The sequence below is a fragment of the Flavobacterium sp. ABG genome, from assembly GCF_001027725.1.
GTDB lineage: Bacteria > Bacteroidota > Bacteroidia > Flavobacteriales > Flavobacteriaceae > Flavobacterium > Flavobacterium cupriresistens.
The window spans coordinates 1-57,671 of sequence record NZ_LEKS01000024.1; the positions used below are offsets into that span (position 1 = coordinate 1).

Annotated in this window: 46 protein-coding genes (1 of these 46 running past the window's edge); 14 read left to right on the plus strand and 32 right to left on the minus strand. The window is 34.9% G+C overall.

Features of this window, described 5'->3' with window-relative positions:
• Positions 1–316: 316 nt before the first annotated feature.
• A complete protein-coding gene (locus tag AB674_RS19385) occupies positions 317–1,552 on the minus strand; it encodes an ABC transporter permease (protein WP_047778942.1) in 1,236 nt (411 codons plus the stop codon).
• A 119-nt stretch (positions 1,553–1,671) separates the two neighbouring features.
• Positions 1,672–2,166, minus strand: coding sequence for a YkgJ family cysteine cluster protein (locus AB674_RS19390; protein ID WP_047778943.1), 495 nt, complete (start codon positions 2,164–2,166; stop codon positions 1,672–1,674).
• Between the two features lie 75 nt (positions 2,167–2,241).
• Between AB674_RS19390 and AB674_RS19395 the strand changes: the two genes are divergently transcribed.
• Together AB674_RS19395 and AB674_RS19400 are read left to right on the plus strand one after the other, a co-directional pair.
• Positions 2,242–2,949 carry a class I SAM-dependent methyltransferase gene (locus AB674_RS19395; RefSeq protein ID WP_047778944.1) on the plus strand — a complete coding sequence of 236 codons (708 nt, stop codon included), beginning with the start codon at positions 2,242–2,244 and terminating at the stop codon, positions 2,947–2,949.
• 17 nt (positions 2,950–2,966) lie between these two features.
• Positions 2,967–3,512 (plus strand): YfiT family bacillithiol transferase, encoded by a 546-nt coding sequence (locus AB674_RS19400; RefSeq protein ID WP_047778945.1) that lies wholly within the window; start codon positions 2,967–2,969, stop codon positions 3,510–3,512.
• A gap of 87 nt (positions 3,513–3,599) precedes the next feature.
• Here AB674_RS19400 and AB674_RS19405 read toward each other — a convergent pair whose 3' ends face one another.
• The 8 genes from AB674_RS19405 to AB674_RS19440 form a co-directional block, all read right to left on the minus strand.
• Complete coding sequence (locus tag AB674_RS19405) at positions 3,600–4,232, minus strand: 7-carboxy-7-deazaguanine synthase QueE (RefSeq protein ID WP_047778946.1); 633 nt, start codon at positions 4,230–4,232, stop codon at positions 3,600–3,602.
• A gap of 102 nt (positions 4,233–4,334) precedes the next feature.
• The gene (locus AB674_RS19410) at positions 4,335–6,005 is read right to left on the minus strand and encodes a tetratricopeptide repeat protein (RefSeq protein WP_047778947.1); all 1,671 of its coding nucleotides are present in this window, start codon (positions 6,003–6,005) and stop codon (positions 4,335–4,337) included.
• A 16-nt stretch (positions 6,006–6,021) separates the two neighbouring features.
• Entirely contained in the window at positions 6,022–6,945 is a 924-nt protein-coding gene (locus tag AB674_RS19415) for a PstS family phosphate ABC transporter substrate-binding protein (protein WP_047778948.1), read from the minus strand.
• A 3-nt stretch (positions 6,946–6,948) separates the two neighbouring features.
• Entirely contained in the window at positions 6,949–7,179 is a 231-nt protein-coding gene (locus AB674_RS19420) for a hypothetical protein (RefSeq protein WP_026983456.1), read from the minus strand.
• Positions 7,179–7,979 (minus strand): energy transducer TonB, encoded by an 801-nt coding sequence (locus AB674_RS19425; protein ID WP_047778949.1) that lies wholly within the window; start codon positions 7,977–7,979, stop codon positions 7,179–7,181. Before AB674_RS19425 ends, AB674_RS19420 begins: the two co-directional genes overlap by 1 nt.
• Positions 7,980–8,019: 40 nt before the next feature.
• The gene (locus AB674_RS19430; RefSeq protein ID WP_047778950.1) at positions 8,020–8,577 is read right to left on the minus strand and encodes an ExbD/TolR family protein; all 558 of its coding nucleotides are present in this window, start codon (positions 8,575–8,577) and stop codon (positions 8,020–8,022) included.
• 19 nt (positions 8,578–8,596) lie between these two features.
• Entirely contained in the window at positions 8,597–9,223 is a 627-nt protein-coding gene (locus AB674_RS19435; RefSeq protein ID WP_047778951.1) for an ExbD/TolR family protein, read from the minus strand.
• A 55-nt stretch (positions 9,224–9,278) separates the two neighbouring features.
• Positions 9,279–10,103, minus strand: a complete 825-nt coding sequence (locus AB674_RS19440) for a MotA/TolQ/ExbB proton channel family protein (RefSeq protein ID WP_047778952.1) — start codon at positions 10,101–10,103, stop codon at positions 9,279–9,281.
• Positions 10,104–10,482: 379 nt separating this feature from the next.
• Between AB674_RS19440 and AB674_RS19450 the strand changes: the two genes are divergently transcribed.
• The gene (locus tag AB674_RS19450; RefSeq protein WP_047778954.1) at positions 10,483–12,003 is read left to right on the plus strand and encodes a helicase HerA-like domain-containing protein; all 1,521 of its coding nucleotides are present in this window, start codon (positions 10,483–10,485) and stop codon (positions 12,001–12,003) included.
• 44 nt (positions 12,004–12,047) lie between these two features.
• On the opposite strand, the gene AB674_RS19455 is transcribed toward AB674_RS19450, so the two are convergent.
• Complete coding sequence (locus tag AB674_RS19455; protein WP_047778955.1) at positions 12,048–13,388, minus strand: FAD-dependent oxidoreductase; 1,341 nt, start codon at positions 13,386–13,388, stop codon at positions 12,048–12,050.
• A gap of 304 nt (positions 13,389–13,692) precedes the next feature.
• On the opposite strand from AB674_RS19455, the gene AB674_RS19460 reads away from it, so the two are divergent.
• From AB674_RS19460 to AB674_RS19500, 9 genes are all read left to right on the plus strand, one after another.
• Complete coding sequence (locus AB674_RS19460) at positions 13,693–14,379, plus strand: DUF6058 family natural product biosynthesis protein (protein WP_131701563.1); 687 nt, start codon at positions 13,693–13,695, stop codon at positions 14,377–14,379.
• A gap of 57 nt (positions 14,380–14,436) precedes the next feature.
• Positions 14,437–15,267 (plus strand): alpha/beta fold hydrolase, encoded by an 831-nt coding sequence (locus AB674_RS19465; protein ID WP_047778957.1) that lies wholly within the window; start codon positions 14,437–14,439, stop codon positions 15,265–15,267.
• A gap of 43 nt (positions 15,268–15,310) precedes the next feature.
• Positions 15,311–15,730, plus strand: coding sequence for a nuclear transport factor 2 family protein (locus AB674_RS19470; protein ID WP_240478112.1), 420 nt, complete (start codon positions 15,311–15,313; stop codon positions 15,728–15,730).
• Positions 15,731–16,127: 397 nt separating this feature from the next.
• Positions 16,128–16,934, plus strand: coding sequence for a helix-turn-helix domain-containing protein (locus AB674_RS19475; protein WP_047778958.1), 807 nt, complete (start codon positions 16,128–16,130; stop codon positions 16,932–16,934).
• 72 nt (positions 16,935–17,006) lie between these two features.
• The gene (locus AB674_RS19480; protein WP_082210681.1) at positions 17,007–18,521 is read left to right on the plus strand and encodes a serine hydrolase; all 1,515 of its coding nucleotides are present in this window, start codon (positions 17,007–17,009) and stop codon (positions 18,519–18,521) included.
• 22 nt (positions 18,522–18,543) lie between these two features.
• Positions 18,544–19,059: a DUF4440 domain-containing protein gene (locus AB674_RS19485; protein WP_047778959.1), complete on the plus strand. Its 516-nt coding sequence runs from the start codon at positions 18,544–18,546 to the stop codon at positions 19,057–19,059.
• 104 nt (positions 19,060–19,163) lie between these two features.
• Entirely contained in the window at positions 19,164–20,630 is a 1,467-nt protein-coding gene (locus AB674_RS19490) for a serine hydrolase (protein ID WP_047778960.1), read from the plus strand.
• 116 nt (positions 20,631–20,746) lie between these two features.
• Positions 20,747–21,163 carry a DUF6157 family protein gene (locus tag AB674_RS19495; protein WP_047778961.1) on the plus strand — a complete coding sequence of 139 codons (417 nt, stop codon included), beginning with the start codon at positions 20,747–20,749 and terminating at the stop codon, positions 21,161–21,163.
• 221 nt (positions 21,164–21,384) lie between these two features.
• A complete protein-coding gene (locus tag AB674_RS19500) occupies positions 21,385–21,837 on the plus strand; it encodes a hypothetical protein (protein WP_047778962.1) in 453 nt (150 codons plus the stop codon).
• A gap of 127 nt (positions 21,838–21,964) precedes the next feature.
• On the opposite strand, the gene AB674_RS19505 is transcribed toward AB674_RS19500, so the two are convergent.
• Positions 21,965–24,349 (minus strand): penicillin acylase family protein, encoded by a 2,385-nt coding sequence (locus AB674_RS19505; RefSeq protein WP_047778963.1) that lies wholly within the window; start codon positions 24,347–24,349, stop codon positions 21,965–21,967.
• A 118-nt stretch (positions 24,350–24,467) separates the two neighbouring features.
• Here AB674_RS19505 and AB674_RS19510 point away from each other — a divergent pair, with 118 nt between their 5' ends.
• Positions 24,468–26,024 (plus strand): hypothetical protein, encoded by a 1,557-nt coding sequence (locus tag AB674_RS19510; RefSeq protein ID WP_047778964.1) that lies wholly within the window; start codon positions 24,468–24,470, stop codon positions 26,022–26,024.
• Positions 26,025–26,203: 179 nt separating this feature from the next.
• Positions 26,204–28,009: a hypothetical protein gene (locus AB674_RS19515; protein ID WP_047778965.1), complete on the plus strand. Its 1,806-nt coding sequence runs from the start codon at positions 26,204–26,206 to the stop codon at positions 28,007–28,009.
• 49 nt (positions 28,010–28,058) lie between these two features.
• Here the strand turns inward: AB674_RS19515 and AB674_RS19520 are convergent, their stop codons facing one another.
• The 20 genes from AB674_RS19520 to AB674_RS19615 all read right to left on the minus strand — a co-directional run.
• Positions 28,059–28,493: a glycine zipper family protein gene (locus AB674_RS19520; protein WP_047778966.1), complete on the minus strand. Its 435-nt coding sequence runs from the start codon at positions 28,491–28,493 to the stop codon at positions 28,059–28,061.
• Between the two features lie 98 nt (positions 28,494–28,591).
• The gene (gene kynU, locus AB674_RS19525) at positions 28,592–29,872 is read right to left on the minus strand and encodes a kynureninase (RefSeq protein ID WP_047778967.1); all 1,281 of its coding nucleotides are present in this window, start codon (positions 29,870–29,872) and stop codon (positions 28,592–28,594) included.
• 251 nt (positions 29,873–30,123) lie between these two features.
• Positions 30,124–31,173, minus strand: coding sequence for a tRNA preQ1(34) S-adenosylmethionine ribosyltransferase-isomerase QueA (queA, locus tag AB674_RS19530; RefSeq protein WP_047778968.1), 1,050 nt, complete (start codon positions 31,171–31,173; stop codon positions 30,124–30,126).
• A 902-nt stretch (positions 31,174–32,075) separates the two neighbouring features.
• Entirely contained in the window at positions 32,076–33,299 is a 1,224-nt protein-coding gene (gene aroA / locus AB674_RS19535) for a 3-phosphoshikimate 1-carboxyvinyltransferase (protein WP_047778969.1), read from the minus strand.
• 80 nt (positions 33,300–33,379) lie between these two features.
• Positions 33,380–33,706, minus strand: coding sequence for a nucleotide pyrophosphohydrolase (locus tag AB674_RS19540; protein ID WP_047778970.1), 327 nt, complete (start codon positions 33,704–33,706; stop codon positions 33,380–33,382).
• A 2-nt stretch (positions 33,707–33,708) separates the two neighbouring features.
• A complete protein-coding gene (locus tag AB674_RS19545) occupies positions 33,709–35,700 on the minus strand; it encodes a DUF3857 domain-containing protein (protein ID WP_047778971.1) in 1,992 nt (663 codons plus the stop codon).
• A gap of 1 nt (position 35,701) precedes the next feature.
• Positions 35,702–37,702 (minus strand): DUF3857 domain-containing protein, encoded by a 2,001-nt coding sequence (locus AB674_RS19550; protein ID WP_047778972.1) that lies wholly within the window; start codon positions 37,700–37,702, stop codon positions 35,702–35,704.
• 5 nt (positions 37,703–37,707) lie between these two features.
• The gene (locus tag AB674_RS19555) at positions 37,708–39,615 is read right to left on the minus strand and encodes a DUF3857 domain-containing protein (protein ID WP_047778973.1); all 1,908 of its coding nucleotides are present in this window, start codon (positions 39,613–39,615) and stop codon (positions 37,708–37,710) included.
• Positions 39,616–39,679: 64 nt separating this feature from the next.
• Complete coding sequence (gene dtd, locus AB674_RS19560) at positions 39,680–40,132, minus strand: D-aminoacyl-tRNA deacylase (protein ID WP_047778997.1); 453 nt, start codon at positions 40,130–40,132, stop codon at positions 39,680–39,682.
• 124 nt (positions 40,133–40,256) lie between these two features.
• On the minus strand, positions 40,257–41,234 hold the full coding sequence (gene rsgA, locus AB674_RS19565; protein ID WP_047778974.1) for a ribosome small subunit-dependent GTPase A: 978 nt from the start codon (positions 41,232–41,234) through the stop codon (positions 40,257–40,259).
• Between the two features lie 138 nt (positions 41,235–41,372).
• Positions 41,373–44,690 carry a VIT domain-containing protein gene (locus AB674_RS19570; protein WP_047778975.1) on the minus strand — a complete coding sequence of 1,106 codons (3,318 nt, stop codon included), beginning with the start codon at positions 44,688–44,690 and terminating at the stop codon, positions 41,373–41,375.
• 532 nt (positions 44,691–45,222) lie between these two features.
• Positions 45,223–46,305, minus strand: coding sequence for a bifunctional 3-deoxy-7-phosphoheptulonate synthase/chorismate mutase type II (locus AB674_RS19575; protein ID WP_047778976.1), 1,083 nt, complete (start codon positions 46,303–46,305; stop codon positions 45,223–45,225).
• A 14-nt stretch (positions 46,306–46,319) separates the two neighbouring features.
• Complete coding sequence (locus tag AB674_RS19580) at positions 46,320–47,177, minus strand: prephenate dehydrogenase (RefSeq protein WP_047778977.1); 858 nt, start codon at positions 47,175–47,177, stop codon at positions 46,320–46,322.
• A 265-nt stretch (positions 47,178–47,442) separates the two neighbouring features.
• The gene (locus AB674_RS19585; RefSeq protein WP_047778978.1) at positions 47,443–48,588 is read right to left on the minus strand and encodes a pyridoxal phosphate-dependent aminotransferase; all 1,146 of its coding nucleotides are present in this window, start codon (positions 48,586–48,588) and stop codon (positions 47,443–47,445) included.
• Between the two features lie 113 nt (positions 48,589–48,701).
• Positions 48,702–49,529, minus strand: coding sequence for a prephenate dehydratase (locus tag AB674_RS19590; RefSeq protein WP_047778979.1), 828 nt, complete (start codon positions 49,527–49,529; stop codon positions 48,702–48,704).
• 574 nt (positions 49,530–50,103) lie between these two features.
• Positions 50,104–51,270 carry a DUF1501 domain-containing protein gene (locus AB674_RS19595; RefSeq protein ID WP_047778980.1) on the minus strand — a complete coding sequence of 389 codons (1,167 nt, stop codon included), beginning with the start codon at positions 51,268–51,270 and terminating at the stop codon, positions 50,104–50,106.
• Positions 51,271–51,281: 11 nt separating this feature from the next.
• Positions 51,282–52,679, minus strand: coding sequence for a DUF1800 domain-containing protein (locus tag AB674_RS19600; RefSeq protein ID WP_047778981.1), 1,398 nt, complete (start codon positions 52,677–52,679; stop codon positions 51,282–51,284).
• A 226-nt stretch (positions 52,680–52,905) separates the two neighbouring features.
• Positions 52,906–53,907, minus strand: a complete 1,002-nt coding sequence (locus tag AB674_RS19605; protein WP_082210682.1) for a KilA-N domain-containing protein — start codon at positions 53,905–53,907, stop codon at positions 52,906–52,908.
• 102 nt (positions 53,908–54,009) lie between these two features.
• Positions 54,010–56,430: a ribonucleoside-diphosphate reductase subunit alpha gene (locus AB674_RS19610; protein WP_047778982.1), complete on the minus strand. Its 2,421-nt coding sequence runs from the start codon at positions 56,428–56,430 to the stop codon at positions 54,010–54,012.
• 263 nt (positions 56,431–56,693) lie between these two features.
• Positions 56,694–57,671: the 3' portion of a ribonucleotide-diphosphate reductase subunit beta gene (locus tag AB674_RS19615; RefSeq protein ID WP_047778999.1), read on the minus strand. The gene runs 12 nt beyond the window's last position; only the last 978 of its 990 coding nucleotides appear in the window; the start codon falls outside the window, past its right edge; its stop codon occupies positions 56,694–56,696.

Below are 57,671 nucleotides of genomic sequence, written 5' to 3' on the forward strand. Positions count from 1 at the left end.
AAAAATTAATCCTCTTTTCTTGTCAGTCTATCAGGGAACGTCTGTCTTGTTGCGGGTGCAAAAGTAGTCCCTTTATTCGCTTTTACAAGCTTTTTACTTTGCTTTTTTTGCCTTTTTTTCAATCTTTTTCTTAACTTACTGGTAATAGTGTTTTTACAAAACTTGGCTTTTTGTTGTCTTTAAGAATTTTCTTTCACGTTGTGGTTTTTTCTTGTTGCTGTTCTTTTGGAAGAGCTGATTTTACTGGGGTTTTTAAAAAATAAACCCGACAGGTTTTGAAAACCTGTCGGGTTGGGGTATACTATATAGAGAGAAACTAATCGAAACGAATGGCTTTTACTGGAGAAATCTTAGTTATTATATAAGACGGAATCAATAACACCAGAAAACAAACTGTAACAGTTAACAGATTCAGCAAAATCACATAACCCCAATTTATATATACCGGTGCTTGATTAACATAGTAATTTTCCGGATTAAGCTGAACGATTCCAAAATGCTGCTGAATTAGCAATAATGAAATCCCAATCAGATTACCCCAAAAAAGGCCTCTTATAATAAGGTAAAACGCATTGTATAAAAATATCTTTCTAACCGCCCAGTTATTTGCACCTAACGCTTTCAATATCCCTATCATCTGTGTGCGCTCCAAAATAAGAACCAATAACGCCACCACCATATTAATAGTAGCAACCAAAATCATAATAACAAGGATAACGATAATATTAAAATCAAAAAGTTGCAACCAGTCGAAAATATAGCTGTACTTCTCTATTATTGTTTTAGTATCTAAACTTGATGACGTTTGTTCGTAGATTTGATTTCCTGTAGCTCTGATTTCACTAAAGTCATTAACAAAAACCTCAAAAGCCCCAACCTGATCCGGACTCCACTTATTGATTCGTTGAATATGACGTATATCTCCTATTATATAAGTAGCATCAAAATCCTGAAAACCCGAACTAAAAATTCCTGTTATCACAAAACGACGACTGTTCGGCATTTTACCCTGCTCCTCTTTAATGAAGAAAGTATTAAAATGATCTCCAACTTTAAGACCTAATCGATCGGCCAGGAATCTGGAAATTATAACTTCTTCATTTAAGGCTTTAGTAAAATCAGGCAATCTGCCCTCAACCAGATATTCTTTAATATTATTCCAATCATAATCTACTCCTACTCCTTTGAATATAATTCCTTCAAAAGCACTTTCCGTTCTGATAATTCCAGCCTTACTTGCAATCGCTTGTATGTGACTTACTCCGGGAACAGATTTGAAATCGGGATAGAAATCCTGCTTTTTTGAAATAGGAACTATAGTTACTTCCGAATTATTATTGTCATAATTCGAAATAATCACCTGACCATTAAAAGCAGAAACCTTTTCTCTGATCTTCTGCTGCAGACCAATTCCTGTTGCTACAGAAACCAACATCATAATAATACCAATAGCAATAGCCGATATGGCAATTTTTATAATCGGAGCCGAAATACTGCTTTTAAAATTTTTAGCAGTAATAAGTCTTTTAGCAATGAAGTATTCTAGATTCAATTTTCAGTTGTCTTAAAATTAGTGTATGCCCTCGCATCAGTCAAAAATACGTTTAAAAAAACAAAAACAAATTGTTCCAAAAACAATTATATAATATTTAAGTGCCGAACGGGTTCAATTTACAAAGGAAGTCGCTTCTTCATCTCCTCGACAATATTATACGCGGCTGGACAAATCGCAACATTTTTCAAAGTAAGATCTGTAATCTGCTGAAACTTTTTTCGATCAGTATGCGGAAACTCTCTGCAAGCTTTCGGGCGGACATCGTAAATCATGCAATAATTTTCATTATCCAAAAAAGTACAAGGCACACTTTTCAACACATAATCCTTATCCTCATCAATCTGAAGGTATTGTTCTATAAATTGCCGTGGCTTTTGCCTGAAAGATTTTGAAATCCTTTCGATATCAGCCAAAGTAAACAGTGGCCCGGTTGTTTTACAACAATTGGCACATTGCAAACAATCCGTTTTCTTAAACTCTTTATCATGCAATTCCTGCATCACATAGTCTAAGTTTTTAGGTTGTTTCTTTTTAAGCTTATCGAAATACTTTTTGTTTTCGATATGCTTATCTTTGGCTAACTTATTTAAGTTATTTAAAATCTGTTTCAAGTTTAAAATTTAAAGTTGACCTGCAAAATTAAACAACTTTAAACTTGAAACCTTAAACTTTGAACTAAAAATACAATGAAAGATCTTTTTGGAAAAGCAATGTATGATTTTCAGACCCAAAATTCACCTGAAAATATTATTACCGAAACTTCGATTTCTGAAGAAGACGAGATGAGCGTTGATTATTTATTCCGCTCTTATAATGAAATGCCGAAAATAGAACAAAAAGCATTACAACTGGCAACCGGAAAAATTCTGGACGTAGGCTGCGGAGCGGGCAGTCATAGTTTATCCCTACAAAATGACAGAAATTTAGAGGTCACTTCTATAGATATTTCTACCCATGCAATAGAAACCTGCAAGCTGAGAGGCGTTAAAAATGCAAAAATCCAAAATGTATTAGATCTTGAAGGAGAAAAATTCGACACGGTTGTATTACTAATGAATGGCGTTGGTATCTTTGGAAAACTGGAAAATTGCAATCAGTATTTATCAAAATTAAAATCCTTACTGAATACAGGCGGGCAAATTCTATTGGACAGCTCAGACATTATTTATATGTTTGATGAAGATGAGGATGGCGGCAAATGGATTCCGTCCAGTACTGATTATTACGGAGAACTTGTTTTTAATATCAGCTACAAAGGCGAAAAAGAAGAACCTTTTAATTGGCTGTATCTAGATTACAACACACTTCAGAACGCCGCAATAGCTAACGGACTAAAATGTGAACTTATTCTGGAAGGCGAACACTATGATTATTTAGCCAGACTTTCAATTTAACACTCTTTTTTAAGCTTATGGAAAATTTAGATTTAGAAAAATTAAAATATCCGATTGGGAAGTTCATTACACCTACAACCTATTCGAAAGAGTATCTTTTTAGTCAAATCGAAGAAATTTCATTATTCCCTGAAAAATTAAAACAGGAAACGATCCATTTATCAGCAGAACAACTTGACACTCCCTATCGTCCCGGCGGATGGACCGTTAGACAAGTGATTCATCATTGCGCCGAGAGCCATATGAATTGTTTTATAAGAATAAAATGGGCCTTAACCGAAAACAATCCTGTAATAAAAGCATATGATGAAGTTTTATGGTCTGAATTACCCGATAATTTAAAAATGCCAATAGAGCCCACTTTATCATTACTGGAAGGTCTCCATTTCAGATTAGCTTTTATTATGAAGAATCTATCGGAGACTGAACTGGAAAAAAGCTTCATACATCCGGAAAATAATTCTGAAATTAAGATAAAGCAAATGATAGCCACTTATGCCTGGCATGGCAAACATCATTTAACTCATATAACTACATTGAAAAAACACAAGAACTGGAAATAACCACTAATTGGATCTTTCTTACACACTGTGCCTTCATTATTAAAAACAAAAAATCTCTTCAATTGAAGAGATTTTTTGTTTTATCATTTAAGGAATATTCAAATATTTATGTGTCTGAAGTGAAACACGCCATTTTGGATTATTCATTACATAATCTACAATCAATGGAGTCATTTCTTCTTTTTTACTCCATTCGGGTTGAAGAAATAAAATTGCGTTATCATTTACCAATTCCGCTTGTTCTTCGGCAAAAATAAAATCATGCTTATTGTAGATAATCACTTTTAACTCATGTGCATTATCATAGACAGTTTGAGTTGGCAATTTATTCTTTTTCGGCGAAAGACAAATCCAATCCCATGTTCCGGACAATGGATAGGCACCTGAAGTTTCGATATGGACTTTTAAATTTTTATCTTTTAATTGTTTCGTCAACAAACTCATATCCCATGTTAAAGGCTCACCACCCGTAATTACAACAGTATCCGCATACGTAGAAGCATTTTTTACAATTACATCAATACTTGTTGGTGGATGCAATTCTGCGTTCCAACTTTCTTTCACGTCACACCAGTGGCAGCCCACATCACAACCTCCAATACGAATAAAGTAAGCAGCAGTTCCGGTATGAAAACCTTCTCCCTGAATAGTATAAAACTCTTCCATCAAAGGCAACATAGCACCTTTATTCACTTCTAATTGTATTTCTTTAGCTAACATTATTTTATTTTAAAGTGCAAAGATAGTCATTTAAATACGGAACATAAAAAAACCGGTAGTTCAATGAGAACTACCGGTTTTATATTTAATAAAAGGCTTTAATTATTTCAAAGCTTTCACTGACTGTGCCGCATAAGCATTAGCAGGATCTAAAACTAAACTTTTGTTGAAATATTCAATTGCTTTTGCTTTATCTGTATTAGCATAACTTGCACCGATACTGTTGTAAGCTTCAACTACTTTTTTAACTGTAGCTGGTTTTGCCAATTCTTCAGCACCTTTAGCAGTTATTTTAGTAACATACTCTTCGTAGTTTTTAATGATTAGATCATCTTTTTCCAGTAAGTTGTTGATTCTTCCTTTGTACAAGTAAGCTTCCTCATAAGTAGGAGAAGCAACCAATACTCTGTCAAAAGCAGCATCAGCTTTACCTAAAGCAGCAACAACTTCAGGAGCAGTAGCTGTTTTATTTACATTTGCATAGTAAAGAGCAATACCATAATACACATTATCTGTCAAATAACTTTTTGACTCTGTATTCGTAGCTGTTAACTCAAAAAGATCAGCAGCTTGCACAAACTGTTTTTTACCAAATAATTCTTTTCCAAAATCTCCAAGCTCTTCAACAGCTGTTGGATCTAAAGCAACTCCTTTTTTAATTTCAGCTAAACCTGAATCAAAAGCAGCTGCATCAACTGCACCTTCTGCATTTGTACCTTTTTTAATTTTAGCATAACCAAGATACAAATAATCTCTTGCGATAATTTTATTTGTTGGTACTTTAATATAATCTTCTAATGATTTAATAGCAACATCATAATTTCCATTCTCATAAGCAGCATATCCTAAATATCTGAAGATTCTAGGATTAACTTTATCCTCAGCAATCATTTTATTTGCCACAACTTCAAGATTTTTATAATCTTTAACCAAGATTAAGAAATCAGCGTGACGCATTTTAGAATCTAATGAATAATCTGTAAGACTTAAATATTTCTCGTAGTTTGTAATTGCTTTTTGCAAGTTAACTGTAGAAGTTGAAGGCTTGTTTCTTGCCCATTTGTAATAAGTCTCAGCCAACTCTCTGTATACCGGTCCGTAATTAACATCTAGAGTAATAACTTCATTAAAAGATTTAATTGCTTCTTCGTAAGATTTAGCCCCTTTCAATAAAACCCCTAATTGCATTTTCGCTCTCAAAAGTGTTGGATCAGCAGTAAATGCATCACGGTAAGCTTTATAAGCGTCATTTTGATTATTAGCCCCATAATAAGCATCTCCAATTGTTAAAAGAGCAGTAGCGTTTTGTGGTTCAATAGCCAATGCTTTTTGCAAACTTGCGATTGCATTTTTATAATCCGGGTTATCCGAATTGATATAAGCTCTACCAATGTAAATAAACTCATTTACATCTTTACGTCTAATATCTTTAGTCGCCAAAGCAAAATTAGCCTGAGCTGCCGCTGTATTTTTATTGTTTAGATCGATTTGACCTAATCCAATATAGTTTAGGTTTTTCTTATCTGCTGCTTCAATTCCATTTAGGTAATAAATTTTAGCAGAATCAATAACAGATTGATTTAGGTAAATATTCCCTAAAACAAAATTAGCTTCCCCATCAGATGGTTTTGCTTTAATTATTGATTTTAGCAATGATTTCGCTTTTTGAAATTGTTCCGCGTCAATTGCTTTCTTAGCCTGGTTGATGTCTTGCGCTTTTGCTACAGAAACTGAAGCAACTAAGGCAAAACTAAAAATTTTAAATTTATTCATCTTTATAGTAATTAATTTATTCTTTATCTTTTATAATCTGACTTCTAATTTTAAGCTTTCTTCCCGGAGTTCTCACCGGTAGTAAACCTGATTTTAAAACTATACGTTGACCAATGTCTCCAGCAATGAATGAAGCAAACCCCATTCCTAAACCGGAATATCCCTGGCAATTTATAATAAACAAATCACGTGCCAAAGGATATTTCACTTCAGCAAGATCGTTTTGTGATGGGCTATAGTATGTATTATCATTTAAACCTTTAACACTTAAAACGTTTATTTTCTTAATCAAATCGATCATATTCGGAGCGGGCTGAGACAACCAATTTACTCCAACTACACCGATCATACCATCATTTTCCGAAACGAATTTAATAACTTCTTCATTTGTTTTAAATGAAAAAACACCGTTAGTTGGAATCTCTTTAACCTTTGCCAACTCTTTCATGTAACGGACAGTACTGGAATTAGGATTATCGAATACCAATCCTTTAATACCGGTATCTGTTTTCCCTTGCATAAAATCAATTACAGATTTCAACGCAATTAAAGTGTCATTATTGCTTTTACTTGAAATCAAAGCTATCGCATCTTTTGCAAAAGGCGTAATTCTTGGCTTTATTTTACTCTTTGCAAACCTCTCTTCTTCTTCTTTGGACAAGGTTCTTGTTGTAACAACTACTTTTGCTTTTTGATTCAACAAATCATTAATAAGCTCTGCTTCTGATTTCGCTTTAACTGCAATCTTGGCATCGTAATATGTCCCTTCAAAAACCGCAACCTGATCCTCAACGATTGGTTTTATAGTTTCGTCAACCGTAATATCTAAAGATCCTTTTAAGATTGTCTCTTTGCTCTCATCGTTTTTGCTTTTTTGATTGCACATGGCAAACAAAAAGACAAAAGCTACTAAACCAAAAACTTTACTATATTTTAACATAAACTATTCTGCGTTTGAATTAATTAATCTCAGGAAACGGATGGCTGAATAAACGATCAATAAACCACCAAAAGCATATCTGTATTTAGGCTCCATATCTAATGGAAGCTTCTTCCAAAACATAATCATTAAACCAAGCACAAGATATATTAAAAAAAACAGTATTCCTAAAACAAGAAGAAATCGCTCTTTGAGCGATTTCTTCTGAATATTATTAAGCATATCTTTTAACATTATTCTGCAGATTGAATAGTAATAGGTAAAGAGTAAAGTACCCTAACTTTTTTACCATTTTGCTCGCCGGGAGTCCATCTTGGACATTTTTTAAGAACACGAATCGCTTCTGCTCCTGTACCGTAACCGATATCCCTTAAAACTTTAATGTCGGTTAATGAACCGTCTTTCTCTACTACAAAAGTAACGTAAACTTTACCTTTTAAACCTTCTTCATCTGGCGTCTTATAATTGTTTCCTACAAATTTGTAGAACTTTTCAATTCCTCCAGGGAAATCCGGTTTTACTTCGATACCAGCTGTACTATATACACTGTTATCTTCTTCTACCACCTGCGATACAGGACCAGTACCAACTGGCTCATCTACTACAAGTTTTGCGTTTGGATCTCCTTTGATTGTTTCAGAACCTACTTTTTTCTCTTTAAGTTCTTCAATCTTTGGTGGCTCCTCAGTTACCTCGTTAGCCTTAGCTACCACAGGTTTCACAAACTTCACCTGATCCACTTTTGGTGGTGGTGGTGGTGGTGGTGGTTGATTAGGTTTAACTTCCTCTTTCTTTGGAGGTAGTTTTACCGTCGCAATCTTAATATCGTTATTAACATCTTCTTCCTTAGAATCCGGTAAAAAACTTGCAATAAGAGGAGCTGCTACAGCAAAGCTAAAGATAACGGAACCAATGATAAGCGCTTTTACAGTCGTCTTACCGTTCGATTTTCTTAACTCATATGCACCATATATCTTATTACGTCCTTCGAATACGATATCAAGCCACTGATTTTTTATAATATCTAATTTCATTTTTCTTGAGTATTAGGGTATCAATAAAACAAGATTGCTCTTATTTTTTATCTACCAATTTTTTTTCTTCAGGTGTAAACTCAGGAACAATTGCGTACGTATCTACTCCAGCGATCGCCATTTCATCCAACATATCAACTAAATTGCGGTAAGTTGATTTCTTAGTTGGTTTGATAATAACTATGATCCCCTGTTTTGGTTTCCCTTTTGCTGCAGAATATTCCAAAACCGATTTCTTTCTTTTAAGAACTTCTTTACGTATACCATCTTTACCATATGCAATATCTTTAGGCCCCGCAATAGGAGTCGCTAATAATCCCATATAATAAGTCAACTTATTATTCTCTCCTAATATTAATGTCATCGTACGATTTTCATCTACCTTGATATCTACATTCTTAGTAGAGTCATCGTCTTTATCTGGCAATGACAAATCCATAGATTGAGGTTTTGACAACGATGTGGTTAACATAAAGAATGTGATCAATAAGAATGCCAAATCCACCATTGCCGTTAAATCGACTTTAGAATTCTGCTTTTTACTTCTTACTTTACCACCTTTTCCGCCACCACCGTCGCCGGTATTTAATTCAGCCATTTTAGTGTATCTTTTTTAATTAAAAGTCTTTTCCTCTCATTCCTGTAACTAAGTTAAAGGAATTGATTTTCTGATCTTGCAAAATATCCATTATCTTTTTGATTTGTGGATATTGTTCTTTAGCATCTCCTTTAATTGCAATTTGTAATTCCTTATCATCAAGATCAATTGCAGCTCTTCTTGAAACTAAAAGCCATTCTTTTAATTGATTGTCTAAAGAATCGATTGGAATACCAGGTTGGTCTGCTTTTACTCTATCAGACGATGTCATACCGATGATCGATTTTAAACTTGTTATTGGAACACCGAAGTCATCCATTAAGGCAAATTTAGTTTTATCATCTTCTGAAAAAGTCACACCGAATTTTGCTCCCATTCCTTCAAGAGTTCTTTTACGAATCTCTCTTCCTTTAATATCGAAAAACACTTTGCTTTTCCCGTCTTTTCCTTTTCCAATTGTAATAATTGCCAAATCTGAATCTGGTAATTTACTTTGTACAGTAGAAGAAGGCATATCTACAGGAAGTGCTTCCGGCACTTTAGCAGTAGCTGTCAAAATAAAGAACGTAAGCAAAAGGAACGCAACATCGCACATGGCAGTCATATCTGTCGATGTTGACTTTTTTTTCATTTTTATTTTAGCCATTCTCTTTTATTTTACTTTGATATAATTAATTTATATATTAAATATCAAAAATTAATTATTGTTTCAAACTTCCTCTGAATCTTCTGTAAGTATTTACGATTGTAGTACCAGCCTCATCAATTGAGTAAGTTAAATCATCAATTTTAGAAGTAAAGAAGTTGTAAGATACAATTGCTAAGATTGAAGTAGAGATACCTGTTGCAGTGTTGATAAGTGCTTCAGAAATACCTGTTGCAAGAGCAGCTTGATCCGGAGTACCAGCAGAAGCTAATGCACCAAACGCTTTAATCATACCAGATACAGTTCCTAGTAATCCTCCTAAAGTTCCTAATGAAACTAAACTAGAGATAATAGTCATATTTTTTTCTAACATTGGCATTTCTAATGAAGTTGCCTCTTCGATTTCTTTGTGGATTACTTCTGAAGCTTCTTCACTGTTGAATCCTTCTTTTTTAACGTCTTGGTATTTAATTAAAGCAGATTTAATTGCATTTGCAACTGAACCTTGTTGTTTGTCACAAGAAGCGATTGCAGCTTCGATGTTTCCTTCTTTAATGCTTCCTTGAACGCTTTTCATGAATTTATCTAAATTAGCTTTTCCAGCTGCTTTACCGATAACGATGAATCTTTCAATAGAAAAAACAACAACCATTAAAAACATACCTAATAATACTGGTACGATAAAACCACCTTTGTATACTTGTCCTAAAGTATTGATCGGATGCCCAGTTTCTGGATTTCCTCCCTCGAAGTTAGAAGCATCTCCCATGATTACTTTCCAAATAAACACCCCAACTAAAATACACGCAACAATAATGATTCCGGTAATCATTCCTCCTCCATTTGAAGTGCTTTCTTTTTTAACTTTAACGTTTGCCATTTTTTTTAATTTTAATAGTTTTAAATAATTTTATTTTTTAGTTATATTTAACTTGTAGAGGAGCAAATTTATACGTTTAGTTTAAATAAAAAAACTTTTTTTAATTTAATTGAAGGAAATTTAACGTCAATTTAAAAAATATCTCATTAAATTGCCTTTGTTACTTTTTAGATAAAACAAAAAACAGGATGATTTTTGGGAAAATTACAACGTTTTAGTAAATATTCCAACATTCCGCTGATATCTTCTTAAAAAGTTGCGAAATTATTTTTTGTTTTATTTTTATACTGAAAAAGCTTTTTCCTACTAAAAAAAACAAGGTCAAACTGTTAAAAAACACAGCAAAACTCTTATAATCATCTAAATTACGAATAAAAACATGAATAAAAAAGACAATTTCATTCAAGATATAAACAATGGCTATTCTTCAAAAGGTGCCAGTATTATCTTGGGGGGCGCAATCCTAGACGGGGAAGCACTTGCCGAAACCCATGTTAAGATTCCCTTAAAAACTTTAAACCGTCACGGACTAATTGCCGGCGCAACAGGTACGGGAAAGACCAAAACAATTCAGGTCTTTTCGGAACAATTATCAAATGCAGGAATACCTGTATTAATGATGGATATTAAAGGAGATTTTAGCGGAATTGCAAAAGAAGGGAAAGAAGAAGGTTTTATTACGGAGCGCCACGCTAAAATAAACATTCCATATAATGTAGCTGCGTTTCCTGTAGAGCTTATGTCCCTATCCAAACAAAATGGGGTTCGTTTGCGTGCTACTGTTTCTGAATTTGGCCCTGTACTGTTTTCCAGAATTTTAGACCTAAATGATACGCAGACGGGAGTTGTTTCTGTAATCTTCAAATATTGTGATGACAATCAGATGCCTTTACTGGATTTGAAAGACATCAAAAAAGTAATCAATTATATTACGGAAGAAGGGAAAGATGAAATTGCAGCGGCTTATGGTAAAATTTCAACCGCAACAACCGGAACTATTCTGAGAAAAATAATCGAATTGGAACAACAGGGTGGCGATTTGTTTTTTGGAGAGCTATCTTTCGAAATTGATGATTTGATGCGTATTGATGAAAACGGAAAAGGATACGTAAACATTATTCGTTTGACGGATATTCAGGATAAACCCAAATTATTCTCGACTTTTATGTTGAGTTTATTGGCTGAAATTTATCAGCAAATGCCTGAAAAAGGAGATTCTGATCAGCCTGAACTAGTAATCTTTATTGATGAAGCGCATTTAATTTTTAATGAAGCCAGTAAAGTTTTACTTGAACAAATTGAAACTATTGTAAAACTAATTCGCTCTAAAGGTATTGGCGTTTATTTTGTCACACAAAATCCAATGGATGTTCCTAGTGGTGTTTTAGCACAATTAGGATTAAAAATACAACATGCGCTTAGAGCTTTTACAGCCAATGACAGACAGGCAATCAAAAAAACAGCGGACAACTACCCTACCTCAGCCTACTACAAAACAGATGAATTATTGACGAGCTTAGGGATTGGAGAGGCATTGGTTACGGCATTAAATGAAAAAGGAGTTCCAACACCGCTTGTAGCAACGATGATGCGTGCGCCAATGAGCCGAATGGACGTTTTATCTGCCGATGAAATTGAAGTGATCAATGGTAAATCGAAACTTGTAAAAAAATACAGTGAAGAGCTTGACCGTGAAAGTGCTTACGAAATCTTAACCAAAAAAATAACCGATGCGCAACAAGCGAGTTCGGAACAGGAAGAGGCTCAAACTTCTCAAAGACAATCCAAATCAGAACCTAGTACAGCAAGTGTGGTTGGTAAATCTGTTTTAAAAGTTGTAACGAGTGCTACTTTTATCAGAGGTGTTTTTGGTGTTTTGTCTAAGATATTTAAGAAGTAAAAAAAATAAACCCGACAGGTTTTGGAAACCTGTCGGGTTTGATTTTATCGGGTTAACAACTCCAAAATCTTGTTTTCAATTTCGGGAGTATTCCACGTATTTTCAATATTATCTAATTTTAGAATCTCATCCATGATTGCGTTTTGGAAATCGCCAATCGCCAAGGCTTCTGTATAGGGACGATCGCTGAAAGTCACACGACTGTATAACGGAATCCATTTATCGGGATGTTTATCTGAGAATGTTTTTTCGATTTTCTTTTGCAACAAGAATTTCTCATCTGCCGTTTTGGTGCTCATTTCCATAAAATTGCGATACGAAAGTTCTGCTATCGCATCTGCATTAGGCTTACGCGAGATCTGATACTCGGAGAAAACTTTTTTCCAATCATCTCCGTACTTTTCGATCATTTCATTTAGAACCGTGATATCTTCAAAACCGGCATTCATACCTTGCCCATAAAATGGGACAATTGCATGGCAGGCATCTCCGATTAGGGCAATTTTATCTTCGTATGTCCAGGGAAAACATTTCATGGTGACCAAAGTACTGGTTGGATTTTTAAAGAAATCTTCTGCCAGTTTTGGAATTACTTCTATCGAATCCGGGAAGTTTTTTTCAAAGAACTCTTCGACACTCTTACGGTCTGTTAAAGATGCAAACGAATTTTCGCCTTCAAATGGCATAAACAAGGTACAGGTAAAACTTCCGTCTAAATTAGGAAGCGCAATCAACATGTACTCGCCACGTGGCCAAATATGAAAAGAATATTTATCTAATTTATGTGTAGCATCAGAATTTGCCGGAATATTCAATTCTTTATAGCCCATATTCAAAAATTCCTGCGAATAATTGAACATACTCTGACGTTGCATGCGGTGTCTGATTCTTGAGAAAGCACCATCGGCACCAAAAACCATATCAAATTTCTTCTCTTCCCACTCACCTCTTTCGGTATCGCCAATATGCAGCGTGGCATCATTGAGCGTAACATCCCATATTTTTTGTTCAAAGAAAAACTCTGCTCCGGCTTGTTCTGCAAGATCAATCATTTTTCTATTTAAAGTCCCTCTTGAAATCGAATAAATCGATTCGCCTTCCTGACCGTAATTTTGAAAATTTAGTTTGTCTACCAAATGAATGGCGCGTTTGTCCATTGGGATTGCGATTTCGCGAACCGCATCACCAACACCAACTGCATCAAGAGCTTTCCAGCCTCTATTGGACATTGCCAGATTGATAGAACGTCCCGAAAAATTGATTTGGCGAATATCAGGACTACGATCATAAACATGAACGGTATGACCTGCTTTTTTAAGGTAAATTGCTAATAACGATCCTACCAATCCAGAACCGACAACAGCAATTTTAAGTGGAGTTTGCATCAAGAAAAATCTAAATAATAAGACCGTAAAAATAAGTAATAAATGCACAAAACTTTAAAATAAAGCAAATATTTAGCATTTAAGCCCCCTAAATACCTATTAGCCATCCACAAAAAAAGGCCGTTGACACGATTTCTCCTCTCCTTTGTGGTTTGTTAACGCTATTGGAACATTACAAAAGAGTTCCGGTTCTGCTCATCGTAACAGCTGTTTCTTCGAAAATCTTCATTTTTCAGAGCAAAATACAGTAGAAAAAATCTATTTTTACTACTCAGAAATTATAACTAAACAATACCCTACCAAAATGGAATCAAACCTAAAATACATCGAAGACAACTACATCGAACTGGAAAATCTGGCGATACTTACCCATTTTGAAACAGCTGAAATTGAAAAATTTATCCTTGAAAAATTAATTCCTTCCTATTCTTATTTGATACATTCTGAGATAAAAATATCTTCTTCTTTAAATGACTCACACTCGATTTCAACAGTAAAAAAATACTTTAGCAAAAACGTTGTAAGTCTTTTAAACGATTTAAAAACAACCCAAAACAACAGTGAAGAAGTAAAACAAAAATTTAGAGAAAACTTTATCCAGCGTTTACTAAATCACAGCACCAAAGAATTTGCGTATCAAAATCTATTCGATGAAAACAATCGTGTAAATGAAGAAAGATTAGACATGGCTTTTGAAGAGGAATGGCAACATTACAACAATGGTATATATGGCATATGCACCTTGAATGCTTCAGAAAATGACATTATCGACAAAGAGATTATTGTAAAGAAACTAATCAAATTCAATCAGGAAAAAGAAAATCTAAAACTAACGGACTCTGAAAAAGAAGAATTAAAAAACCTCAACGCCGAATTTAACAAATCAACTAATCTTTTCGCTCCTTACCAAAGAGCAACCAGCAGCAGAGGGAAATATCTAGACAAAATTCTACAGGAAAATGATCTAAGTGACTTAGTAAAAAAGTACTAATAATATATTTACCACCAATATATTGCCAATCTTTCAATCAATCAAAAAACCAAAATCATGAAAAAATCGGTCTTATTTCTTATCTGTTTCCTTACTATAGGAACATTAGTTGGACAAAACAACCTTACTACTCCCTATGGCGACAATAAAGAAGCTGGGAACTATAAAGACATTAACGGCATCAAAATGTATTATGAGGTTTACGGAAGTGGAAAGCCTTTGGTGTTACTTCACGGAAATGGCGGTTCGATTAAAGGTCATGGGCACCGAATCGAATATTTTAAAAAATACTTTCAGGTTATAGCCATCGACAGCAGAGGGCACGGAAAATCAGTTGATCCGTCCAACGAACAACTAAAATATGTGCAAATGGCCAACGATGTCAGCACTTTGTTAGATTCTTTAAAAATTGACAGTGCTTATGTTTGGGGCCAAAGCGATGGTGGCATTCTAGGGCTATTGCTTGCGATAAACCATCCTAAAAAAGTTAGCAAAGTCGCCACTTTTGGAGCCAATTTATTTCCGGGTAAAAAAGCGGTTTATAATGAAATCGATGAAGTAGTAAAGGAGACCTTAAAAACGACAAAAGATTCGCATGTCAGAAATCTTTATAATCTACTGGAATACCAGCCTAATATCTCTGAAAAAGATTTACATAAAATAAAATGCCCTGTATTAGTTATGTCTGGCGACAGAGATGCTATCAGACTGGAACATTCGATTAAAATTTTCGATAACATTGAGAACTCCAACTTTTTTGTGATGCCCGGAGCAACACATTTTGGTTCTTATGAGAAACCGGATCTTTTTAACTTGGTATTGTTGAGTTTCTTTAATGATCCATTTAAGAAAACGTCCACTGTTGAATTGTTTACTGTTAAAAAATAATCTTTCAGCACCATCCTAAAACCTAATTTGATCGGATCAAACCATGAAAAAACCAATCCTCTTTCTTTTTATCTTCCTAATTAGCGGAATGATAAAAGCACAAACAAATGAACAAGTTCTGAAAATGGCTAATCTAAAAACAGAAATCATTAAAATGGACAGTCTGCTTTTCACGGTTGCTTTTAATGAATGTAAAACGGATCTTTTCAAAAAAATTATAGCCGACGATATTGAGTTTTTCGACGATCGTTCGGGGTTAAACAATTCGAAAGAGCACGAAATAAAAACTTTTAATGAAAAATGTGCCCGATCTGAAAAGGTTACCCGAAAATTAAACTCCACTACTATTGATAAATTAGGAGATTTTGGCGCAGTACAATTGGGAGATCACACTTTTCTAGTGGATGGTGTTCCGGTTGGGACTGCAAAAATTTATTCATATCTGGGAACGAAAAAACAATGACTGGGTTTTAAAACGCATTGTTAGTTATGAGCATAGGCCTATTAAAAAATAATACTATATCTTGTTGTCAGGGTTCTGTTCCTTAAAAATTCGCTAAGAAGCTTAGTTGTAATGTTTTTTTGCACGCAGATTTTGCAGATTGGGCGGATTTGTTTACCTGTAACGAGCTATTAAAATCTTTCTGTCTTTCTTAACTCCAAAAATAACTCCTGTAAATCAGTAAAATCTGCGTGAAAATTTTCGTGAACATAAATCACAAATAACATCTCTACTCCTTTGCTCCCTTGTACCTCTGTAACTTTGCACCTCATCTTGCTTCAAACCTAAAAAAACACTATTTTCGTTTGTCACTAAAAACGAGTCAATTCTAACGATTTTCAACAACATAATAAAGCAAATGAACCTCTATTCAGAATTTTATGTAAGTGAAAAAAGTGAACGCTTTGTCAATAAGATTTGGTGTCTTGATAATAGTATTGGAGAAACTTTAATTGAGAATAAACTCATTCTGCCTAATGGCTGTTTTAACTTAGCGATTGTAAGCGGAAGGTCTATAGAAGTTCACACCAGCAAAAAAAAGTATCTCATGACAGAGGGACTCTATTTTTGTTCGCAAATGACCAATAAAGTTTTAGTGAATATCCAACCTGGAACTAAAGTAACCATTACGCAATTACACCCCTGGACACTTTCGATGTTTCCTAAATATGATTTAAGCAATTTTACAGATGCTATCCTTAAAATAGATCCAACAGAACTTCCTTTCGATGACGAAATTGATTATCGTTTAAACAGTTCTATTTCAGATTTACTGAATGTTATCAATACTTATTTCGAAGAATTAGATGCTTTACATCCGTCTAAAAATACAATTGAAAAAATCTGCGAAATCATCAGACTTCATGAGGAAGAAATTTCAATTTCTGAAATTGGAAAAATTATAAACTTATCACAGCGCTCCTTACAAATTAAGTTTCAGGCGGCAACCGGACTTACCATCAAAAAATACATTCAGCTACTAAAATTTAGAAAATCGGTCGATCAAATGGTCCATATGAGTCAGGAAAAACTAAGTCTGACCGATGTTGCACTTTATAATAAATATTTTGACCAGTCGCATTTTATAAAAAAATTTAAAGACGTGACGAAAACAACTCCAAAAATGTTCAATCCGGATTTTTACTTTCTATCCAAGAAAAGATAGTATTTCGCATTTGTACAATTTCTTGATCAGTAATTTCTTTACTATTGTAAAATCAATCACACCAATCAAAAAATGAATTTCAAGAAATCAAATCTATTCCAGTTAAAGCTAATTTTAACTGGTCTTTTTTTCTTCCAGATCCAATCCGGATTTTCGCAGGAAGAAAAAAACTCTGAACTGTATAAAACCATTATGTCAAAAGACAGCCTACTGTTTAATGTTGGCTTTAATACTTGCGACATTTCTCAATTTGAAAATTTATATACGGAAGATTTTGAATTTTATCATGACAAAGACAGTATCTCAAACAAAGCCCAATTTTTAATCAACTTAAAAAAAGGAATATGTGACAAGTCAAGACCTTATAGATATCGCAGAGAATTGGTTACTGGAAGTACTGAAGTTTATCCTTTATACAAAAACGGAATCGTATATGGTGCCATACAAATGGGAAGACATCGCTTTTATGAAATCTCACCGGGAAAACCGGAACAAGCAGGAAGTTATGCCAAATTTACCCATCTCTGGCTTTTAAAAAACAAAGACTGGAAATTAGGCAGATCGTTAAGTTACGATCATCAAATGCCTGACTCAACAGCTGATCAATCTACTCTTTTTGATGAAGAGGAAACAACCGAAAAATGGCTTAAAGAAAATAATATCCCCGCTTTAGGAATTGGAGTTATCGCTGACGGAAAATTGAAACAAATAAAAGTTTTCGGCAGCCTTAAAAAAGAAGTTAGCGCACCGTACAATACGATATGGAATGTCGCTTCCCTAACAAAACCAATCACTGCAATTGTGGCATTGAAATTAGTCAGTCAAGGAAAATGGAATCTGGACGAACCGATCTACCAATACTGGACAGATCCGGATGTTGCCAATGACCCTAACAACAAATTAATTACAACAAGACTTATTATAAGCCACCAGACCGGTTTTCCGAATTGGAGGTATATGAACAAATCCGGCAAATTAGACATTCAATTTAAACCGGGCACTAAACATCAATATTCAGGAGAAGGGTTTGAATATTTGAGAAAAGCAATAGAAAAAAAATTCCACAAGCCATTGAACCAATTAGCGGCAGAATTAATTTTTGAGCCGCTGCAAATGACCGACACTCAATTTTTCTGGAATGCTAAAACCGATGAATCCAGATTTGCCATTGGTTACGACACCAAAGGAAATGCCTATGAAACAAACAAAAATAAAACCGCAAACGCTGCCGATGATCTGCTAACCACCATCAAAGATTATGGAACCTTTTTATGTAGTGTAATGAACGGCGACGGTTTGAGTAAAAAAGTTTTTGATGACATGATTACCCCCCAGGTTAGTAAAGAGAAAAAAAACAAATACTTCGGATTGGGTTTCGAAATATATGATCTTGAAAATAGCACCTATGCATTATCACATGGAGGCGCAGATCAAGGCGTACAAACCCTTGTTTTTCTCTTACCAAAGACCAAACAAGGACTGCTTATTTTTACCAATGTAGATGATGGTTACAAAGTTTATAAGAAACTACTTTTGCACTATTTAGGCGAAAATGGTAAAAAAATAATTGCTATTGAAACGAAATAACTGAATTTAAAAAACAGTAATCATGATGCCGATGATAAACCTACTCGTTCTCTTTATGCTGTTTTTAAGCAGAGAAACATTAGACCAGACAAAAAACGAAGATTTAGAAGCAGAACTTTTAAAAACTGACATCATCGGAATGGACAGCCTGCTCTTTGATATTGCATTCAATCAATATGATGCTGCTCTTTTCAAAAAAATAATAAGCGATGATATCGAATTTTATGATGATCGATACGGGTTAAACGTTCCTTATGGCGGTAAAATAAAAGCTTTAATTGGAAATTATGCAAGACCCGAAAAAGTAATCCGAAAATTAAACTCCTGTACTATAACTAAATTAGGAGATTTTGGTGCTTTACAATTGGGCGAACATACCTTTTTTGCCAATGACATTCCACAAGCAACGGGAAAATTTATTCATATATGGGAACGAAAAGAGAACGACTGGAAATTGAAACGAATCGTTAGTTATGAACACAAATCTTTCGAAAATAATACTCCATTAAATTTTAATACTTCCTCGTTTATAAAATAAAAAAACGGATTGATAGTGAAACTAAATGTAAAACCAGTCGTCTAACAAATTAGTCTGCAGGGATGCAATTATTTATTAACTTTAGACACTAACCATCAATCATCATGAAAAAACAATTGAACCGTTCTTTATTTAAATCATTTGTAATTTGCTTTATTGCACTTTTCACCTTCAACCTCTCTTTTGCTCAAGACAAGGCTAAAAAAATAGATCAGCTAATGAGCTTATACAACCAATACGGCCAATTTAATGGATCTGTACTGGTTGCAGAACACGGAAAAGTGATCTTCAAAAAAGGATACGGACAGGCTAATATGGAATGGAATATTCCAAATCAGACTGACACCAAATTCAGATTGGGTTCTATCAGCAAACAATTTACCGCTTTCTTAATTGTAAAACTGGCAGAAGGGGGCAAAATAAAACTGGATGCTCCAATCACCACTTATCTATCGGATTACCCAAAAGCAACGGGCGACAAAATAACAATTCATCATTTGCTAACGCATACATCGGGAATTCCAAATTATACCTCGGTTCCTAAATTTCTGGAGGAAAAAAGCAAAGAACCTTATACTCCGCAAGAGTTTATAAAAACTTTTGAAAATCTGCCACTTGAATTTACACCAGGCGAAAAATTCAGATACAGCAATTCGGGTTATTTTCTATTGGGTTATCTTATTGAAAAAATCACTCAAAAAACCTATGAGCAATATTTACAGGAAACCATTCTGACTCCTTTAAAAATGGCAAATACCGGTTATGACCACAACGAAATTATTCTAAAAAAGCGAGCTGCAGGTTATGAAAAACAAGGCAAAAAACTCATTAATTCGTCTTATATTGATATGAGTATTCCGTATGCAGCAGGTTCTTTGTATTCTACTGTAGAGGATTTATACCTTTGGGATCAGGCATTGTACACCAATAAATTACTGTCAGCTGCTTCTATGGATTCCTTATTCAAACCTTATATCAGTTTCGGTGATGAGTCTTATGGATACGGATGGTTTATCGATGAACTTTTAAACAGCGATAAAAGCAAATTAAAAATAGTAGAACACGGTGGAGGAATCAATGGATTTAACACTCTAATATCCCGTGTTCCGGCAGATAAAAATCTGGTTGTTTTATTGAACAATACGGGAGGTACTGTTTTGGGTGAAATGAATACTGCGATCAGAGCTATTTTATACAATCAACCTTATAATCAAGCGAAAAAATCAATGGCACTTGAATTATCAGAGATTTTTAATACAAAAGGGCTAACCGCCGGAATTGACAGCTATAAAAAACTAAAAGCAGACTCGACCTACCGCATCAAAGAGGGAGAGATAAATAACGCGGGGTATCAATTATTGCAAAGCGGAAAAACAAAAGAAGCAATAGAAATGTTCAAAATCAATGTGGAAACTTTCCCTAAAGTTGGAAATGTTTATGACAGTTTAGGAGAGGCCTATTTGAAAGACGGCAACACCAAGTTGGCGATCGAAAATTACACAAAATCGGTAACACTTGATCCATCAAATGAAAGCGGGAAAAAGGTTTTGGAGGAAATTTCTAAAAAATAACAAAACAATAATCGTTAGTTAGTAAACTCCGATCGCATAGATTTAACCGCTATACGATCGGAGTTTTTAATTGAAAATCATTATTTTAGCTTACTCTTTATTAATAACTAGACCAGATGAAAGTTCATACCACAAACTACGAAAACACTTTTATTGAAGTAGCGGAAGATTGTCCCGCTGCCGGTGGTGAAATTCCGAGACAAAAAGGCGAAGCCAAAACTATTGCCACTATCGAGTTTGACCTGATTCATGCTAATCCTTATAAATATTCGTCAGACGATGTTCTGTTTCAGGTTTTCGCCGACAAAAATGATTTAACCCAATCAGAATATGAGGAAGCCCGTGAGAAATTCTTTTCGAAAGGACAAGCCTGTCTGCGTGCCTCTCCTTTGACCAAAAGGTATGGCTGGGGTATACACAATAATGAAAAAGGAAAAGTGGCCCTTTACGGAATGGAGACCGAAGCATACCAAAAACTGTCTAAAGACCAAAATCTAAAAATCGTAAAAGCCATGCGAACCTCCAGAAAATAAAGTCAAAAGACCCATATCCGATTACAGGTAATCGTTCTCTTACGAACTCCGTTACGACACTTTTTAAAGCCGTCGTATCGGAGTTTTTCGTTTGAAAGTGTTCTTTTCATTGGACATTTAAAACAAAAAATACTATTTTAGCGTGCCCAAAAAAAAATCTTATAATCCCAAATCATCCCATTTACAACTGTAAAAGTTGTATCTAATTTTAAAAATAACCTATGAAAAATTTAAAAAAGCATTCCCTTTCGGTTTTAGTATTTTTATTGTTTGTTCCAGCGATTTGTAAGTCACAAACCTCTTCTAATGCCATACCAATGCCCTCACAGCAAAACACAATCATAATCAACCGAATTATTGAGGCTACCAATTACAAAACTTATTTTGTTGATTATTGTTTGAATAAAATAAATGAAACGGCTTCTAAAGAAAAATGGAACGATCAAAAAACCATAGAAATAACAGAAACCATCAATTTTAAAAACTTCAGAGATGCTGTTTATAATATGTTTGCCTTTTATAATGAAGTAGAGCTTGAAACCTTACTAAAGACCTACGAAAAAGACAACGGTTACCAAACCACAAACGCAATGACAACAAACAAGGTACTGCTTAATAATCTTGATATTTACACTAGGGATATTGTTAAAGGAAAATATTTAGTGTCTAAATAAAAAAATTGGGGATAAAAGTTCGAAAACTTTTATCCCCAATTTTTTTTAGGTTCAGAGGTGCAAAGGGCCAAAGAAAAAGCCTTGAGGTGAAAATTTTCACTTCTGACATTTTACATTTCACTTCTCACTATCTCGGCTTTAAAACCAACTTAGTCGAAGTCTTTACAATTTCCTCTTTATTCAATTTCATTTTTCTAAACTTTCCTGCATTGTACATTTCTGCCTGATCGTCGTAATGTTTGCTGAACGGATTTCCTGATTGCCCTGTTGGTAAAATGCTCCAACTGTTTTCTATATCCGAGAAATCGACCACTCTTCTTGTAGACGGACCACCTTTTACGTGGTATTGGCCTTCCGTATTTAATCCGAAGAATAAATTATTAATTACCTCATTGGTTCCCGGTGAAGCATAAGGGCCAACATTAAATAATTTTCGTAATGCTGCTACTTTTCCTAACGGGTGCTCGTGCTCAACAGTATGAACTTTAGCCCACTTCCAATCTGAAACTTGATTTCCTAATTGCTTTTGAAGGGATCCTATAGCGTCATGAAACGATTTTGAAACAATCTCATTTCTGGTTTCTTTAACCTTTTGAGTTTTGATATTGTCCCACCATACAGAATTCTCATTGACAATCTGTCTGGCAATAATCTGTTTTCCGATATGTGTCCCTAAGAATAAATCAAAATTCTCCTTGCCCATTTCGTCTTCAAACGTATTTTTCAAATAGAGATAAACCCATTTGCTGTAGATCGTTGGTGCAACGTCTTCAAGATTATTGGTTCCTTTCCATGATTTTAAAACCGTAATGGCTTGCTGTTCTTCTGCTGAAAGCTTGCTGTTGTCTAAACTCGAAATTAAATTCTGAACTGTCCCTGCTGCAACCGGAGAGGTATTATCGTAAATCATTTTACTGATCGCTTCTTTATCCCAATCTGATTTGGCATCCATTAACTGCGAAATTCTTTTAGCACGATCCTCCGGCAAATAATATCCCGGATACAAATAACCGTCAACTGCTTCGGGCTGATTGTTTGCTGAGTACACATACCCCCACTTTGGATTTTCGGAAGACGGATTTTTCTCAAAATCCAACTGTTCTGTAATATCATCTTTTCCGCTGGCACCGTCTAAAATAAAAAAGGAGTTCACACCTTTATTGTGTTTGTACAATTTTCCTGTTGCCCACCAGGCCACATTTCCTTTGGCATCCCCATACATTACATTTAATCCCGGTGCTGCAATTAACTTAACTGCTTTTCTAAAATCATCTTTGCTTTTAGCGTGCGAAATTCCGTAAACAGCATCCAAAATCTGGATTGGCTCCCTGGTATACGTCCACGACATGGCAATTGGATTTTTTTTATCCAAATGATCTAATATATCATTCATAATCGGTCCGTGTCGACTGGATTTAATAGTCATAACAACGTCTGATGTATCTTTAACTTTGATCGTCTTTTTTCTGGTTTCGTAGGCACTAAAACCTGTTGGAGTTTGGTATTGATTGGCATCATCAGCTTTGTTTTTCTCCTGATAGAAATCAATATCATCATTTTCAAACATGGTTAACCCGTAGGCATAATTTCGGTTGTGCGCCAATAGCGGAAAAGGAGTTCCGGCCAGATAACATCCGTACAACTCAAAGTCAGGAGCAATCAAATGCGCTTCGTACCAAGTTGCAGGCTGAGAAAATCCGATATGTGGATCATTAGCAAAAATCACTTTACCGCTTTTCGTTTTCCGTGGACCGGCAACCCAACTGTTACTTCCAATAAAAGGTGGAATTGGCGATTTGTCCAACAAGGCAGCAACCGATTTTGCAACCGCCGTATATTCTTCTAAATTTTCTTTTGAACTTTTAAGCTGAGTGGTATTAAACTCTCCTTCAATCCCTAAATCTTTTACATATTCAGCACCATATTTATTGCGAATATTAGTCAATAACGGATCCGTTTTCTGCGCCATCGCAAAACTAAAAGACATATATCCGAAAATATTATAAACATCTTTTATCGTAAACTTTTCCTTTTTTACACCTACCAACGTAAACTCAATCGGAGTTACTCCTTCTTCGAGATACTGATTAATTCCATCTAAATAGGCCATCGTTAACTGATAACTCGGACTGTTTTTGTCTAACTTAGAAATGGCTTTGGCCGACGCCTCTTCGATTCCGATTCCGGAGAAAAATTTATCGTTTTTAAGGGCTACCGAACCAAAAATCTCAGACAATTTTCCCGGTGCAATACGACGTAACAACTCCATTTGCCACAATCTTTCCTGCGCATGCACATAACCCAAAGCCGTCATCGCATCTTTTTCTGAACTCGCATAAATATGAGGAATACCAAAATCATCAAAATAAACGGTTGTTTCTTTTTCCAGATTATTAAGTTGTAATTCTCCTTCATACTTGGGTTTCAGGTGAAATATATAACCACACAACCCAATTCCAAGAGCAACAATTACGACCAATAAAACCAACAGGATTTTTTTAATTTTTCTCATATGCAAAAAAGTATAAACAGACAGACAATTTAGTAATCATGTAATTTAAAAACGGAATCATATAAAAACCATTCTTTATAAAAGTTTAAATTTATGTATTAAAGTTAACACAATAATAATGTCTATCTATAAAAAAATAACAATCGGTATCATTTTAGTCTTTGTTTTTGTGCTTTTAGCCAATAGCGGTCTTAATTATTGGATAAAAAAACAACTGCCAGTCATTATTCACGAGAAAAACAAAACCGCCTATCATATCAATTATGAGAAAATCGATGTGGCATTACTGTCCAGGAATATCCATGCGTACACCTTAGTAGTTCATCCAAAAAACCAGCCTAAGGACAGTAAAAATGGACTTTTTACAAAAATTGAATCTATTACAATTAAACATTTTAACATCTGGGATTTGGTCTTTCGTAATGTTATTCAGGCCGAAAGTATTATCATCAACAAACCCCGTATTATTTTATACAAAAAAGGCACAAAGCTTTTAAACAACAGCAAAAGTATCGAGACAGAAATCATTGCTCCTTTTCGAAAAATAATTGCCGTTTCTAACGTTTACCTTAATGATGGCGCCGTAGATGTTGTTTCCTTACAAACAAGCAAACCGATCTTTACGATCAAAAAAGTTCTTTTAAAACTCGAAGGTATTTTGATTACCGACGCTACATTACAAGAAAAAATTCCGTTGCACTACAAAAAATACACCTTGGTTTGTGACAGCTTATATTACAAACCCAGCTCCTTTTATCGTATTACAGTCGGCAAGATTAGTACCGAAAATAACTTTTTAAAAATCAATAAATTCTCGGTTTTACCGGAATATTCGAGAAAAGTCTTTGTGCAAAAACTGGAAAAAGAAAAAGATATTTATACCCTAAAGCTTGACTCCGCGCATCTGAACAACCTGAAGTGGGGTTTCAAAAACAACCGTTTCTTTTTTAATGCTTCTTCTTTGGTTGTAAACCATCTGGATGCGAATATTTACCGCAGTAAAATACCAAAAGACGATTTAAGCAAGAAGCCTTTGTATAATGCTTTACTGCGAAAAATTAAATTCCCGATGAAAATTGATTCTTTACAAATCCGAAAATCAAAATTGGTTTATGAAGAAGAGATCGATTTCTCTAAAGGCCCCGGTATTTTAACTTTTGATCATTTCAATCTTCAAACCACTGCGATCCAAAGTGGTTTTGAGTTAAAAAAAGCGGATGATACCAAAATTACGGTGGATTGTCAATTCATGAAAAACTCGGCTTTGCATGTTAATTGGAGTTTTAATGTTTTAGATCCGAAAGACAGCTTTCACATTCAGGGAAGGATCTCCAATTTTGATGTGGTGGCTTTGGCTAGATTTACCAAGCCCTATATAAACACTTCTTTTACAGGAACTTTTAAAACGTATCAATTTAATTTTTACGGAAACGATAGCAATGCAACCGGAAATGCCTCTTTAGTTTACGATGATTTAAAAGTAACCCTTTTTCAAAAGAAGAATCCTGAAAAGAAGGCCAAACTAAAAACGGCTATAGCCAATATAATTCTGAAAAATGATTCTGATGAGAAGGCCAAAAAAGCTGCTGTGGCATTAGATCGCATTCCCGAGAAATCATTTTACAATTTTTTATGGCGTGCTATTGCTGAATCTTTGAAAAAAATTCTGGTTTAGAGGTATCGACCTTGTAGCTATCATAAGTTTACGTTTTACACCTACAAAGTCGAAAAAGACCTTACAGGTGCAGAACATTTTAAAATTTTAAATATTAATCGAATTCAGCTTAAAGATGATATTTATCAGCTTTTTAGCGAATCTTTTTTCCAACATTTGCTTTCTTAACGTAAAAGTAAATGACACAGAAAAATCTACACACTTTTCATATTCCGGTAATGGGGCTTGCTTATACTATAGACAGTCCGATTCGGGTTGCGCAATATGGTATTTCATCTGTAATCTCTATTGCCGATGATGAGTTAATCGAAAAAATGAGGCTTTTTTACAGCACAAAATTCAATCAGCCATATCAGGAAATAAGCCAAAAAATTCAAGATCACCGTGCGGAACGCATCACTTCTTATCTCAATTTAGTCGATAAAATTGTAAAGCAAAAATTTCAAAATTTCAAAACAGAATTGGCGGAAAGCAAAGTAGTTCTTGAGAATTTCATGGCCATGTTACCGAATACCTCCATCATCAAAAAAGGTTTTCAGAATTTACTTGAGGATGGAATTTCTTTCAAGGAAAATATTCAAAATTACATTGAATCGCATCTTTCGGCGGGTGCTATTGATGTCAATATTATGACGAAACTCGATAAAGACAATTTTGTCAGGAATACCCAACTTCCGATTGCGTTTAATGATGCTCATGCTGCTTTAAGAGGTTTTGCAAACAGCAATCTCGATTCCTCTATCGTATTGTCCGCCGGGATGAATCCAAGACTTTTTAGCTATTTTGAGAATTTCCCTGATTTTTATCCCGATCAAAACAATGCACTCAAAAAGAAAATCATTCTAAAAGTAAGTGATTTTCGTTCGGCTATGATTCAAGGCAATTTTTTGGCCAAAAAAGGGCTTTGGGTTTCTGAATACCGCATCGAGTCGGGTTTGAACTGTGGCGGACACGCTTTCGCTACGGATGGACTGCTCTTAGGCCCAATTTTAGACGAATTCAGGCAGAAAAAAGAACAATTAGTACAATCGTCCCACGAATTAATGATTAAGGCATTACAGCAAAAAAACAAATCTTTTCCTGAACAGGCTTTAGCGACAAAAATTACCGTTCAGGGCGGGGTTGGAACTGCCGAAGAACATGACTTTTTACTAGAAACCTATCAAATCGATTCGATTGGATGGGGTACTCCTTTTTTACTGGTTCCCGAAGCTACTTCTGTCGATCAGGAAACCAGAAGCTTATTGATCAATGCCAAAGAAGAAGATCTTTATTTAAGTCACATTTCGCCTTTAGGAGTTCCTTTCAATTCATTGAAAAATTCGACAAATGAATTACTAAAACAAAAACGTATTCAGGAAAACAAAGCAGGGAGTTCTTGTCCCAAGCGATTTCTGGCTTTAAGCAAGGAATACGATCCAACAGGAATTTGCACGGCTTCAAAAAAATACCAAGACATAAAACTGGCGGAACTGGAAAATTCAAAAAGCACGATTTCAACTTCTGTTTATGAAAAAGAGAGAACAAAAATCACCGAGAAATCTTGCTTATGTGTTGGTTTGGCCAACGCCAGTTATCTGGAAAATGAAATTAAAATAAAAGGGCAGGCTCAGGGTGTTGTAATCTGTCCCGGTCCCAATATGGCCTACTTTGATCAGGAAGTTTCCTTAAAAGAAATGCTGCAACATATCTATGGAAATAAATCTGTTTTACGAACTTCAAACCGCCCCAATCTATTGGTAAAAGAACTAAAAATGTATTTGGATTACCTTAGAAATGAAATTGAGAATACAACAGAAGAAGTTACTTCCAATCAATTAAAAAAATGGAATACTTTTAAATCCAATCTTTTTAAGGGCATTGAATATTATCAAAATTTGCTAGAATCAACACTATACTTTAAAGCTGATTTCAACCAAATTAAGGAGCAATTTAATTCTTATAAAATAGAGCTAACGGAAATTAAAGTTCCTGAACATTGCTAAAAACGGAAAGCCCCGGGTTCAACTGAACTCGGGGCTTTTATATTTAAATTTACTCTTTTTTATTCTTTTTGGAATCTATAATCGCTCCTGTTCCGGCACCAATTCCGGCTCCGGCCAATCCTCCGATCACAGCTCCTTGTCCCTTTTTCTTACTCACTGCTGCTCCGGTAATAGCGCCTACTCCGGCACCAATTACAGCGCCTTTTGCCGCAGAACTCCAGCCTTTCTTTTTGGCAGTTGGTGGTGGCGTTGCTCTTTCGTCACGCTGCTCATTCATCACGACTACTTTCTGAGCTTCTGCTTTTTCTTTTTCACTTTCCAATCTGGCCATTTCAACCTTCATTGAATCGATAATCCTTTGCTTGCTAATCTCTACTTTCATCGAATCAATACTGGCTTGCTTTGCCTTATTGAGATCCATCTTATCCTGATTTTGACAGGAAATGATCATTAAGGTTACAATTAGTACACATACTGTTTTCATGTTGTTGGATTTTACATTTATACCCTACAAAATAAAGCAGAATACCAAACCCATATGTTATAGGATTCGGTCGAAAAATTACAGAATTACACGATTGCTTATTGTTTGGCTAAAATCCCTTTTTTAAGAATTTGCCCAAAATCATACATATCTTCATAAGAACAATACAATGGCACTGGGGCTAAACGAATTACATTAGGTTCACGCCAATCTGTTATAACGCCATTTTTCATCAAATAGTCAAATAAACTTCTGCCTTCGCCATGTAAAAAAACAGACAATTGTGACGCTCTTTCTTCTGGATTTGAAGGTGTAATAATTTCGAAAGTACTCTCTACTTCTTTATCGATCTCTTGTAAAACAAATTCTAAGTAAGCCGTAATATGATCTCTTTTAGCAATCAGCGCCTCCATACCTACTTCGGCAAACATTTCTACGGAAGCCAAATAGGGAGCCAATGAAAGTATCGGTAAATTACTAATTTGCCATCCTCCTGCTCCATTAACAGGGTCAAAAGTCGGTTCCATTTTAAAACGACGTTCTTTATTATGTCCCCACCAGCCTGCAAAACGAGGTAAGTCAGGATTAGAATGGTGTTTTTCATGTACAAAACAGCCCGAAGCATTTCCCGGTCCTGAGTTCATATATTTATAACTGCACCAGGCTGCGAAATCTACCTTCCAGTCGTGCAGTTCCAATTTGATGTTTCCGGCAGCGTGTGCCAGATCCCAACCTACTTTTGCTCCTGCCTTATGTCCTGCTGCAGTAATGGTTTTGATATCAAAAACCTGCCCGGTGTAATAATTTACTCCACCTATTAAAACCAAAGCCAGTTCATCACCCACTTCTTCTATTTTTGCCAAAACATCTTCCAGACGAATATTGTGTTCTCCTTCACGACGTTTGATTTCTACAATCGCGTCTTCGGGTTTATATCCATGAAAATGTACCTGACTTTGAAACATATATTGATCTGAAGGAAAGGCTTTTTCTTCGCAGATAATTTTATAACGCGTTGCCGTTGGCTGATAAAAAGAAACCATCAATAAATGCAGATTCACCGTTAAAGTATTCATCACCGTCACTTCTGAAGGTAAAGCTCCCACAATTTTACTCAGTGGTTCAGCAAATCTTTCTTGATAGTCCCACCAAGGTTTCTGCGCATAAAAATGACCTTCAACAGCAAGTTCTGCCCAATCATTCATTACTTCATCGATATAGGCTTTGGTGCGTTTTGGCTGTAATCCCAAAGAGTTTCCGGTAAAATAGATCACCCGTTTATCGTTTACTTTTGGAAAAATGAATTGCTCCTGATACTTATTTAAAGCATCTTGTGAGTCAAGTTGTTTCGCGAATTCGCGTGTATTTAGAAAAGTCATTGTTTTTGTTTTGTTTGTAAAAATAGGAAAATGTTTTTGTTTGTCTCAGGTTTCAGGTTTCAAGTTTCAGGTTTCAAGTTTCAGGTTTCAAGTTTCAGGTTTCAAGTTTCAGGTTTCAAGTTTCAAGTTTCAGGTTTCAGGTTCCAGGTTCCAAACGTGAAACCTGAAACCTGAAACAAAAGAATCAAACCTTCCCAAAAACAAAAAACCCATCATAACGATGGGTTTTCTTATTTTAATCTTATTTCTAATTAGATGATCAGCATGGCATCTCCGTAAGAATAGAATTTGTATTCTTCTTTGATTGCTTCTTCGTAGGCTCTTTTCATTAAATCATGACCACAGAAAGCTGAAATCATCATTAATAAAGTAGATTTCGGTGTGTGGAAATTTGTAATCATACAGTTCGCAATACTAAAATCGTGAGGAGGAAAAATAAATTTATTCGTCCATCCTTCGTAAGGATTTAAGGTATTTTGAGAAGATACAGAACTTTCGATCGCACGCATTGAAGTTGTTCCAACGGCACAGATACGTTTTCTGTTTGCTTTTGCAGCATTTACAATATCACAAGCTTCCTGATTGATAATCAATTCTTCTGAATCCATTTTGTGTTTAGACAAATCTTCTACTTCAACCGGGTTGAAAGTTCCTAAACCAACGTGTAATGTTACTTCTGCAAAGTTTATTCCTTTGATTTCTAATTTTTTCAAAAGGTGTTTCGAGAAGTGTAAACCTGCAGTTGGTGCCGCTACAGCTCCTTCTTCTTTTGCATAAATAGTTTGGTACCTTTCAGCATCTTCTGCTGTTACCTCTCTGTTGATGTATTTTGGGATTGGAGTTTCTCCAAGTTCTGTTAATTTATTTCTGAATTCTTCGTAAGAACCATCATATAAAAAACGTAATGTTCTACCACGAGAAGTAGTATTGTCGATTACCTCAGCAACTAACGAATCGTCATCACCGAAATAAAGTTTGTTACCAATTCTGATTTTACGGGCCGGATCAACCAAAACGTCCCAAAGACGTTGCTCAGAATTTAATTCTCTCAATAAGAAAACTTCAATTCTTGCTCCTGTTTTTTCTTTGTTTCCGTACAAACGTGCCGGGAAAACTTTAGTATTGTTAAGAATCAAAACGTCTCCATCATCAAAATAATTGATAACATCTTTGAACATTTTGTGCTCTATAGTTTGTTTTTGACGGTCAATTACCATTAAACGAGACTCGTCTCTGTTTTCTGCTGGGAATTCGGCTAAAAGTTCTTTCGGTAAATTAAACTGAAAATGTGATAATTTCATATTTGAATTGTTGATTTTAGAATGTAGAATTTAGATTTTTTATCTAAAATTATAAATCGAGTGCAAATATACGATTGTGAGATAGGCGTTGTCAAGTGTTTTGCTGTTTATTTTCAAAAGTCCTTGATTTACTGCCACTTTGACCTTATTAAAAAAGGTGTTTTTTAAACCATATAAGTGATATCAGTTCATTTTAACTAAACCTTATGATTGGAGTGCTCACTTATCTATCGCGGAGATCTCAAAATGTGTATGTTTTTTTAAACCATATAAGTGATGTAAGTTCATTTAAACTAAACTTTATGATTGGGGCGTTTACTTATCTATCGTGGAGATCTCAAAATGTGTGTGTTTTTTTAAACCATATAAGTGATGTAAGTTCATTTAAACCAAACTTTATGATTGGGGCGCTCACTTATATATCGCAGACATCTCAAAATGTGCTTTTTTTAAACCATATAAGTGAGGTAAGTTCATTTAAACTAAACTTTATGATTGGGGCGCTCACTTATATATTGCAGAGATCTCAAAATGTGTGTGTTTTTAAACCATATAAGTAATGTAAGTTCATTTAAACTAAACTTTATGACTGGGGCGCTCACTTATATATTGCAGACATCTCAAAATGTTCGTTTTTTTTAAACCATATAAGTGATGTAAGTTCATTTAAACTAAATTTTATGATTGGGGCGCTCGCTTACCTATCGGAGAGATGTAAAATGCAAAACAGTTCTCCATTCTACTTTTAAAACAAAAAAAATCCAAATAAATCTGTCGATCTACGTGATAAAAATTCACATTAAACCAAGTCAAAAAAAAACCTCCGGGTTAAAACCGAAGGTTGTTCCAATTAAGCGCATTTTTTAAATGAACTTATATTACTTATATGGTTGAATCAATAATTACAATTCAGAAACCTCGAATTTTAATGCTTTTAAATCATTCCAGAAATCCGGATATGATTTTGAAACTACTTCGGCGTCTTCGATAATAATTGGAACTTTAAGTGCTAAAGGAGCAAATGCCATTGCCATACGGTGATCGTTGTAAGTAGCAATTTTTATATTGTGATTGATACTTTCTGAAGCAACCAAAGTCAGACTGTCGTTAGTAACCGAAATAGTGGCTCCTAATTTTGTTAGCTCGATTCGCAAAGCTTCCAATCGGTCCGTTTCTTTGATTTTTAAAGTATGAAGACCTGTTAAATGACATCCAATTCCTAAACCTAAACAAGTCACCACAATGGTTTGTGCTATGTCGGGGGTATTGTTTAATTCCAGATTTAATGTTTCATGTTTAAAGTTGGGTTGTTTTTTCAAAGTCATTTTATTTCCTTCGAAAGTCGTTTCTACTCCCATTTTCTCGTAAATACCAACCAAAGCGGAATCTCCTTGTAAACTGTCTTTTTTATAACTGCTTAATGTAATCGATGCCTGATCTGCCAATGCCACTAAACTAAAAAAGTAAGAGGCAGAACTCCAATCAGACTCTACCACCATTTCTTTTGAAGCAACGGTCTCTTTTGGATAAACTTTGATCACATTCCCTTCAAAACTAGTCTGAATCTCTAAATCTTTTAACAAAGCGAGCGTCATATTAATGTATGGAATCGAAGTAATTTCTCCTTCTAAAGTAAGCTCTAAACCGTTTTCTAATTTTGAGGCTACTAATAAAAGTGCTGAAATATACTGACTGCTTACATTGGCAGCCAAAGTTACTTTTGAAGCGCTAACTTTTTTTCCTTTGATTCGTATTGGCGGATATCCAACTTCTTTTTCATATGAAATTTCAACTCCTAATTGTGCCAAAGCTTCAACTAAAATTTTTATCGGACGCTCTTGCATTCTGCTTGAACCCGTCATTACCACTTCGCGTCCTTCGTTTACAGCAAAGTAGGCTGTCAAGAAACGCATTGCAGTTCCGGCATGGTGAATGTCTACAATTTCATCCTTTCCAATCAAAGCTTTTTGCATTACTTCGCTGTCATCAGAGTTTGAGGTATTGGCTAAAGTAATATTCGGAAACAGTGCTTTTAGCAACAACAAACGATTGGTTTCGCTTTTTGATCCTGTAACTGCTATTTGACCTTCTAAGTTTTTATGATTGGTGTGTAGTACTAAATTCATTTTAGGCGTGTTGTTTTATGCATTTCCGCAAATTTATTTTAAAAAAAGGACACACCAAAACTTTGCCGTGACTTATCACATTATTTTAATTTATCGTTGTTTTTGTGACGATCTTTGTCTCTCACCGATTTCAAATCCATTTTATTATCAAAAGCGGCTTGCAAATCTATACCGGTTTGGTTCGCCAGACATAAAACCACAAATACAACATCGGCAAGTTCTTCGCCTAAATCTTTATTTTTATCGCTTTCCTTTTCGGATTGCTCTCCGTAGCGACGGGCAATGATTCGGGCCACTTCACCTACTTCTTCTGTAAGTTGTGCCATGTTGGTCAATTCATTAAAATAACGAACTCCATGTTCTTTGATCCAGGTATCTACGTCTAATTGTGCGTTTTTCAAATCCATTTTTATACTTTTTTTAGAACAATTTTTTCATTTTGACTTCCGATCATCTTCTGGAAAAAATCTTTTAATCCGCTGTATTGATCTGCTGCAAAAATACTACTGTTAATCTCTTTTGTACAACTAATTTGAATTTTGTTATCAATATTGGCAATGCTTAAAACATAAACCATTTCTTTATTTTCTAACGAAATCCTAACAGGAGCAGGCAATGACTCTACTATATAACCCGCAGGAATCTCCAAGTTTACGTTTATTTTCTCTTGTGTCGGATAACCAAAATAAACCGGCATTTGTCTGTTTTCCTGATTAAAAGGATTTTTTGACGTTGTAAAAAACAAAAGCGGATCAATAAATATCTTTCCTCCTATTCTCTCGAATTGATTTTCTGACGTAAAGGAATACGTTTCTATAATAGGATCATTTAAGGTCGTTTTTTTATTTTCAATTTTATAATCCGAAACTTTCAAATTTCCCAATTGTTCTTCCAATTTCTCAAGATAACTAGCTTCGCTTTTAGTCGCATTTTTAATTCTAAAACTATAAGCATCGTAATCTGTTCTCTGAATCCTTATTTTTCCATCAATCGCTCCAGAAGCATCTATTTTTGCTAAAATATTCGAATATTCTTTAGATGCTACTTTCGGCATTAAATCAATTTCAAGTGAAGTGCCATCTTTCTTGATAAGTCTTCCTTTCCAGTTTAATACACTTAACGGCAAAATATTCGGAGAAGTAAATTTATGAGAAGCGTCAAGCAGAATTTGTTTACCCTCAATTTCCGCAGCAGCAATAACATAGTTAAAACCTGTTCTTGTCGGATAAACCGGAACTCCATTTTCAATTGTACTTACCAAAACAGGATTTACTTCTATGCCTGCCAATTTCAGCATGTTTATCAAAATAAAATTAATTTCCGCAACATTACCCATTTGATCGGCGTATGCTTTGGCCACCCCTTTATCGGTGTAACAATCATTGACTTCATTCCAATTCATTTTGTTTTGAACGAAATTAAAAATGATGCTTAATCTCTCGTTTTGAGATTCAACGTTCGTCAACAATCGTTTGACATCTGCTAATAAAAAATTATTTACGTTAAGTTCTTTCCCAAAATTATCACTTTTAAAAATATTCTTTGCCACACCTTCCCAGGTAATAGTGTAATCTTTGTCAGGCATATCGGGAGAACGAATTCTTTCGAGCTCTTGCTGAATAGTGCCTCTATAATTATCGACATTATTAACATAGGGTTCTTTTACCAAAGCCGGTATGTCTTTTCCTTTATAAACAGCATTGATTTGCTGATAAGAAAGCGAACTTGTTTTATTGTATTGATCCTCGAAAGCCTGATATCCTTTAACCAATTTCGCTGCTGTTTCGATCGGAAAACCTCCTACCAAAATCGGTTTATAGATGTATACTTCAGGAATCTCCATTTTGTATTCAAAATAATTCACAGGAATACTATATTGGATCTCAAAATCAGGAAATCGAACTAAATTTTCAGATTTCAAAATATACTTATACTCGATAATGGAACCTACTTTTACATTGGGTAATGTTATTGTTTTCTCGTTCCAATATTTGTTTATCTTTTTCTTAAAGGCTCCTTCGCTGTCGAGTTTTGTTTTTACAATTGCGCCTTTTTCGAGATTATACGTAACCGCATTAGAAAACTCCAAGTGATCTTCATTCAAATTTTCGTAACCAATGTAATAACGTACGTTTTGATCTGCCCAACTAAGACCTTCCTTTTTATAGATTTTAATTTTAAATTCATAGACATGATTGGCTACAAATCCATTTTTTAAATTATAAGTAAAGAATGTTTTCCCTTTTTTAAACAAAATTGCTGCTGCTGCAGTCGTATCTTTTGGATTTACTTTTTCCTCGAGCTCCGAAATTGTCACTTTCCCTAACTCCTGATTTTGAGCATTTACTCCAAGCGAACTGGAAACCACAAAAAACAAAACACCGATACCCCTTAATAACATTTTATATTCTTTTTAAAACTACTTTTTCAGTTTCTTTAGCAATCATTGCTTTGTAATATTCTTTTAACATCTCATATTTTTCAGGCGTAACAACTGCCTCATTTATTTGATGCAGGATAGACAATTGAAGTACACCACTGTTCTCAGCGATGTTAAACTTAAAAGTCCCCAAATTATCCTCCATTGCTATCGCCGCAGGAGCCGGTAACGTCTCTACTGCAAATCCTTCAGGTAACTTAATCGTAATATTGAATTTATCTGCAAAAGGAAATCCAAAATCAACCGGGTATTCACGTGTTTCCTGTTTAAAAGAATTTTCTGTATTGGTGTAAAACAACATTGGATTAATGTAGATTTTACCTCCAATTACTTCGGCCAGATTGTCTCCTTTAAAAGAATAGGTTTCTATAGCCGGCAGTAAAATTTCTTTTTCGTTTGTTCTGCTGTAGTCGTTGATTTCTATTTTGTTATTTTCATTCTCCAACTTTTCAAGATAGACATCCTCTTTTACTCCATCTATCTCATTTCTATAAGACATGGCATTATAATCGGTACATTGTCTTCTTACTTTTCCTGTAACTTTACCTTCGGCATCAATCTCATAATTCATAAAAACATTATCGCCTGATGGTTTTTTAGGTACTAAATCAATCGATTCAGAAGTTCCATCTTTACGGATTAATCTCCCCTGCCAGTTCAGCACTCTAAAAGGCAGAATGTTAGGTGACGCATATTTACTTGTTGCATCTAGTAAAATAGTCCCGTTTGGAGTTTCAACTGCAGCAATTACATAATTAAAAGCGGTTCTGTTAGGGAATAAAGAAATTCCGTTCGAACGCGTACTTACCAAAACCGGATTAGCATTTAAACCCGAATGACGCAACATAGCAGTTAACATTAAATTGATATCTGCAATATTACCCGTTTTTTCTTTGTACGCTTTTTTGACACCACTGTCGCAGCTATACCCTAGGTAATCGTTCCATTTTACGGAAGATTTTACATAATTTAAAATCGCCATTATTCGATCTTCACTTGTAACTTTACCGTCTAATACTACTTTTAAATCATCCTCAAAGTACCCTGTCTTATTTAACTCCGGGCCAAAATCATCATAATTATAGATCGTTTTAACTACTGAGTTCCAATCTGTAGAATAGGCCTTCATTGGTTCATTAGGAAATTGAACCATTGACAACTCAAATTGAACACTTGAAGTATAATTATCGATATTATTTACATAAGCTTCCTCTCTCATAGCCGGAAGATTTTCTGCTATATAATTTGTTTTGGTTTCGAAATAATTATGCTGACTATTAGAATATCCGGAACCCCCTGATCCCCCTTTATTTAAAAAAGTGATGCTTTTCGTATTTTTATCAGTTGTCACTTTAGGAAACACATATCCTTTTTGTCTTACATTAAAAACATAGTACTCGGGAACATAGCTCGTAAACTCCGAATAATTCACCGGAATACCCATTTGAAAATCCCAATCCCTAATTTCCCTGAAAGGACTTCTGATCGTATATTTAAATTCGATTACAGATCCTTCTTTAACATTAGGCATTGTTATTTTTTTTCTGCTTCTGTACTTATTAATAATTTCATCAAAAGAACCATCGCTTTTAAGCTTTGTTTTCTCTATTTTACCTGCCACTAAATTAAACGTAGCAGCCTCTGAAAACAGCACTTTTTCTCTACTGTTACTTGCAGAGTAATACCAAACTTCCTTGTTTGCCAGATCATAACCCTCTTTTTTATAAATTTTAATTCTGGTTTCAACCTCGGTCAAAGTAACAAAACCATCTGTTTGATCATACTCTATGCTTGTTTTCCCTTTTTTATACAAAACTGCTGCAGAAGCTGCAGTATCTTTAGGGTGTACTTTTTGTTCTAATTCAGCAATGGAAACTTTCCCTAATTTAAACTCCTGAGCCGTCAGCTTAAGAAGAGAAAAAAAGAAAGCGAATACAATAATGGGTAGTTGATTAATTTTCATTTGGATTAGTTCTTTATTAGTACAATTTTGGCGTTATCATTTTTTGCTACTTGCTCCATAAAAAGACGGTATTCGTCGTATTCTTTATTAGAATATTTTCCTTTATTTAAAAACATAGAGCGTTTGTATGTCAATTTATTATTCTCTTTTTTAATAATTTCGGTTTTGTATTCTCCGAATTTTCCTTTCAACTCATAAGGGGCAGGCAAAAATTCAATGCTAAAACCCGCTGGCAGGTTAATTTCGATTTCATCCGAATCCAAATACCCACGTTGAATTTGAAATGGATTTTTTCTATTTCTGATTCGTTTTACATTACCACCACTCTGATTGAAGGCATCCACAACAAAAATCATTTTGTTAGCTGAAATAGTAGCATAACTCTCCGCACTTACATGAATATTTTCTGTAAAACGGATATTCTCTTTGTCGTTGGTAAAGGTTATTTTCTCTAATTTTAAATTATTGATATTATCCCAATATTCTTTATAGTGTGCTTCTTTTTCATTTGGTGGCAGATGTTCTACTCTTGCTTTCGAATTGTACTGAGATCCGTCTGACACAATTGAAACTGAACCTGTAAAACTTCCGTTTTCATCTAAAGTATAGGTTCCTTTATCGGTTTGTGCATTTCCTTTATCATCGTATATTTTAGTTCTCACAATGATCCCTCCTTCAGGCTTCACCACTAAAACGTCTCTGTCATCTGTAAATATTCCCTGATAACCAAAAGGATCATCCTGACTTGTGCATTCTAACCAGGTATAACTATCCCCTGTTGGAATTGCCAAAATCATATGGTTTCCTTGCATGGAAACAAAGTCAGATTGAATATTTCTTTTGTAAGTGTCTCCATACAAAATTGTATTATAGGAAGGAACATCAACCGTTTGTAGCAGTGCTTTGGTATAATTTGTTAGTGCCTTGCAATCTCCATATCCCAAACGGTCTACGTCTGTTGCGTACATTGGCTTCCAACCTCCAATACCAATAGCGATGTTTACGTATCTTGATTTTTTCTGAACATAATCATAAATGATTCTTGCTTTTTTGACAGGATCTTTTTCGTTACCAACAAGTGCTTTTATTTTGGCAATAGTTTCTTCCGGCAGGACTGTAGTTCCTGTCAAAATCTTATCTCCATACCATTTACCAAAGGCTTCCCAGGTAGTAGCCGTTCCATCAACACCTTCTAAGTGAAATTTCTCCACCCCCATCATTACTCTGGGAAAAAGATCGCTGTAAGACGGACTAAGGTCTTCGGTTTTTTGCGCTAGAATCGTACCCGTCACATAAGATAATTGGGTATTGGTATCTGTAGTTTTTTTAATATCAAAACCTGAAAATGCGAATTCTTTCTTTTTAAATCCGAGATCATTGGGGTAGGTAACCTTTAGGATACTTTTCTCAATGCTCAAATAATAACTAGCCAAAGGATACCATTGGGGTATAAAAGCCGTATTGGAAGTCTCCACTTCACTAGTATAAACAATCGTAAAAGGATAAGAAACAGGTGTATAATCTAAATAAACAATTCGATTATCTGAAAAAAGAGTGCTTCCGCTTACTGTGCTTAGATCTTTAAAATCTTTTCGTCTAATTTTCTTGATTTCAACACCAAAAGCATCGTAAACAATAGCTTCGATACTATTTACAGAACTTGTTTTATCATAGTGTTCAAATGCTTCCACTAATTTTAATCCTTTTTCATTCAAAACCGTTACCACTTTTTGTGTTTTAATCGTCATATCTCTTTGCGAAGCAATTTCAATATCAATTTGATTTAAACGAACAACAGCATTGGCATTTTCTTTGAGACTATCTGCAATAGAAGCTGAAGTGTAGAAGTTTTTCTGAGCAAAAGAGACAAGAGAAAACAAGAAAAAAAATAACGTGTAAAAAGAGCATTTCATTAGTAAAAAATTTCGTCAAATATATAGTATTTTCTGACGTTGTTAACAAATCCTTAAGACTTTTTTACTCCCTGTTTTTACTGTCCATCAAAATGGTAACCGGGCCATCATTTAACAAACTGACTTTCATATCTGCGCCAAAAATACCCGCTTGCACTTTTTTGTTAAACTCTTTTTCTAAAGATGTTACAAAGGTCTCATACATAGGTATAGCAAATTCCGGTTTCGCCGCTTTTATGTAAGAAGGACGATTCCCTTTTTTAGTAGAAGCATGAAGTGTAAACTGACTTACCACGATGATATCACCGTCAATATCCTGAACGGAGCAATTCATAACCTCATTTTCATCAGCAAAAATTCTCATTTTAAGGATTTTTCCAGTCAGCCATTCAATATCATCCTGTGTATCGGCCTCTTCAATTCCGACTAAAATCAACAATCCTTTTTGAATATCCGCAACCTTTTTCTGATCAACCGTTACTGATGCTCCTGAAACTCTTTGAATAACTACTTTCATAATATGATTGTGAATGATAAAATGTGAATGATGAAATGTCATTTGCAATGATGTACATCCGTACAAATGCACAAACCACCCCGTTTGGAATTTGGAATTTAAAAAATTTTGGAATTTAAAATTATTATTTCCTCAATTCGTCACTTGCTTTTCGGTCTTCGTCATAAGAATCCGTACGATAATTTTCATCATCTCCTTCTAAAATCTTCAAATAACTGTTGTAACGGGACCAGGCAATTTCATCTTTTTCTAAAGCCGCTTTTATGGCGCAATGAGGTTCTTCTTTGTGCAGGCAATTATTGAACTTACATTGGTCTTTTAATTTGAAAAATTCAGGAAAATAACCGCTGATTTCTTCTTTTTCCATGTCTACGATCCCAAAACCTTTAATTCCGGGGGTGTCGATGATTTTTGCATTAAAAGACAAATCGTACATTTCTGCAAAAGTCGTTGTATGTTGCCCTTGTTTACTGGCTTCAGAAATGGTTTTAGTTTTAAGATGCAAAGAAGGTTCCATCGCATTTACCAAAGTTGATTTACCAACACCGGAATGTCCTGAAAACATACTTACTTTACCGATCATCATTTCTTTTAACTCTTCAATACCTTTCATTTCTGTTGATGAAACACGAAGACATTTATAACCAATTTGCTGATAAACATATTGCATATACAATTGATCTTCTAAAGTAGGCTCATCAAAAGTATCTATTTTATTAAAAACCAAAATCGTTTCGATATTGTAGGCTTCAGCCGTTACCAAAAAACGGTCGATAAAGTTGAATGTTGTCGGTGGATTATTAATGGTTATCAATAAAAAAACCCGATCAATATTCGAAGCGATAATATGCATTTGATGAGACAAATTCACCGATTTACGAACGATATAGTTTTTTCTTTCGTGAATGGTGTGAATCGTTCCTGTTAATGTATCAGAGGTTTCTTCGAGTTCATAATCCACAATATCTCCTACGGCTATAGGATTGGTACTTTTAATACCTTTCATCCTAAACTTCCCTTTCATACGGCATTCTATAAAATCTCCATTTTCAGATTTCACAGTATACCAGCTCCCTGTAGATTTATAAACGAGTCCTGTCATTTTTTTATTTTAGATATCCGGTTTAGATTTTAGATTGCTCTTAAATCTAAAAAATTAAAAGGCAAAATTACGTTTTTAGAATTGAACAACGCAACTTCGCCTTTTAAAATTAGAAAACACCTTCTAAATTTGACAGGCTTACCACACAATTTCTGCTAAAAGCTCATTTTCTTTTACTTTCCCTAATTGAATGGTTTTTAAAACTCGCGTCGTTTTTCCTTCTTTGGTGGTATAAATCTCAATCATTACGGTTGCCGGACCACTTTCTGTTAATTCACGTTCGCCAAAATAATTCGTTTTGATTTGGTATTTCCCTTTCACAGCATTTCTGATTAAATATTGCTCCGGCCCATAACCTTGTGTAAAATCTTTTGAAAATTTTGCTCCGGCTTCTGTTACCGTATGACCATAATAACATTCTTCACCTGTTGGTTCAATAATATGCAAGTCTAAATCAACATCCATCAGGTTCCAATTCATAACAACCCGAATGTCTATCGGCATTTTTTTAAGATACTTTTTATCTAATTTATCCGAATTCAAACCTTTATGTTCCAGCATCAAACGGTTAATATCCATTAGAATAATATCTTCAACTCCTTCATACTGTCCGCTCATTTCTCCATAATAATTTACTTCAAGTGCTTTTATCAATTGATCAAAAGCTTCTTGATATTTCCCTGCATCTTCCAGAGCCAAGGCATAATCACGCAAACTTTGTGGCTCATGTGCTCTCCATTTTGCAATTTGTTTTGCTGTAAACAAAGCATCGTCGTACGATTTCCACTGACGTAAGGTATACGTCAGAGTTTTGTAAAGCTGATGGTTCTCTAATCCTAAATCAGCAATGTTGCTAATTACCTGCAATGCTTTTTTCACATCACCCTGATTGTAGAAAAAGTGCGCCACATCAAAATAAAAACTCGGATTTCTCTCCTGTACCTTTCTTAATTCAAAATACAACTCGTATTGTTTTTCTTTTGGTGCTGCTGCCAATGCTTTTAGGTACAAACGATCCGGATTCCATGTTTTAGATTCCTTTTGGCTCTTGTCAAAATTTATATCCCCAGCTCTAAAATTCAAAGTATCACTAATGGTCTCTGCTTGCTCCCGCTTTTCCTTATTTGCATTTGCTTCTTCAGTGATCTCGTTTGCTCTGGCCACAACAGGGGAAACAAACTTCACCTGATCTACCTGCGGGGCTGGAGGAGGAGGCACATCGTTAGCTTCACCTTTTGAATATGCAGCCTCTGAAACGGGTTCTCTCGCATAAGAGACCGATCCTCCCTCGCTTCTCATACTTAATGCTGATGTGACTACAACTTCATTTAGTGCCCGTGAACTCTCTTGTAACCGTACCGTAACCTCATTGTTTCTGCCCATATTGAATGAATCGGTATCCAATCCGACATAAGAAACGACAATGGTACTGTTTTCAGAAGCTTTTACCCTAAATTTCCCATCAAAATCAGCAGCAACACTTTCCATATCTGATCTAACAGAAGCTCCCGGCAAAGGCTGATTTTGTTCATCTAAAACAATACCCGAAACATAGCCGTTTGTAATACTCGAATTTCTTCTGAAAGTCGTTTGCGAAACCGTATTTGATCTTCCTCCGGGTTTATTTTTTGGCTTCGGCAAAGGTTTTGTCCTTGTATATTTGATATTTTGTTTCCACCAGGAATCTAACTCTGTAAAATAATCATCAATATTCTCCCAATTGTTTTTCTGCTTGGCCAGGTTTGTATCCTGTTCCTGTTTTTTAATTCTGTCAAATTCGGCACGCAATTCTGCAGGAGGAACAATATCATACGCCATATAATCGCGAAGCTCTTCTAAAACAATCAGCGAAGTATTCTTGGTTATAATTCCGTACTTTTTTCCTAAAATCTCAATTTCTTCTGCATTTTTGTCGTATTGCAGGTCAAGATTAGCAATTTTTTTCTGAGCCCATAACTTTTCGATACTAACGTCTGTAGTATTTTGAACAGCCGCATCCAGCGTAATTTTTCGTTCTATCATTGTCTCACCGGAATACCCAAACAACAACGTGATTTCATTTTTCGGATTCAGTGAAATCCCAGCAAAACTAAAATTCCCCGAAACAGAAGCTCCTTTCATCGGATACAAATCTGTAACCGTAAGATTTTCTTTTATCCCCAAAAACTTCAACGTATTATTGGTCAATTTATCTAAAGCATTAATCGGATTTAATTGATTCAGATTGATAAAATTACCTCCAGTCTTCATCGATGCATAATTCAAAAAAGTAAAATCAGCAGAAACGGAAGAGGTAATTGTATAAATTGGCTTATTCGTTTTTGGTAAAACATTCTCGCTCAAAGAAGATAATCCATCCGAAAAGAACAAGAACTCATCGTGATTTGGGAAATTTATTTTAGAGAAACGAGTACCACCATCATACTTTGTGTTTTGCAATACGTTTTTTAAGGCAGACCAATTCCCATCAACTATCACATAATCTTTATCCTTTTCAAAAGTATAATTCAGGAAATACAAACTTACAGTCGTATTTTTTATTTTTTGAAAATAAGCGTCTAGCAAATCCAATTCCTTTTTCAGATCGCGATTCTGGCAACTCAAAGAATTATCCCAAACCAAACCGATTGAAGCCGGCATTTTTTTGGCAATCTTATTTCCTTCAATAAAAGTACTTCCATAAAAATAATGCTGATCCTGTACCGTCTGCATTACTACACTCGGAATATTCTGCTGAATGGGAATTTTAAAAAGCAACTTTTCAGAAGGCTGATAATTTTCCTTTTTTAATGAAGTTTGAAACGATTGGTTCCATTTTGAAAAAGCAATTTCCTCGCCTGAATTTTCCGCAATTGTCGGAGATGCAGCTGCCCCTAAAACCGAAACATTCAACTCAAATTTATCCAGTTTAACCGGATAACGACTAACTAATTGATAGGCTAAATTATTCTTATCAAAAGCCGCAAGCTCTTCTTCGTAACCAATAATTACAATTCGCTCTCCATTTGGCATCAAAGGATAAATTCTGGTTCTGAAGTTATTTCCGTCTACTTTCTCCAATAATCCCGGATCAACACGACGGTGTTCGATAGCTTCGAAAACCTGTTTTCCTTTGTTTTTATTTACCGGAACTGCTTCGCGCATTTTCCCGTTTATATCAATAGCATATCTCGAAACCGAAACATTTTCAGGTAACGGAAAAATAAGTTCTGCTTCCATCTGACGGTTTCCCGAATTGAAAAAATGCATTTCGGCAGTAGTGTAAGCGATATTCCCAACCACTTTTACATTGACTATGAGCTGACTCATTCTGACTTTTTGAGCTTCCTCTCCTTTGACTGTCAATTCAGGACTTTGCGCAAAAGTTTTCGCTCCTAAAAACAATAAAAAACAAAGCAATAAATTCAATTTTAGTTGAATCTTTTCCGGCTTAAATGGGTACATTTTTGATTTCATGACACGAAAGTTAAGATTGTATATCACTATAGAGGCAAAAAAAATTAAAAAGGTTGGGAAGAAAAATAATTTATTTTAAAAAAGACGGTAAATAAATGCTCTAAACCATATAAGTGATGTAAGTTCATTTAAAAAAATTGGCGAGATAGCTATATCAAAAAATCTCCCATACTTATCATAAGATGATGCAGATTAAACTTTAATTGTGAAGTGCCACAAATTCATCTTAAAAAAAGCTTACATTTTCTTACATGAACTTATATGGTTAAAAAAAATTAGCAAAACAAAAAACCTCCAACACTTTTATAAAGCAATAGAGATTTAATTTTAGTTGTGAAGCGCTACAAATTCATCGTAAACAAAACTTACATTTTCTTACATGAACTCATATGGTTAAAAAAAATTAGCAAAACAAAAAATCTCCAACACTTTTATAAAGCGATGGAGATTTAATTTTAGTTGTGAAGTGCTACAAATTCATCATAAACAAAACTTACATTTTCTTATATGAACTTATATGGTTTAAAAAAAATTAAGCATTGAAAACTTTTTCCTGATGACCAATACTTTCCTGGTGAATCGCTTTAAACATTCTTAAAACGAACTCTTCTGTAAGACCTTTTTTCTCTCCTTCCAGTATCATTTTCCCTAAAATTTCATTCCAACGATTGTTTTGAAGAATCGCAACGTTCGCTTCTTTTTTCACCTGACCAATTTCGTCTGCTACTTTCATACGTTTTCCTAATAACTCTAATAAGTTAGCATCTAAAACGTCGATATTAGCTCTTAATTTAGTCATTTTTTGGCTGTACTCATCTGTAGTATCATCCGTTTTTCTGATGGTCAAATCTTTAATGATTTGTTTCAAAGCGTCCGGAGTAACTTGTTGCGCAGCATCAGACCAAGCGTTGTCCGGATCGTAGTGCGTTTCGATAATCATACCGTCATAGTTCAAATCCAACGCTTCCTGCGTTACTTCAAAAATCATTTTACGATCTCCGGTAATGTGAGACGGATCGATGATTAAAGGTAAATCAGGGAATTTATTTTGCAATTCGATTGCAATCTGCCATTCCGGAATATTTCTGTATTTGGTTTTTTCGTAAGTAGAGAAACCTCTGTGAATAACCCCTAATTTTTCAATTCCGGCCATATGCAAACGCTCAACACCACCTAACCATAAAGCTAAATCCGGGTTTACAGGGTTTTTAACCAAAACAATTTTATCAGTACCTTTTAAGGTGTCAGCAATTTCCTGAACTGCAAAAGGATTTGCAGTTGTACGGGCTCCAACCCATAAAACATCAATATCATGCTCTAAAGCCAATTTACAGTGCGCTGCAGTTGCTACCTCAGTTCCCATAAGTAAACCAGTTTCTGCTTTGGCTTTTTGTAACCATTTCAATCCAATTTCACCTACACCTTCAAATCCTCCCGGACGCGTTCTTGGTTTCCAGATTCCGGCTCTGAATACACTTACTTTAGAATCTTTTAATTCACGGGCAATTTTCAATACCTGATCTTCCGTTTCTGCACTACATGGTCCAGCTATCACAAGTGGGTGATTTAAATTGAAATCTTCTAACCACTTTCTCATTTCTTTTTTATTTTCCATCTTTTTTTTTTAGTTTATTTTTTAATAGTAATTCCGTTTAATATCTCTTTAATTTTATTTACACTTTCCATTTCTTCAAAAATGGCATTATAATTATCATCTGCTAATAAATCTTTAAACTGAGTCAGATTCGCAATATATCCTTCTAAGGTTTCAATTACATACTCTTTGTTTTGTTTAAAAATTGGTGTCCACATAGCCGGTGAACTTTTGGCCAAACGAACGGTACTTTCGAATCCACTTCCCGCCATATCAAAAATATCCTGTTCGTCTTTTTCTTTATTCATTACCGTTTTTCCTAGCATAAACGAACTAATGTGCGACAAATGCGAAACGTAAGCGATGTGTTTGTCGTGCGAAATCGGGTCCATATATCGAATCCGCATTCCGATTTCTGCAAAAAGTTGCAATGCTTTTTCCTGCAATTTGAAAGTAGTTTTTTCTACTTCACAAATAATATTCGTTTTCCCTTGAAACAGTCCTTTTATTGCTGCCGACGGTCCCGAAAATTCTGTTCCTGCAATCGGGTGAGTAGCAATAAAGTTCCTTCTTTTGGGGTGATTTGTTACGGCATCGCAAATTGGTTTTTTGGTAGAACCTACTTCAAAAACAATCGTTTTCTCACCAACCAAATCCAACACTTTCGGCAAAATCGTCAGTGCGACATCTACCGGAACCGAAACAATTACAAAATCGGCTTCCCCAAGATCTTCCAACTTCCCTACCTGATCAATAACCCCTAAATCAATTGCTTCCTGCAAGTGTTCTTCGTTATTGTCAATTCCAAAAATAGTCGCCTTCGAATGTTTCTCTTTGATGTCTAACACCATCGAGCCCCCTATTAACCCTATTCCTATTACGTATACTTTCATTTTTATTTTTATTTAAAGCTTACTCCTGCAATCCGCTGTATCTTTTATGGTGAACCCCACCATAAAAGGATGCCACTTCTATCAGGGCTAGGGCTTTTTGTTTTTTCAAGACCTTTATATTTTCATCATTTTTTGTCATTCCGAGGAACGAGGAATCTTCGCAAGTAACTCCTTAATCAAAAAAACCAATCTTTGTCGACCTTGCAACGGAGATTCCTCGTTCCTCGGAATGACAAACTCTGCCGAAAAATCTAAAATCTGAACTCTAAAATCTATCTATCGCTTCTTGTACTTTTTCTTCTTTCACACACAATGAGAATCTGATATATCCCTCACCATTGCTTCCGAAAATAGTTCCGGGTGTGATGAAAATATGTTTCTCGTATAATATCTCGTCAATGAACTTTTCTGCAGATGCAATTCCTTCCGGCAATTTTGCCCATACAAAAAGTCCAACGCCTTCTGCATACACTTTACAGCCTAATTTTTCTGCCAATTGATTTGTCAATTCACGACGGCGTTTGTAAATTTTATTTTGTTCTTCAAACCAGGATTTACCACAATTTAAAGCAGCAACCGCTCCTTTTTGAATTCCGTAAAACATACCACTGTCCATGTTACTTTTGACTTTCAGTACTGCATCAATAACTTCTGCGTTTCCTAAAACCATTCCGACTCTCCAGCCAGCCATGTTGAAAGTTTTACTAAGTGAATTCAATTCCAAAGCCACTTCTTTTGCCCCTTCTACCTGCAATAAACTCATCGGATTATCATTCAAAACAAAACTATACGGATTGTCATTGACCAATAAAATGTTGTGTTTTTTAGCAAAAGCAACCAATTTTTCAAATAACGCTAAACTTCCTCTTGCTCCTGTTGGCATGTGTGGATACCCCAACCACATGATTTTTACTTTCGAAAGGTCTAATTTTTCCAAAGCTTCGAAATCCGGTTCCCAAGCATTTGCTTCCTTCAAATCATAATATACCGGAACAGCCCCAACCAAATTAGTTACCGAAGTATAAGTCGGATAACCTGGGTTCGGAATTAAAACATGATCGCCTTCATTCAAAAAAGCCAGCGAAATATGCATGATTCCTTCTTTTGACCCCATTAACGGTAAAATCTCCGTATTCGGATTCACGTCAACACCAAACTGATTCTGATAAAAATCTGCCATCCCTTTTCTCAACTCCGGCAATCCCTGATAACTTTGATAGCCATGCGCATGCTCTTCCTGAATGGCCAATTGCACCGCCTCAATAACTGCTTTCGACGGACTCAAATCCGGGCTTCCGATTCCCATATTGATGATAGACTTTCCTTCAGATTGCAGTTGTCTCACTTCTCTCAATTTGGAAGAGAAGTAGTATTCTTCAACTGTATCTAATCGTTTTGCTGTTGTAATCATGTTTTTTTTGCTTTATGCTTTAAGCTTTAGGCCATAAGCTCTATTAATTAAGATTTGAAACTTGGAGTTGGAATTTGGAATTTGGAATTTCAAAAATTTTGGAATTTCCCCTCCTATGGTTTCGTATTCTTATATTCTCCTAACACTTTAAAATACTCTGCCATTATATTCAGTAACGCTTTTGCTTTGGCAAAATCTTCGTATTTCTCGAAGGTTACGTCTACGAAAAACGAATATTTCCAAGGCGTTTCAATTTTCGGGAGCGATTGAATTTTTGTTAAATTCAACTGGCAGTCACTCATTACATTTAAAACTGCTGCCAAACTTCCTCTTTTATGATCCAACTCAAATTTGATTGACGCTCTGTTTATTTCGTCCTCTGGCAAAAATGAATTCTGCTTTTTGATGATCACAAAGCGGGTCATATTATTTTTGATCGTCTGAATCTCCGGTGCCAGAATCGCTAAATCATACATTTCAGAAGCCGTTTTACTCGCAATTGCCGCAATTCCGGTGAGTTGTTTTTCCTGAATTCTTCTGGCTGTTTCTGCTGTATCTTTATCTTCAACCAATTTAATATTGGGATATTTTTTCAAGAAATCCATGCATTGCAAAATGGCCATCGGGTGAGAATGAACTTCTTTTATATCCTCTATTTTCTGCCCTTTCAAAGCCATTAAATTCTGATGAATGCTCAAATAATGCTCTCCAATAATGTGTAAATTATTCTTATCAATCAAAGCATAATTAGGAATAATTGGCCCTGCAATAGAGTTTTCAATCGCCATCACGGCCTGATCGGATTTTCCCGAAAGCAGACTGTCAATTAATTCCTCAAAAGACAAACATTCATCAATAGCCACATTTTCAGAGAAATACTCTTTCACTACCTGATGATGAAAGGAACCTTTTATACCTTGTATTGCAATTTTCGTTGTCATATATTCAAAAAAAAATCCTGATTTTCATCAGGATTGTATATTAGTTTTATTTGTCTTTTACTTTTCTCAAATAACCATAGCACAATCCTCACTTCTACTAAAGAAGAAATAAAAAGAGTTGCTAAAATAAAAACGGTTATTAGTCATTTTGTTTGTGTTTTTCAATAAATACTCTGCGAATGTATAAATTATTTTTACTGCACCAAAAAAATTAATACATTTTATGAAACAAAAAGGGATTCCTTAACAAAATTACCCTCTTTTGTACGATAATGTAAAAAATAAGTCTTAAAATGAGATATAGTTAATTGGTTTTGAGGAAGATTCTGAGTTGCTGAGTTGCTTAGACGCTAAGATTTTACCTAGATTCTGAGATTAAAAGTATCTAAGTCGGTACGCTTTCTACTTCTTATGTCATTTCTCGACTTCGCTCGAAAGGACAAAAGGTGCTCCGTTTCTATTTTTCGCAATTTTGTCATACTGAGGAACGAAATATCTTCACAAGATAATCCATCCACTTTGGTCATCAAATAAGTTGTATTTAAAAACAAGTGAACAGTGTCTTTTCCCCACTTCAAAACAACCCAACAACAGGCTCATTCTTTATTCCAATTTTAGAATAATCAAAACCCATCTTTTGCTGTAATAAGGAAGCGTAAACACTTCTAAAATCAATCTTGTATTTTAAATCCCCATTATCGAGATTAGACAAATCGGGATTATCTCCTAAAACGGTTGCTTTATTATTTCCTCCAATAATAAACATTGGCGCTGCAGTTCCGTGATCTGTACCATTCCCGTTGTCTTTTACTCTTCTTCCGAATTCAGAAAAAACCACTACGGTAACATTCTGAAGCATTTCAGACTGTTTTAAATCCTGATAAAAACGAAACAACGCGTCATTCAACTCCGTTAGTTTTCTCTCGTGAATGGCGAGCTGATTATCATGTGTATCAAAACCGTTAAGGGACGTATAATATATTTTCGAATTCAAATTTCCTTTGATTAATCTCGCAATCCATTCTAAATTTTTCGCCAATCCGGTTTTAGGATAACTGATTTCCGTTTTAGATTTTGCTAATGCTTTCTGAATTTCATCAGAACCTTCGGTAACCGAATTGGCAATTTTACAAACAAAATCCAATTGTGGATTATCAGACAGTATTACATTTTCTTCTTTATCTGATTTTACTTTAAACCGATTCGGGTCTTTTACTGTAATGGAATTGGGTTCAATTCCTTTTAAAGCCAAATTATCAATAGCATCTAAATTGATTCCGGCTGTTGGATCGTGTTCTTTGCATTGTAAATCTAAATATCGTCCCAACCAGCCTTCGTTTACATACTTGTTAGAATCTGTTGCTGTCTGCCAAATTTCCTGACTTCTAAAATGGGAACGAATAGGTTCCGGATAACCTACATTCTGAATTACTGTTAAATCACCGTTCTGCTGCATTTGAGCAAAATCTTTTAATGCCGGATGAAATGCCATTCCCTTATTTTTGCCTACAACGACATCTTTACTCAAAGCAATTTTGGTTCTGTAATCGTAATACAATGGATTATCGTAAGGAATAAAAGTATTCAACCCGTCGTTCCCTCCGTTTAACTGAACAAAGACCACACACTGCGCTCCAACAACCAAATTAGACTGCGCTCCATACGCATGTAAAAAATCAGGAAGCAAAAGCATTCCTCCCGTAAATGTTCCTGTTATCGATAAAAAATTTCTCCTATTCATAACTAAGACTTCTAGATTAGTTGATATTCCGGCAATTTTGTTATATAATTGAACAATCGGATCACCGCAAAATTGGCGTGTGACTCTTTTGGATCAAAATCATATTTGAGCAAATTCTCCATGTCTTTTTGCACCCCTTCATTTACGGTAAACAATAATCTGTCAGACAATTCAGAAATGATCGTTTTATTATTTCCATTAGAATCAAAATCAATTTTCACATTGATCTTATCGAATTCTATATTGGTTTTATCCCCTGTATTGATGATCGTATTTAATGTCTTTCTGGAGACACTTCTACCACTGCAAAGTAAGTCTGATGTAGTATTGCGTTGTAAATATATTTGAGAAGTCAGCCATGAATTTCCTCCGTCCCAACCTTTTACATTAACCTGATTGTATAAATCCATTCCTTGTTGCCTCAGAAAAAGAGCAATCAGAGCATTATCAAAATCTTTAACTTCCAACTCCTCAATTAGCTGCAAAATATAAACTAAGGGGTTTTTGATTTTAGTGCCCGGATTTTCTTTGGCGTATTCTTCGATAAAAATCTTAGTTAACAAAGGTTCGATTTCGAAATTCTTCTTTCGAAAATAATCTCCATAATAAACCACCAATTCTTCTGACGGATTATCATAAACAAACCATTTCAAAATTTTTCGGGTAATTAGATAGGGAATGTTTTTTTGCTCAAAAATGATATCAACAAGATCATCTGCTTTCCAATTCCCTGTTTTACCGAAATAGGTTTTATCGGTATTATCTTCAATAAATTTTCTGTAAACCGCACCGTCTTCACCAAGATTTAATCCGGCCAGAGCACGCGCACCGTTTTTAATATCACTTTCTGTGTAATTTCCAATTCCGATAGTGAATAATTCTAATAATTCCCGGCTCAGATTTTCGTTAATCTTATCCTTTTTGTTGTCTACATTATCCAGGTATTTGACCATCGCATTTGACTTCACGATTTTCTTGGTAAGTTCTTTGAAGTTTCCAAAAGCATTTTCACGCAAAATCATATTGTGCTGGTAAATCCAATAATTGACTTTTACTTTTTGTGAAGTGGATACAAAATGATTGTGCCAGAAACAAACCATATTTTCCCGAAGCGGAAATTCTTCTGTTCGCATTTTGTCAATCCACCATCTTCGCAGTTCAATTCCGGAATAGATTGCTTTTTTCAGCATCTTCTTTTTTTCTTCAGAATCAACCTTTTTTATGGATTGTTTTAATTCTTTAAGTTCTGCAAGTGTTTTAGGATCATCTTCGAGAAATACCGGAAGCTGTTTATCAAACTTTGCTTCATAAGATTTCTTTAGAAATTTTTCTAATCCTAATTGCTCTATTTTGCTGGCTTCTTTTCCTGAAAAACCTAATCGCAACGACCAAATATTGCTTTTTTTCATAACAACAGGAATTATTTAGAAATAAGACTTTTGTTTTTGAAAAAGGTTTAATTTGAAGATTCTGAGACACTAAGATATTAAGATTTTTATTGACTTGCCTTCAAAATAATTAAACTAAGATTGTGCTTGAAATATTACTGTTTAACATTAGGAGAATAAAACGTAAAAAAAAGACCATTACCTAAATATAACAGTCTTCATTCAAATTTCGCAAAGAATTCACCAACTATTCGTTATTATTCTCTTCTGATTTATTCTCTATTCCTTTTTGTCTAGCATTAAACTCTAAAAGATTTTTCTTACTTGCCTCTAAAATATCTTTTTTTGATTCTGATTCAATTTTATCAGGAGCAAAATTTTCAGCATCAAGGTATGTCATCTGATTAGATTTTTTAATTGACTTTATCATATCTACTTTTGAAAACTGTACCTGTTGCTCTAAAGCCATTTGTCTCAAAAATTCAAATCTTTGACTTTTAGGAGTTCCCAGTTTTATTAATTGTGAACTGAAAGACTCTAAATTAGACATAACAAGCAAATCATTAATACTTGAAAAATCTCTCATGTTCTTACCTTCTTTTGAATGCTTTGGATTAGCTTCTTTCCATTGCTTTGCAGTATAACCATATAATGCCAGATTCAACAAATCAGCTTCATTGGCATATTCTATACTTAGTTTTTCAAGAGGTAAAACACTATTAGGAATTATATGCTTCTGAACTGCATCCGTATGCAATACATAGTTTAATTTTGTCATAAGACGCCTAACATCCCATTCTAGATTATATTGATTACTTTCAACTTGTTTTAATCTTTGGTATTCTTTAAAGAGATAAATTTTAAAAACGGGGCTTATTGCTGAGCCAAACTCCATGGCAATATCTCTATGAGCATAAGTTCCACCATTTCGTCCTGCTTTTGAAAACATTCCTATAGCATTAGTGCCCTCTACCCAACCATTTACACTTAAAGTAAAAGAAGGAACACCGGCGTTTCTTCTAAAGTGGTCATATTCGACCACTTTAAAATTAGGATTATAAAGTGTTTCCCAGGTTCCCATAAATTCTATTGTTGAAATACTTCTGAGCCAGTTCTTTATAACGTCTGCTGCTCTAGCGTCTCCCGCTTTTGCACTTACCATATCTGTTAGACATATATAATCTTCATTATCCATTGTACATATAGAAACCGGAGTACTGTCAACAAACATTTTTTGCACTTTATTCATTTTAAATTTTATTAAGAACAAATGATTTTTTAGCAGAGATATTTTTGTTTAAAAAAAGCAGTTACCTCACGATAACTGCTTTACTATATTTAAACTCTAAAATTAAGACCCACACATTTCGCAATCCTCAGGATCTGCTGCTTGTGCTTTAAGCAACATTGCTTTGTATTCTTCAACGCTAATAGGCTCTGTTTCCGAAGCTACAGTTACCGGTGCTGCTGTTGTAGACGCTGCTGGTGCTGTTTCTTCTTTTTTATCGTTGTTTAAGGTGAATTTAATCGCATCTACCGCAGATTTCGTTCTTAGGTAATACATTCCTGTTTTTAAACCCGATTGCCATGCGTAAAAGTGCATAGAAGTCAGCTTAGAGAAATTAGCATCCTGCATGAACAAATTTAGCGATTGAGACTGGTCAATAAAGTACCCTCTCTGACGTGACATGTCTAAGATATCTTTCATAGACATTTCCCAAACTGTTTTATACAATTCTTTGATATCCGCCGGAATTCCGTCAATGTTTTGGATAGATCCATTGTGACGCATGATTTCCTGTTTCAACGTTTCATTCCAGATTCCCAGTTTTACTAAGTCTTCTAATAAATGTTTGTTTACCACGATAAACTCTCCTGAAAGTGTTCTTCTGGTGTAAATATTAGAAGTATAAGGCTCAAAAGCTTCGTTGTTTCCTAAGATCTGAGAAGTCGATGCGGTTGGCATTGGCGCTACTAATAAAGAGTTACGAACTCCATGTTCCATAACTTCTTTACGTAAAGAAGCCCAGTCCCAACGTCCTGATAATTCCTCGTCTTTCATTCCCCACAAATTGTATTGGAATTCTCCTTTAGAAATTGGAGACCCTTCAAATGTAGAGTACGGCCCTTCCACTTTTGCCAATTCCATAGAAGCGGTAACGGCAGCAAAGTATAAGGTTTCGAAAATTTCGTGATTCAACTGTTTTGCTTCGTCACTTGTAAAAGGCATTCTTAACATGATAAAAGCATCTGCTAATCCCTGAACTCCCAAACCAATTGGTCTGTGACGTACATTAGAATTTTCCGCTTCTTTTACCGGATAGTAATTTCTGTCAATTACTTTATTTAAATTCAAAGTTACACGTTTGGTAACATCAAATAATTTATCGTGATCAAATTTGCCGTTTTCAACAAACATTGGCAATGAAATAGAAGCTAAGTTACAAACTGCAACTTCATCAGGAGAAGTGTACTCAATAATCTCCGTACATAAATTTGAAGAACGGATTGTTCCTAAATTCTTTTGATTCGATTTACGGTTAGCCGCATCTTTATACAACATGTACGGAAGTCCCGTTTCTACTTGAGACTCCAGGATTTTCTCCCAAATTTCTCTCGCTTTTACTGTTTTTCTTCCTTTTCCTTCTGCTTCATAACTTAAGTACAAAGCATCAAATTCTTCACTGTGTACTTCTGATAATCCAGGGCATTCGTTTGGACACATTAACGTCCATGTTGAATCTTCCTGAACTCTCTTCATGAATAAATCCGGAATCCACATTCCAAGAAATAAATCACGGGTTCTCATTTCTTCCTTACCGTGGTTTTTTCTCAAATCAAGGAAATCAAAAATATCAGCATGCCAAGGCTCAATGTACATGGCAAAACTTCCTTTACGTTTTCCTCCACCTTGATCCACATAACGAGCCGTCATATCGTATACACGCAACATTGGAACAATTCCATTAGAAGTTCCGTTAGTTCCGCTGATATAAGAACCTGTTGCTCTAACATTGTGAATCGCTAAACCAATTCCTCCTGCCGATTGCGAAATCTTAGCAGTCTGTTTCAAAGTATCGTAAATACCATCAATACTATCGTCTTTCATTGTCAATAAGAAACAAGAAGACATTTGAGGTTTTGGCGTACCTGAATTAAACAAGGTTGGTGTAGCATGCGTAAAGAATTTCTTAGACATCAACTCATAAGTCTCAATCGCAGAAGCAATATCGTCTTTATGAATTCCGATAGAAACACGCATCAACATATGTTGTGGTCGCTCTACGATTTTACCGTTTATTTTTAATAGATAAGAACGCTCTAATGTTTTAAATCCAAAATAATCGTAATTAAAATCACGGTTATAAATTATAGTTGAATCCAGAACCTGAGAATTATTCTTAATTACTTCGAAAACATCGTCTGCCAATAAAGGAGCTTCTTTTCCTGTTCTTGGATTAACGTAATGATACATATCCGACATCGTTTCTGAAAACGATTTTGTCGTATTAGAATGTAAATTAGAAACTGCGATTCGAGCTGCTAATTGCGCATAATCGGGATGTGTAATCGTCATAGAAGCAGCTGTTTCAGCAGCAAGATTATCCAATTCCGAAGTAGAAACACCATCATACAATCCTTCAATAACACGCATGGCTACTTTTACAGGATCTACAAGTTCATTCAAACCGTAACACAATTTTTTGATTCTGTCTGTAATTTTATCAAACATTACCGGCTCTTTACGTCCATCTCTTTTTATTACATACATAAGCTTACTTTTTTATTGTTATTGAAAAAATGAAAGACATTGGAATAACGAATTCCAATACTTAAACATTGTGTGTTTTATTATTTTATTTTGAGAATTACAGGATTCTCAATAGTTAGCTGATTCCAATTTGAAAAACAAATTGAAATTGAGTTAAAATAATTGAATCCTCGATTTGGAAAAGGACTTCAATCTTAAAAATACGTTATAAAAATTTCATCATTTTTAGTGTGTTGGGGTGCCACTAAAATTATTCTTGTTGTTTAAAAATCTGCATCAAAGCTAATTTTCTGAGAATCACTATCTCCGCCTGAACCACTATTCATAACTCCGGCTTTTTGATATTCTGAAACCCTTTTTTCGAAGAAATTGGTTTTACCTTGTAAAGAGATCATGTCCATGAAGTCAAATGGATTTGCAGATCCATACACTCTTTCACAACCTAACTCTACAAGTAGTCTGTCTGCAACAAATTCCAAATATTGTGTCATTAAAGTAGCGTTCATACCGATCAAACTTACCGGAAGAGATTCTGTAACAAACTCTCTTTCGATACTTAACGCATCTACTATAATTTCTTTAATTCTGTCTTTTGGAACTTTGTTTATCAAATGGTGATTGTGCAAATGCACTGCAAAATCACAATGTACACCTTCGTCACGAGAGATTAGTTCGTTAGAAAATGTTAAACCTGGCATTAATCCACGTTTTTTCAACCAGAAAATAGAACAAAAAGCACCTGAGAAAAATATTCCTTCAACAGCTGCAAAAGCAATAAGTCTTTCTGCAAACGAATCCGATTCGATCCATTTCAAAGCCCACTCTGCTTTTTTAGCAATAGCAGGAAAAACTTCTAAGGCATTAAACAACTCCGCTTTTTCTGCTTCGTCTTTTACATAAGTATCAATTAGAAGAGAATAGGTTTCGCTGTGAATGTTTTCCATCATGATTTGAAAACCATAAAAGAATTTAGCTTCAGCATATTGTACTTCGTTTACAAAATTCTCTGCAAGGTTTTCGTTTACAATTCCGTCAGAAGCAGCAAAAAAGGCTAAAATGTGTTTTACAAAATAACGTTCTTCATCTGACAATTTATTATTCCAGTCATTTAAATCCTGATGTAAATCGATTTCTTCTGCCGTCCAAAAACTAGCTTCCATCTTCTTATACCAATCCCAAATATCGTGGTGTTTGATAGGAAAAATTACGAAACGATTTTTATTTTCTTGCAATATTGGCTC

What these genes read in the sequence shown, in the direction of transcription:
- AB674_RS19605 (WP_082210682.1), bottom strand. Translation starts at nt 53,907, where the DNA reads ATGAATAAAGTGCAAAAAATGTTTGTTGACAGTACTCCGGTTTCTATA.
- AB674_RS19600 (WP_047778981.1), bottom strand. Translation starts at nt 52,679, where the DNA reads ATGAAAAAAAGCAATATTTGGTCGTTGCGATTAGGTTTTTCAGGAAAA.
- AB674_RS19540 (WP_047778970.1), bottom strand. Translation starts at nt 33,706, where the DNA reads ATGGATTTGAAAAACGCACAATTAGACGTAGATACCTGGATCAAAGAA.
- AB674_RS19545 (WP_047778971.1), bottom strand. Translation starts at nt 35,700, where the DNA reads ATGTTATTAAGGGGTATCGGTGTTTTGTTTTTTGTGGTTTCCAGTTCG.
- AB674_RS19470 (WP_240478112.1), top strand. Translation starts at nt 15,311, where the DNA reads ATGAAAAAACCAATCCTCTTTCTTTTTATCTTCCTAATTAGCGGAATG.
- AB674_RS19435 (WP_047778951.1), bottom strand. Translation starts at nt 9,223, where the DNA reads ATGGCTAAAATAAAAATGAAAAAAAAGTCAACATCGACAGATATGACT.
- AB674_RS19485 (WP_047778959.1), top strand. Translation starts at nt 18,544, where the DNA reads ATGATGCCGATGATAAACCTACTCGTTCTCTTTATGCTGTTTTTAAGC.
- AB674_RS19450 (WP_047778954.1), top strand. Translation starts at nt 10,483, where the DNA reads ATGAATAAAAAAGACAATTTCATTCAAGATATAAACAATGGCTATTCT.
- AB674_RS19395 (WP_047778944.1), top strand. Translation starts at nt 2,242, where the DNA reads ATGAAAGATCTTTTTGGAAAAGCAATGTATGATTTTCAGACCCAAAAT.
- AB674_RS19550 (WP_047778972.1), bottom strand. Translation starts at nt 37,702, where the DNA reads ATGAAAATTAATCAACTACCCATTATTGTATTCGCTTTCTTTTTTTCT.
- AB674_RS19610 (WP_047778982.1), bottom strand. Translation starts at nt 56,430, where the DNA reads ATGTATGTAATAAAAAGAGATGGACGTAAAGAGCCGGTAATGTTTGAT.
- AB674_RS19425 (WP_047778949.1), bottom strand. Translation starts at nt 7,979, where the DNA reads ATGAAATTAGATATTATAAAAAATCAGTGGCTTGATATCGTATTCGAA.
- AB674_RS19495 (WP_047778961.1), top strand. Translation starts at nt 20,747, where the DNA reads ATGAAAGTTCATACCACAAACTACGAAAACACTTTTATTGAAGTAGCG.
- AB674_RS19440 (WP_047778952.1), bottom strand. Translation starts at nt 10,103, where the DNA reads ATGGCAAACGTTAAAGTTAAAAAAGAAAGCACTTCAAATGGAGGAGGA.
- queA (WP_047778968.1), bottom strand. Translation starts at nt 31,173, where the DNA reads ATGAAATTATCACATTTTCAGTTTAATTTACCGAAAGAACTTTTAGCC.
- dtd (WP_047778997.1), bottom strand. Translation starts at nt 40,132, where the DNA reads ATGAAAGTAGTTATTCAAAGAGTTTCAGGAGCATCAGTAACGGTTGAT.
- AB674_RS19575 (WP_047778976.1), bottom strand. Translation starts at nt 46,305, where the DNA reads ATGGAAAATAAAAAAGAAATGAGAAAGTGGTTAGAAGATTTCAATTTA.
- AB674_RS19465 (WP_047778957.1), top strand. Translation starts at nt 14,437, where the DNA reads ATGAAAAAATCGGTCTTATTTCTTATCTGTTTCCTTACTATAGGAACA.
- rsgA (WP_047778974.1), bottom strand. Translation starts at nt 41,234, where the DNA reads ATGACAGGACTCGTTTATAAATCTACAGGGAGCTGGTATACTGTGAAA.
- AB674_RS19400 (WP_047778945.1), top strand. Translation starts at nt 2,967, where the DNA reads ATGGAAAATTTAGATTTAGAAAAATTAAAATATCCGATTGGGAAGTTC.
- AB674_RS19455 (WP_047778955.1), bottom strand. Translation starts at nt 13,388, where the DNA reads ATGCAAACTCCACTTAAAATTGCTGTTGTCGGTTCTGGATTGGTAGGA.
- aroA (WP_047778969.1), bottom strand. Translation starts at nt 33,299, where the DNA reads ATGAATTTAGTACTACACACCAATCATAAAAACTTAGAAGGTCAAATA.
- AB674_RS19430 (WP_047778950.1), bottom strand. Translation starts at nt 8,577, where the DNA reads ATGGCTGAATTAAATACCGGCGACGGTGGTGGCGGAAAAGGTGGTAAA.
- AB674_RS19510 (WP_047778964.1), top strand. Translation starts at nt 24,468, where the DNA reads ATGTCTATCTATAAAAAAATAACAATCGGTATCATTTTAGTCTTTGTT.
- AB674_RS19590 (WP_047778979.1), bottom strand. Translation starts at nt 49,529, where the DNA reads ATGACAACGAAAATTGCAATACAAGGTATAAAAGGTTCCTTTCATCAT.
- AB674_RS19410 (WP_047778947.1), bottom strand. Translation starts at nt 6,005, where the DNA reads ATGAATAAATTTAAAATTTTTAGTTTTGCCTTAGTTGCTTCAGTTTCT.
- AB674_RS19520 (WP_047778966.1), bottom strand. Translation starts at nt 28,493, where the DNA reads ATGAAAACAGTATGTGTACTAATTGTAACCTTAATGATCATTTCCTGT.
- AB674_RS19415 (WP_047778948.1), bottom strand. Translation starts at nt 6,945, where the DNA reads ATGTTAAAATATAGTAAAGTTTTTGGTTTAGTAGCTTTTGTCTTTTTG.
- AB674_RS19420 (WP_026983456.1), bottom strand. Translation starts at nt 7,179, where the DNA reads ATGTTAAAAGATATGCTTAATAATATTCAGAAGAAATCGCTCAAAGAG.
- AB674_RS19475 (WP_047778958.1), top strand. Translation starts at nt 16,128, where the DNA reads ATGAACCTCTATTCAGAATTTTATGTAAGTGAAAAAAGTGAACGCTTT.
- AB674_RS19505 (WP_047778963.1), bottom strand. Translation starts at nt 24,349, where the DNA reads ATGAGAAAAATTAAAAAAATCCTGTTGGTTTTATTGGTCGTAATTGTT.
- AB674_RS19585 (WP_047778978.1), bottom strand. Translation starts at nt 48,588, where the DNA reads ATGATTACAACAGCAAAACGATTAGATACAGTTGAAGAATACTACTTC.
- AB674_RS19580 (WP_047778977.1), bottom strand. Translation starts at nt 47,177, where the DNA reads ATGAAAGTATACGTAATAGGAATAGGGTTAATAGGGGGCTCGATGGTG.
- AB674_RS19570 (WP_047778975.1), bottom strand. Translation starts at nt 44,690, where the DNA reads ATGAAATCAAAAATGTACCCATTTAAGCCGGAAAAGATTCAACTAAAA.
- AB674_RS19405 (WP_047778946.1), bottom strand. Translation starts at nt 4,232, where the DNA reads ATGTTAGCTAAAGAAATACAATTAGAAGTGAATAAAGGTGCTATGTTG.
- AB674_RS19595 (WP_047778980.1), bottom strand. Translation starts at nt 51,270, where the DNA reads ATGAATAGGAGAAATTTTTTATCGATAACAGGAACATTTACGGGAGGA.
- AB674_RS19515 (WP_047778965.1), top strand. Translation starts at nt 26,204, where the DNA reads ATGACACAGAAAAATCTACACACTTTTCATATTCCGGTAATGGGGCTT.
- AB674_RS19555 (WP_047778973.1), bottom strand. Translation starts at nt 39,615, where the DNA reads ATGAAATGCTCTTTTTACACGTTATTTTTTTTCTTGTTTTCTCTTGTC.
- AB674_RS19500 (WP_047778962.1), top strand. Translation starts at nt 21,385, where the DNA reads ATGAAAAATTTAAAAAAGCATTCCCTTTCGGTTTTAGTATTTTTATTG.
- AB674_RS19460 (WP_131701563.1), top strand. Translation starts at nt 13,693, where the DNA reads ATGGAATCAAACCTAAAATACATCGAAGACAACTACATCGAACTGGAA.
- AB674_RS19490 (WP_047778960.1), top strand. Translation starts at nt 19,164, where the DNA reads ATGAAAAAACAATTGAACCGTTCTTTATTTAAATCATTTGTAATTTGC.
- kynU (WP_047778967.1), bottom strand. Translation starts at nt 29,872, where the DNA reads ATGACTTTTCTAAATACACGCGAATTCGCGAAACAACTTGACTCACAA.
- AB674_RS19480 (WP_082210681.1), top strand. Translation starts at nt 17,007, where the DNA reads ATGAATTTCAAGAAATCAAATCTATTCCAGTTAAAGCTAATTTTAACT.